The sequence below is a fragment of the Streptomyces sp. NPDC033180 genome, from assembly GCF_055577645.1.
On the sequence record NZ_JBVIPU010000008.1, the window covers coordinates 71,475 to 125,658 of the forward strand.

Below are 54,184 nucleotides of genomic sequence, written 5' to 3' on the forward strand. Positions count from 1 at the left end.
CCTCGCACTGGGGCCGGACCTTGGCGACACGACGCAGTTCCTTGCGTACGGAATGCTGGTCAATGTCCTGGTGTCGATGGGGTTCCGGCCCGATCACCGGGTGTGGACCGGCTTCTACGAGTCGGCGCAGCCCAAGGCGTGAGTCGTGCTGGTCGGGGGTGCGTACTTTTGCGCCCACAGAAGTTAGTCATCAATAACTAACCACAGGGGAAAGCAATGTCACAGCAGACAGCACGGCGCGGGGAAGCGGCCTGGGCCCTCGCCATCACCAGCGTCGCCGGATTCATGGCGGCCCTCGACAACTTGGTCGTCACCACGGCCCTGCCCGCCATCCGCGAGGACTTCGGGGGAGCGCTGCACGATCTCGAATGGACGGTGAGTGCGTACACCCTCACCTTCGCCGTGCTGTTGATGTTCGGCGCGGCCCTGGGCGACCGCTTCGGGCGCCGCAAGCTCTTCATCACCGGCCTCGCGGTCTTCACCGCGGCCTCCGGCGCCGCGGCCCTCGCGCCCGGCATCGAAGCGCTGATCGCCGCCCGCGCGGTCCAGGGCGTCGGCGCCGCGATCATGATGCCCCTGACGCTGACCCTCCTGACGGCGGCCGTGCCGGTGGCCAAGCGCGGGATGGTGTACGGGATATGGGGCGCCGTCAACGGCCTCGCGGTCGCCAGCGGTCCGCTCATCGGCGGCAGCCTCACCGAACACGCGTCCTGGCAGTGGATCTTCTGGCTGAACGTCCCGCTCGGCCTCGCGGTGCTGCCGCTTGCCCGGCTGTTGCTCTCCGAGTCGTACGGCACGGGAGCGCCGCTCGACATCACCGGGACGCTGCTGGCCAGCGGCGGGCTCTTCGGCATCGTGTACGCGCTGATCCGCGGCAACATCGACGGCTGGACCAGTGCGGCCGTCCTCATCGGCCTGATCGGCGGCGGCGCTCTTCTCGCCCTCTTCGTACGCCACGGCATCCGCGGCGAGAACCCGATGCTGCCGATGCGGCTCTTCCGGAACCGGGCGTTCTCCGCGATCAACGCCGCGAGCCTGCTGATGTTCGTCGGGATGTTCGGCTCGATCTTCCTGCTCGCCCAGTTCCTGCAGACCGTCGTCGGCTACTCGCCCACCGAGGCGGGGCTGCGCATGCTCCCCTGGACCGGAATGCCGATGATCGTCTCTCCCGTCGCGGCCTATCTCTCGGACCGGTTCGGCGGCCGCCCGGTGGTGACCGCGGGTCTCGCGCTCCAGGCCGTCGGCCTCGCCTGGTTCGCGGCCGTCCTGGAGCCCGATGTGTCGTACGCCGCCCAGCTGCCCGCCCTGATCATCAGCGGGGTCGGCATGGCGCTGTACTTCGCCCCCGCCGCGAACCTGGTGATGTCCAGCGTCCGCGCCTCCGAGCAGGGCATCGCGTCCGGTGCCAACAACGCCCTGCGCGAGGTCGGCGGCGCCCTCGGCATCGCGATCCTCGCCTCGGTCTTCTCCGCCCAGGGCGGCTACGGGCCCGCCCAGCACTTCGTGGACGGCCTCGGGCCCGCGCTGTGGGTCGGCGCCGCGCTGGTCGGTGTGGGCGCGGTCGCGGCGGCGCTCCTCCCGGGGCGGGCCGCGACCGGGAAGCAGGCCGGCGCCGTACCGGCCGCTGCCGATGAGCGCACTCCGGCCGGTGTCTGAACCGGCTCCGCCCGGCCCCACCCTCCGCGGTCCGTGGCCCTGCCCGAGCGGCGGGGCCACGGACCGTACCCTTGAGCTCGTGCAGGAACTCCACGATGCCCCCCTCGCCCCGCTGACCACCTTCCGGCTCGGCGGCCCCGCGGCCCGTCTGATCACCGCGACGACCGACGCCGAGGTGATCGCCGCCGTCCGCGAAGCCGACGACTCCGGGACCCCGCTGCTGCTCATCGGAGGCGGCTCGAACCTCGTCATCGGGGACAAGGGCTTCGACGGCACCGCGGTGCGCATCGCCACGAAGGGCTTCGAACTCGACGGCACGAAGCTCGAGTTGGCGGCCGGTGAGGTGTGGACCGACGCGGTGGCCCGCGTCGTGGATGCCGGTCTCGCGGGCATCGAGTGCCTCGCCGGGATCCCGGGCTCCGCGGGCGCGACGCCGATCCAGAACGTGGGGGCGTACGGCCAGGAGGTCTCGTCGACCATCACCGAAGTGATCGCGTACGACAGGACGACGCACGAGACGGTCACCGTCACGAACACCGAGTGCGACTTCTCGTACCGACACAGCCGTTTCAAGGCCGAACCCGACCGCTTCGTGGTGCTGCGTGTCCGCTTCGCCCTTGAGGACGCCCAGGGAATGAGCGCCCCCCTCAAGTACCCGGAGACGGCCCGCACGCTCGGCGTCGAGGCGGGCGACCGGGTGCCCGCGGCGGTCGCCCGTGAGACCGTCCTGAAGCTGCGCGCGGGCAAGGGCATGGTGCTGGACCCCGAGGACCACGACAGCTGGTCGGCCGGGTCCTTCTTCACCAACCCGATCCTCACCGAGGAGGAGTTCACCGCCTTCCACGCGCGCGTGGTGGACCGGCTCGGCCCGGACGTGGCGCCCCCCGCCTTCCCGACGGAGGACGGCCGCGTGAAGACCTCCGCAGCCTGGCTCATCGACAAGGCGGGCTTCACCAAGGGCTACGGAGAGGGCCCGGCCCGCATCTCCACCAAGCACACGCTCGCCCTGACCAACCGCGGCGGCGCGACCACGGAGGACCTGCTGGCCCTGGCCCGTGAGGTCGTCGCCGGAGTACGAGGCGCCTTCGGGGTCACGCTGGTCAACGAACCGGTGACGGTGGGCGTCAGCCTCTGAGCCACTCCTCGATCCCCGAAAGCAGCTTCTCCTGTACGTCGACGGGGGCGGCCGAGCCGCGTACCGACTGACGGGCGAGCTCGGCCAGGTCGCTGTCTTCGAAGGCGTGGTGCTTGCGCGCGATCTCGTACTGCGCGGCCAGCCGTGACCCGAAGAGCAGCGGATCGTCGGCCCCCAGAGCCATCGGCACCCCGGCGTCGTAGAGGGTGCGCAGCGGCACGTCCTCGGGCTTCTCGTAGACGCCAAGCGCCACGTTCGACGCCGGGCACACCTCGCAGGTCACTCCCCGCTCGGCAAGCCGCTTCAGGAGCCGTGGATCCTCCGCCGCCCGCACCCCGTGCCCGATCCGCCCCGCATGCAGGTCGTCCAGGCAGTCCCGCACCGAAGCGGGCCCGCTGAGCTCACCGCCGTGCGGCGCCGCGAGCAGGCCGCCGTCCCGCGCGATCGCGAAGGCCCGGTCGAAGTCCCGTGCGAAGCCCCGGCGCTCGTCGTTGGAGAGCCCGAAGCCGACGATGCCGCGATCGGCGTACCGCACCGCGAGCCGGGCCAGCGTGCGGGCGTCCAGAGGGTGCTTCATGCGGTTCGCGGCCACGAGCACGCGCATTCCGAGGCCGGTGTCCCGCGAGGCGCTCTCGACGGCGTCCAGGATGATTTCCAGGGCCGGGATGAGCCCACCGAGCCGCGGCGCGTACGACGTCGGGTCGACCTGGATCTCCAGCCACCCCGACCCGTCCCGCAGATCCTCCTCCGCGGCCTCCCGCACCAGGCGCTGGATGTCCTCGGGCTCCCGGAGGCAGGACCGCGCCATGTCGTAGAGCCGCTGGAAGCGGAACCACCCGCGTTCATCGGTCGCCCGCAGCTGCGGAGGCTCGCCGCCGGTCAGCGCCGGGGGCAGCCGCACCCCGTACTTGTCGGCGAGCTCCAGCAGGGTCGTGGGCCGCATCGACCCCGTGAAGTGCAGATGCAGATGGGCCTTCGGCAGCTCTCTAACGTCACGTACGCGCTCCATTCAAGGATCTTGCCGTACGTACGGGGCGTGCCGGTAGCCACTTTCCCCCTTCGTGCTCATCCCCGAACGAAGAAACGGGCCGCCTCCCCAAAGAGGGGAGACGGCCCGCGCCGAACCGGCAGGGGGTCAGTCGCGCGCCTCGGCCAGCAGCTTCTGCATCCGCGAGACGCCCTCGACGAGGTCCTCGTCACCCAGCGCGTACGAAAGGCGCAGGTAGCCCGGCGTCCCGAAGGCCTCGCCCGGAACGACCGCGACCTCGGCCTCCTCCAGGATCAGCGCGGCGAGCTCCACGGAGTCCTGCGGACGCTTGCCGCGGATCTCCTTGCCGATGAGGCCCTTCACCGACGGGTACGCGTAGAAGGCGCCCTCCGGCTCGGGGCAGAACACACCCTCGATGTCGTTCAGCATCCGCACCATGGTCTTGCGGCGCCGGTCGAAGGCCTCGCGCATCTTGTCGACGGCGGTCAGATCGCCGGATACGGCCGCGATGGCCGCCACCTGCGCGACGTTGGAGACGTTCGACGTGGCGTGCGACTGGAGGTTCGTCGCGGCCTTCACCACATCCTTCGGGCCGACGATCCATCCCACGCGCCAGCCGGTCATGGCGTACGTCTTGGCCACGCCGTTGACCACGATGCACTTGTCGCGCAGCTCCGGCAGGATCGCCGGGAGCGAGGTGAACTTCGCTTCTCCGTAGACGAGGTGCTCGTAGATCTCGTCGGTCATGACCCACAGGCCGTGCTCGACGGCCCAGCGGCCGATCGCCTCGGCGTCGGCCTCGCTGTAGACGGCACCCGTCGGGTTGGACGGCGACACGAAGAGGACGACCTTCGTGCGCTCCGTGCGAGCGGCCTCCAGCTGCTCCACCGAGACGCGGTAGCCCGTGGTCTCGTCGGCGACGACATCGACCGGCACGCCGCCCGCGAGACGGATCGACTCCGGGTACGTCGTCCAGTAGGGAGCCGGGACGATGACCTCGTCCCCCGGGTCGAGGATCGCGGCGAACGCCTGGTAGATCGCCTGCTTGCCGCCGTTCGTCACCAGGACCTGCGAGGCGTCGACCTCGTACCCGGAGTCGCGCAGCGTCTTCGCGGCGATCGCGGCCTTGAGCTCGGGGAGCCCGCCGGCCGGGGTGTAGCGGTGGTACTTCGGGTTCTTGCAGGCCTCGACGGCGGCTTCGACGATGTAGTCGGGCGTCGGGAAGTCGGGCTCACCCGCGCCGAAACCGATCACCGGCCGCCCGGCGGCCTTGAGGGCCTTCGCCTTGGCGTCGACAGCGAGGGTCGCGGACTCGGAGATCGCGCCGATGCGGGCGGAGACCCGGCGCTCGGTGGGAGAAGTGGAAGCGCTCATCGCCCCATCGTTCCAGACCTGAAACGCCCTCGGCACACGGCTTTCGGTGTTTGGCGCGGGCCGCCGGATCCGTTTCTGTTCGACGGGGCGCCGCAGAGCACGTACACTCACTGCTCGTTGGCCCTCACCGGCCGCACCTTCTCCTCGCACTCTGTGCACTTGGGCGGATGCGGTAGGTTGGGGGAAATCAAAGGGTCGTAGCTCAATTGGTAGAGCACTGGTCTCCAAAACCAGCGGTTGGGGGTTCAAGTCCCTCCGGCCCTGCTACACACTCCTCTCGCCAGGATGTGTGCGCACATGTACGTACTGCATTGCACCGCCGTGCGGCTCATACCGGGCGCGGCACGGCCACGACCCGGAATCAGGTGAGGACGAGTGACGGACGCCGTGGGCTCCATCGACATGCCTGATGCCGAGGACGAGGCGCCGGATTCCAAGAAGAAGGCGCGTAAGGGCGGCAAGCGCGGCAAGAAGGGCCCCTTCGGCCGTCTCGCGCTCTTCTACCGCCAGATCGTCGCGGAACTCCGCAAGGTCGTCTGGCCGACTCGCAGTCAGCTCACGACGTACACCACCGTGGTGATTGTCTTCGTCGTCATCATGATCGGCCTCGTGACCGTGATTGACTATGGGTTCAACCAGGCCGTCAAGTACGTCTTCGGCTGAGCCGATGGCTGAGCCGAGAGCGAAGGGCGCCGTACCCGGCGCCCGTTTCGCGCGTTCCACCCCTCTGTATCCAGGAAGAAGCAGCCACCGTGTCTGACCCGAACCTGAACGACGCCGTTGAGCCGCGCGTGGATTCCGAGGAGTCCGTGGAGGACCAGCTCGACATCGTCGAGGCGGCGGACGCCGAGGAGCCGGACCAGGCCGAGGCTGCTGACGCCGCCGCCGGCGCACCCGCCGAAGAGTCGGCGCTGCACGTCGAGACCGACGCCGAGTCCGCCGATGACGCCGAGGCGGGCGACGACGCCGAGGCGGGCGACGACGCCGAGGCGGGCGACGAAGCCGCCGCCGAGTCCGACGAGGACGGGACCGAAGAGGGCGCCGAGGCTGCCGAGTCCGCTGAGGATGAGGAGGAGGCCGAGCCGGTCGACCCCATCGTGGCGCTGCGCGACGAGCTCCGTACCCTCCCCGGCGAGTGGTACGTCATCCACACGTACGCCGGCTACGAGAACCGCGTGAAGACCAACCTCGAGCAGCGTGCCGTCTCGCTGAACGTCGAGGACTTCATCTTCCAGGCCGAGGTGCCGCAGGAAGAAGTCGCGCAGATCAAGAACGGTGAGCGCAAGACCATCCGTCAGAACAAGCTCCCCGGGTACGTCCTGGTGCGCATGGACCTGACGAACGAGTCCTGGGGCGTCGTCCGCAACACCCCCGGTGTCACCGGCTTCGTGGGCAACGCCTACGACCCGTACCCCCTGACCCTGGACGAGATCGTCAAGATGCTCGCCCCCGAGGCCGAGGAGAAGGCAGCCCGCGAGGCCGCCGAGGCCGAGGGCAAGCCGGCTCCGTCCCGCAAGGTCGAGGTCCAGGTGCTCGACTTCGAGGTCGGCGACTCGGTCACCGTCACCGACGGCCCGTTCGCGACGCTGCAGGCGACGATCAACGAGATCAACGCCGACTCGAAGAAGGTCAAGGGTCTCGTCGAGATCTTCGGCCGCGAGACCCCGGTCGAGCTCAGCTTCGACCAGATCCAGAAGAACTAGCCCTCGCGGCTTCCTGGCTTCCTCTGGAACACACGCCTCCGAACAGGTCAGACGGGCTCTCAAAGCCTGTCTGACCTGCTCGGTTTTTGGCCGCGTGGCGATACCCGTTATCGTGGTGCGGTATGCCTCCATCCGGATGACTGGATGGTGGCTGGAAACTCTCACTAGGACCCGGAGAGAGCAATGCCTCCCAAGAAGAAGAAGGTCACGGGGCTTATCAAGCTCCAGATCCAGGCCGGCGCAGCCAACCCGGCCCCGCCGGTCGGCCCCGCGCTGGGCCAGCACGGCGTCAACATCATGGAGTTCTGCAAGGCCTACAACGCCGCGACCGAGTCGCAGCGTGGCTGGGTCATCCCGGTGGAGATCACGGTCTACGAAGACCGCTCCTTCACCTTCGTGACCAAGACTCCGCCGGCCGCCAAGATGATCCTCAAGGCCGCGGGTGTCGAGAAGGGCTCCGGCGAGCCGCACAAGACCAAGGTCGCCAAGATCACCGAGGCGCAGGTCCGCGAGATCGCCACCACCAAGATGGAAGATCTCAACGCCAACGACCTGGACGCCGCGTCGAAGATCATCGCCGGCACCGCCCGTTCCATGGGCATCACGGTCGAGGGCTAAGAGCTTTCCCCGTCTGACCTTTCTCAGTGGTAGGGCCACGCGCCGGCCCGCACCACGACTCCACACCTGTCACGCGGCGGAGCCGCATGATGTAACCGCACAGGAGCAGAAGTGAAGCGCAGCAAGACTCTCCGCGCTGCGGACGCCAAGATCGACCGGGACAAGCTCTACGCCCCGCTCGAGGCCGTCCGTCTCGCCAAGGAGACCTCCGCGACCAAGTTCGACGGCACCGTCGAGGTCGCCTTCCGCCTGGGTGTCGACCCGCGCAAGGCCGACCAGATGGTCCGTGGCACCGTGAACCTCCCGCACGGCACCGGCAAGACCGCCCGGGTCCTGGTCTTCGCGACCGGTGACCGTGCTGCGGCCGCGGAAGCCGCTGGGGCCGACATCGTCGGCGCCGACGAGCTCATCGACGAGGTCGCCAAGGGTCGCCTGGACTTCGACGCCGTCGTCGCCACCCCGGACCTCATGGGCAAGGTCGGCCGCCTCGGCCGCGTGCTCGGTCCGCGTGGTCTGATGCCGAACCCGAAGACCGGCACCGTGACCCCCGACGTCGTGAAGGCTGTCAACGACATCAAGGGCGGCAAGATCGAGTTCCGCGTCGACAAGCACTCGAACCTGCACTTCATCATCGGCAAGGTGTCCTTCGACGACACCAAGCTGGTGGAGAACTACGCCGCGGCACTGGAGGAGATCCTCCGTCTGAAGCCGTCGGCCGCCAAGGGTCGCTACATCAAGAAGGCCGCGCTCACCACCACGATGGGCCCCGGCATTCCGCTGGACAGCAACCGCACCCGCAACCTCCTCGTCGAGGAGGACCCGGCCGCCGTCTGAATCTGACGGCAGCCGCGTCGCGTACGCGTTCTGTGTGGACGGGCCCCGCAACCTTTCGAGGTGCGGGGCCCGTCCTCGTATACGTGCATGTCCCATAGCTTTCGGGGGACTGCGCTAGCGTGCGGGATTCACACGAGTGCAAGGGGTGGGATGTCATGAACAGCACGACCATGCGACGCGCGGGCCTTTCGATCGCGGTGGCCGCCGCGCTCACCGGGCTCGCGGCCTGTGGCTCCTCCGACGGCGGTGACGGTGACGCGAAGGGCAAGAAGAAGGGCTCCGTCGCCCTCAGTCCGATAGCCGCCCTGCGCACCATCGAGAACGAGACCGACAACGCCGACTCGGCCAAGATCGAGGGCAGGACGGTCATGGGCACCCAGATGTCGATGGACATGAAGGGCGTCGTGGGCTGGAAGGACGGGGTGACCGGTGAGGTGACGGCGACCCTGACCGGCGGCACCGCCGCGGAGCAGATGGAACAGCTCGGCCAGACCACGATCGACTACCGGTACCTGCCCGACGCGTACTACGCCAACATGGGCGACAAGTTCGCGTCCCAGTCCGGCGGCAAGCACTGGATCGAGTACGACTACGCCACGCTGGCCGAGATGGGCGGCGCCGCGGGCGAAGCCTTCAAGGACCAGATGCAGAACACCACGCCCAACCAGTCGGTGAAGATGCTCCTCGCGTCCGGCGACGTGAAGCGCGTGGGCCAGGAGAAGGTCCGCGGGACGGAGACGACCCGTTACTCGGGCACTGTCGACGTCGCGGACCTCACCGGCAAGAGCGCGGACCTGGACGCCGAGCAGATGTCAGAGCTGAAGAAGCAGTTCAAGCAGGCCGGCATGAGCACCGAGAAGATCGACATCTGGGTCAACGGCGACGACCTGCTGGTCAAGAAGACCGAGAAGGCCGACATGAAGACCGGCTCCTTCTCCCAGACGGTCTACTACAGCGACTACGGCGCCCCGGTCTCCGCGGAGAAGCCCCCGGCCTCGGACACGATGAGCTTCAAGGACCTCATGAACCAGCAGCCGCAGGCCTGACCTCGAACGTCGGGTATTCTCGCCAGACCGAATTGTGTCGATCATGTGTTCCTAGGGGTGGGGTCATGACTGTGAAGAGAATGGCGGGCGCCGTGCTTGCCACCACGCTGCTGTGTACGGGTGCGGTGGCTTGCGGAGGCTCCGACAACGACGGCAAGGCGAACGGGACGGGCTCGGGGGAGACCCAGTCCCGTTCGCAGGTGACCGAGGTCATCACGGCGGCGTACGAGAAGACCTCGAAGGCCAAGTCGGCCAAGGTCGAGATGACGATGACGGCGCCGAAGTCGATGGGCGGTTCCAGCGGCGACGTGAAGATGTCCGGCGTCATGGGCTGGGACCCGAGCGTCATGGATATGACGGTGTCGGGTTCGGCGCTCACGGAGGGCGACCCGAAGGCTCCCGACAAGGTCCGGATGATCTGGCGCGACAGCGTCATCTACGCGGACATGGGGGCCGCCGCCGCCAAGGACATGGACGGCAAGCGCTGGATGAAGATGGACCTCAACTCCATCGCCGAGCAGGCCGGTGACGAGAAGCTCGCGAAGCAGATGACCGGCAGCCTGGACAGCATGAACCAGGACCCGGCGAAGCAGCTCGCCATGCTCCTGGACTCGCCGAACCTGAAGCACGCCGGCGCCGCGAAGGTCGACGGCGTCCAGACGCAGCGCTACAAGGGCCGTCTCTCCGTCAAGGAGATGATGGAGTCCAACAAGGGCCTCGACGAGATGCTCGGCAAGAGCGAGCGCGAACAGCTCCTCAAGGGCATCGAGAAGTCGGGCATCAAGGGGTACGACACCGAGGTCTGGGTCAACGAGGACGACTACCCCGTCCGTATGGACATCGACATCAAGAGCCCTGAGGGCACGATGAAGACCTCGCAGAGGTTCTCGGACTACGGGGCCTCCGCCAAGGTCACCGCCCCGCCGGCCGGGGACACGTTCGACCTGATGGAGATGTTCAAGGAGCTCGAGGGCATGGGGAAGCCGGGCTCCGGCGGTGCCGACAGTTCCGGTAGCTCCAACAGCGGCATCTGAGCCGATTTGCTTGACGCGAACCCGTTCGCGTATTCTTCCACAGAAGCCAAAGACCGCTGGTCGTTGCCGTGCGCTCGTTAGAGGGTGCGGTGGCCGAAGGATCCGTTGAAATTGCGGACGACCCGCGCAGGTGGATGTGGAAGTGCTCCCGGACGGGATTCCGTCGGGTCGAGCTCACGCCCCATGCGCCTGCGCTGGGGCGTTTTGTTTTGTCAGCCCCTTTTGAGCGGTCCTCATCACCCGGAAGGAGGCTGACGCTCTATGCCGACGCCCGACAAGGCTGCCGCGGTAGCCGAGCTCACGGACAAGTTCCGCAGCTCGAACGCCGCCGTGCTGACCGAGTACCGGGGTCTCACCGTGGCCCAGCTCAAGCAGCTGCGCCGTTCCCTCGGTGAGAACTCCGAGTACGCCGTGGTGAAGAACACGCTGACCAAGATCGCGGCCAACGAGGCCGGGATCAACACGCTGGACGACCTGTTCTCGGGTCCGACGGCGGTTGCCTTCGTCACCGGTGACCCGGTGGAGTCGGCGAAGGGTCTTCGTGACTTCGCCAAGGACAACCCGAACCTCATCATCAAGGGCGGTGTCCTTGACGGTAAGGCGCTGTCCGCCGATGAGTTCAAGAAGCTCGCGGACCTCGAGTCCCGCGAGGTTCTGCTCGCCAAGCTGGCCGGCGCGCTGAAGGGCAAGCAGACGCAGACTGCGCAGCTCTTCCAGGCTCTGCCGTCGAAGTTCGTCCGCACCGCGGAAGCGCTTCGTGCCAAGAAGGCCGAGCAGGGCGGTGCCGAGTAATTCGGCTCGCGCATTGATCGCCGCCCGTTAGGGCGACGGTCGCAGCGGGCCCAACGTACGCCCGCCTTCATATACACCCGGCACCAGCCGAATTAGTGGAAGGATCGCCCATCATGGCGAAGCTCAGCCAGGAAGACCTGCTTGCCCAGTTCGAGGAGCTCACCCTCATCGAGCTCTCCGAGTTCGTGAAGGCCTTCGAGGAGAAGTTCGACGTCACCGCCGCCGCGGCCGTCGCCGCTGCCCCGGCCGGCCCGGCCGCCGCCGCCGAGGTTGCCGAGGAGCAGGACGAGTTCGACGTCATCCTCACCGGCGCCGGCGAGAAGAAGATCCAGGTCATCAAGGTCGTGCGCGAGCTCACCTCGCTGGGTCTCAAGGAGGCCAAGGACCTCGTCGACGGCACCCCGAAGCCGGTCCTCGAGAAGGTCGCCAAGGAGGCCGCTGAGAAGGCCGCCGAGTCCCTCAAGGCCGCCGGCGCCTCGGTCGAGGTCAAGTAACACCTCGCGAGTCGTCTGCCGCGCGCCTGTGGGCGCGTAGGTGGCAGGACTTTCCGCGCTGCTCAGGCAGCGCTGCGCCAAGGGCGATCACCCATCTGGGTGGTCGCCCTTCGGCGTTCTCCGGCGCACCCCTACGGCTGCCTTGCGCAGCCCGCCCCGACGAGTATGGTGATCTTCGTCGTGCCTCGGAACGGCCGTGACGGTGACGAACTGAGAGCCAAGTCTGGGCAGGGGGGCCTTGACGAACTGCACGCAGCGCGCAATTCTCAGGACGCGTCGTCACAACGATCCGCATCCGAGGCATGGATCGACGGCGAAGAGGGCAGTATCGATGTGCGTTGAGGACGTGGCTTGCCGCAGGTGTTGAGAACAACGAGGGTCTCCCAAAACCCGCACTGGACATCAGTGGGCCTAGTGGCTACACTGACCCTTTGCGCTGCCTGTTAGCTGCCTCCTGCCCGTCACCAGGGGCATGCCCATGCTTGAGCACCGTGGACCGAATCTTCCCTGACCTGGGAATTCTGTCTCTGTGTCCAGCTTGGGACCGGTACGCGCGTAGTGAGTCCGAGCCCTCGGAAGGACCCCCTCTTGGCCGCCTCGCGCACTGCCTCGACCGCGAATACGAACAACGGCGCCAGCACCGCCCCGCTGCGCATCTCCTTTGCAAAGATCAAGGAGCCCCTCGAGGTTCCGAACCTTCTTGCGCTGCAGACCGAGAGCTTTGACTGGCTGCTCGGGAATGAAGCGTGGAAGGCTCGTGTCGAGGCGGCTCTGGACAGCGGACAGGACGTCCCCACCAAGTCCGGTCTGGAGGAGATCTTCGAGGAGATCTCTCCGATCGAGGACTTCTCCGGGTCGATGTCCTTGACGTTCCGCGACCACCGTTTTGAGCCTCCGAAGAACTCCATCGACGAGTGCAAGGAGCGCGACTTCACGTTCGCCGCTCCGCTCTTCGTCACTGCCGAGTTCACCAACAACGAGACCGGCGAGATCAAGTCCCAGACGGTCTTCATGGGCGATTTCCCGCTCATGACGAACAAGGGCACCTTCGTCATCAACGGCACCGAGCGTGTCGTCGTGTCGCAGCTGGTCCGTTCGCCGGGTGTCTACTTCGATTCCTCGATCGACAAGACGTCCGACAAGGACATCTTCTCCGCCAAGATCATCCCGTCCCGGGGTGCCTGGCTGGAGATGGAAATCGACAAGCGCGACATGGTCGGTGTGCGCATCGACCGCAAGCGCAAGCAGTCGGTCACCGTTCTGCTCAAGGCTCTCGGTTGGACGACCGAGCAGATCCTCGAGGAGTTCGGCGAGTACGAGTCCATGCGCGCCACCCTGGAGAAGGACCACACCCAGGGCCAGGACGACGCGCTGCTCGACATCTACCGCAAGCTCCGTCCGGGCGAGCCGCCGACGCGCGAGGCTGCTCAGACGCTGCTTGAGAACCTCTACTTCAACCCCAAGCGCTACGACCTCGCGAAGGTCGGCCGCTACAAGGTCAACAAGAAGCTGGGTGCGGACGCTCCGCTCGACGCGGGCATCCTCACGGTCGAGGACATCATCGCCTCGATCAAGTACCTGGTGAAGCTGCACGCCGGTGAGGCCGAGACCGTTGGTGACAGCGGTACGTCGATCGTCGTCGAGACCGACGACATCGACCACTTCGGCAACCGTCGTCTGCGCAACGTCGGCGAGCTCATCCAGAACCAGGTCCGCACGGGTCTGGCTCGTATGGAGCGCGTCGTGCGTGAGCGCATGACGACCCAGGACGTCGAGGCGATCACGCCGCAGACCCTGATCAACATCCGGCCGGTCGTCGCCTCCATCAAGGAGTTCTTCGGCACCAGCCAGCTGTCGCAGTTCATGGACCAGAACAACCCGCTGTCGGGTCTCACCCACAAGCGCCGTCTCTCGGCGCTTGGCCCGGGTGGTCTCTCCCGTGAGCGGGCCGGCTTCGAGGTCCGTGACGTGCACCCGTCTCACTACGGCCGCATGTGCCCGATTGAGACTCCCGAAGGCCCGAACATCGGTCTGATCGGTTCGCTCGCCTCGTACGGCCGCGTCAACGCGTTCGGCTTCGTCGAGACGCCGTACCGCAAGGTCGTCGAGGGCGTCGTCACCGACGACGTCGACTACCTGACGGCCGATGAAGAAGACCGCTTCGTGATCGCCCAGGCCAACGCCGTGCTGGGTGAGGACATGCGCTTCACCGAGTCGCGCGTCCTCGTCCGCCGTCGTGGCGGCGAGATCGACTACATCCCCGGCGACGACGTCGACTACATGGACGTCTCGCCGCGCCAGATGGTGTCGGTCGCGACCGCGATGATCCCGTTCCTCGAGCACGACGACGCCAACCGTGCCCTCATGGGCGCGAACATGATGCGTCAGGCCGTGCCGCTGATCACCGCCGAGGCTCCCCTCGTCGGCACCGGCATGGAGTACCGCTGTGCGGTCGACGCCGGTGACGTGATCAAGGCCGAGAAGGCGGGTGTGGTCCAGGAGGTCTCCGCGGACTACGTCACCGTCACGAACGACGACGGCACGTACACCACGTACCGCATCGCCAAGTTCTCGCGGTCGAACCAGGGCACCTCGGTCAACCAGAAGGTTGTCGTCGACGAGGGCGCCCGCGTGATCGAGGGCCAGGTCCTGGCCGACGGTCCCGCGACCGAAGAGGGCGAGATGGCCCTCGGCAAGAACCTGCTCGTGGCGTTCATGCCCTGGGAAGGTCACAACTACGAGGACGCGATCATCCTGTCGCAGCGCCTCGTACAGGACGACGTCCTCTCCTCGATCCACATCGAGGAGCACGAGGTCGACGCCCGTGACACCAAGCTGGGCCCGGAGGAGATCACCCGGGACATCCCGAACGTCTCCGAGGAGGTCCTCGCGGACCTCGACGAGCGCGGCATCATCCGTATCGGTGCCGAGGTCGTCGCCGGCGACATCCTCGTCGGCAAGGTCACGCCCAAGGGTGAGACCGAGCTGACGCCTGAGGAGCGCCTGCTCCGCGCGATCTTCGGTGAGAAGGCGCGCGAGGTGCGCGACACCTCGCTGAAGGTGCCGCACGGTGAGATCGGCAAGGTCATCGGCGTACGCGTCTTCGACCGTGAAGAGGGCGACGAGCTGCCGCCGGGCGTGAACCAGCTGGTTCGTGTCTACGTGGCGCAGAAGCGCAAGATCACGGACGGTGACAAGCTCGCCGGTCGTCACGGCAACAAGGGTGTCATCTCCAAGATCCTTCCGATCGAGGACATGCCCTTCCTTGAGGACGGCACGCCCGTCGACATCATCCTCAACCCGCTGGGTGTCCCGTCCCGAATGAACCCGGGCCAGGTCCTGGAGATCCACCTCGGCTGGCTCGCCAGCCAGGGCTGGGACGTCTCCGGTCTCAGCGAGGAGTGGGCGCAGAGCCTGCAGCGCATCGGCGCCGACCAGGTCGCCCCGCGGACGAACGTCGCGACTCCGGTCTTCGACGGCGCCCGCGAGGACGAGCTGACCGGCCTCCTCGAGCACACCGTCCCGAACCGCGACGGCGACCGCATGGTCCTCCCGTCCGGCAAGGCGCGGCTGTTCGACGGGCGCTCCGGCGAGCCGTTCCCGGACCCGATCTCCATCGGGTACATGTACATCCTCAAGCTCCACCACCTGGTCGACGACAAGCTCCACGCTCGCTCGACCGGTCCGTACTCCATGATCACCCAGCAGCCGCTGGGTGGTAAGGCTCAGTTCGGTGGTCAGCGCTTCGGTGAGATGGAGGTGTGGGCGCTTGAGGCTTATGGCGCCGCTTACGCCCTCCAGGAGCTGCTGACGATCAAGTCCGACGACGTGACCGGCCGCGTGAAGGTCTACGAGGCCATCGTCAAGGGCGAGAACATCCCCGAGCCCGGCATTCCTGAGTCCTTCAAGGTGCTCATCAAGGAAATGCAGTCGCTCTGCCTCAACGTGGAGGTGCTGTCCTCGGACGGTATGTCCATCGAGATGCGCGACACCGACGAGGACGTCTTCCGCGCGGCGGAGGAGCTCGGTATCGACCTGTCCCGGCGCGAGCCGAGCAGCGTCGAAGAGGTCTGACGGGTTGGCCGGCCGGACCTCGTGTCCGGCCGGCTCTCCCCGGACCCGTTCAGACCATGATGAAGCGCCTTTTTTCTCGCTAACGCGAGGGGCACAACCCCGAAAGAGGGATTGACGACAAAGTGCTCGACGTCAACTTCTTCGACGAGCTGCGGATCGGCCTTGCCACCGCGGACGACATCCGACAGTGGTCGCACGGCGAGGTCAAGAAGCCGGAGACCATCAACTACCGCACGCTCAAGCCCGAGAAGGACGGACTCTTCTGCGAGAAGATCTTCGGTCCGACCCGGGACTGGGAGTGCTACTGCGGTAAGTACAAGCGTGTCCGCTTCAAGGGCATCATCTGCGAGCGTTGCGGCGTCGAGGTCACTCGCGCCAAGGTGCGTCGTGAGCGGATGGGCCACATTGAGCTGGCCGCGCCTGTCACGCACATCTGGTACTTCAAGGGCGTCCCGTCGCGCCTCGGATACCTGCTTGATCTCGCCCCGAAGGACCTCGAGAAGGTCATCTACTTCGCGGCGTACATGATCACGTTCGTGGACGAGGAGCGCCGCACGCGTGACCTGCCCTCCCTGGAGGCGCACGTCTCCGTGGAGCGTCAGCAGGTCGAGAACCGTCGCGACTCCGACCTCGAAGCCCGCGCCAAGAAGCTCGAGACCGACCTGGCCGAGCTCGAGGCCGAGGGCGCCAAGGCCGACGTACGCCGCAAGGTGCGCGAAGGTGCCGAGCGTGAGATGAAGCAGCTGCGTGACCGTGCGCAGCGCGAGATCGACCGTCTCGACGAGGTCTGGAACCGCTTCAAGAACCTCAAGGTCCAGGACCTGGAGGGTGACGAGCTGCTCTACCGCGAGCTGCGTGACCGCTTCGGCACGTACTTCGACGGTTCGATGGGTGCCGCTGCACTGCAGAAGCGCCTTGAGTCGTTCGACCTGGATGAGGAAGCCGAGCGGCTTCGCGAGATCATCCGTACCGGCAAGGGCCAGAAGAAGACCCGTGCGCTCAAGCGCCTCAAGGTCGTCTCCGCGTTCCTGCAGACCAGCAACAGCCCCAAGGGCATGGTGCTCGACTGCGTGCCGGTCATCCCGCCGGACCTGCGTCCGATGGTGCAGCTGGACGGTGGCCGCTTCGCGACCTCCGACCTGAACGACCTGTACCGCCGCGTCATCAACCGCAACAACCGCCTGAAGCGGCTTCTCGACCTCGGTGCTCCCGAGATCATCGTGAACAACGAGAAGCGCATGCTCCAGGAGGCCGTGGACGCCCTCTTCGACAACGGTCGTCGCGGTCGCCCGGTCACCGGTCCCGGTAACCGCCCGCTGAAGTCCCTGAGCGACATGCTCAAGGGCAAGCAGGGTCGTTTCCGTCAGAACCTTCTCGGTAAGCGTGTGGACTACTCCGCGCGTTCCGTGATCGTCGTCGGCCCGCAGCTGAAGCTGCACCAGTGTGGTCTGCCGAAGGCCATGGCGCTGGAGCTCTTCAAGCCGTTCGTGATGAAGCGCCTGGTCGACCTCAACCACGCGCAGAACATCAAGTCGGCCAAGCGCATGGTCGAGCGCGGCCGCACGGTCGTGTACGACGTCCTGGAAGAGGTCATCGCCGAGCACCCGGTTCTCCTGAACCGTGCGCCGACGCTGCACCGCCTCGGCATCCAGGCCTTCGAGCCGCAGCTGGTCGAGGGCAAGGCCATTCAGATCCACCCGCTCGTCTGCACCGCGTTCAACGCGGACTTCGACGGTGACCAGATGGCCGTGCACCTGCCGCTCTCCGCGGAGGCGCAGGCCGAGGCCCGCATCCTGATGCTGTCCTCGAACAACATCCTGAAGCCGGCAGACGGCCGTCCCGTCACCATGCCGACCCAGGACATGGTTCTCGGTCTCTTCTTCCTCACGACGGACGAGGAAGAGCGCAAGGTCATCGGTGAGGGCCGTTCGTTCGGTTCCTCCGCCGAGGCGACCATGGCGTTCGACGCCAAGGAGCTCTCGCTCCAGGCGAAGGTCGACATCCGCTTCCCGGTGGGCACCATCCCGCCGCGCGGCTGGACCCCGCCGGCCGTCGAAGAGGGCGACCCGGAGTACCAGCAGGGCGACAGCTTCCGGCTGCGGACGACCCTGGGCCGCGCGCTCTTCAACGAGCTGCTGCCCGAGGACTACCCGTTCGTCGACTACTCGGTGGGCAAGAAGCAGCTCTCCGAGATCGTCAACGACCTGGCCGAGCGCTACCCCAAGGTCATCGTGGCGGCGACGCTCGACAACCTGAAGGCGGCGGGCTTCTTCTGGGCGACCCGTTCCGGTGTCACCGTGGCCATCTCCGACGTCGTGGTCCCCGAGGCCAAGAAGGCGATCGTCGCGGGCTACGAGGCGCAGGACGAGAAGGTCCAGAAGCAGTACGAGCGCGGTCTGATCACCAAGGACGAGCGCACGCAGGAGCTCATCGCGATCTGGACCAAGGCGACCAACGAGGTTGCCGAGGCGATGAACGCGAACTTCCCCAAGACGAACCCCATCTTCATGATGGTTGACTCGGGTGCCCGAGGAAACATGATGCAGATGCGTCAGATCGCCGGTATGCGTGGTCTGGTGTCGAACGCCAAGAACGAGACGATCCCGCGTCCGATTAAGGCCTCCTTCCGTGAGGGCCTGTCGGTGCTGGAGTACTTCATCTCGACTCACGGTGCTCGTAAGGGCCTTGCGGACACGGCTCTCCGTACCGCCGACTCCGGTTACCTCACCCGTCGTCTGGTCGACGTCTCCCAGGACGTCATCATTCGCGAGGAGGACTGTGGCACCGAGCGCGGTCTGAAGCTGAAGATCGCGGTCAAGGGCGAGGACGGTGTGCTCCGCAAGACGGAGAACGTCGAGACCTCGGTGTACGCCCGCATGCTGGCCGAGGACGTCGTCATCGACGGCAAGGTCATCGCGCCGGCCAACGTCGACCTCGGTGACGTCCTGATCGACGCCCTGGTCGCCAACGGCGTCGAGGAGGTCAAGACCCGTTCGGTCCTGACCTGCGAGTCCGCGGTCGGCACCTGTGCCTTCTGCTACGGCCGTTCGCTCGCCACCGGCAAGCTGGTCGACATCGGTGAGGCGGTCGGCATCATCGCCGCCCAGTCCATCGGTGAGCCCGGCACGCAGCTGACGATGCGTACGTTCCACACCGGTGGTGTGGCCGGTGACGACATCACCCAGGGTCTGCCCCGTGTCGTCGAGCTCTTCGAGGCTCGTACGCCCAAGGGTGTCGCCCCGATCTCGGAGGCGGCCGGCCGCATCCGTATCGAGGAGACCGAGAAGACCAAGAAGATCGTCGTCACGCCGGACGACGGCAGCGACGAGACTCCCTTCCCGATCTCGAAGCGCGCCAAGGTCCTCGTGCGTGAGGGTGACCACGTCGAGGTGGGCCAGAAGCTCACCTTCGGTGCCACCAACCCGCACGACGTGCTGCGGATCCTCGGTCAGCGCGCGGTCCAGGTCCACCTGGTCGGCGAAGTCCAGAAGGTCTACAACAGCCAGGGCGTGTCGATCCACGACAAGCACATCGAGATCATCATCCGGCAGATGCTGCGCCGCGTGACGATCATCGAGTCCGGCGACGCGGAGCTGCTGCCGGGCGAGCTCGTCGAGCGCTCGAAGTTCGAGACCGAGAACCGTCGTGTGGTCACGGAAGGCGGCCACCCGGCCTCCGGCCGTCCGCAGCTGATGGGTATCACCAAGGCCTCGCTGGCAACGGAGTCCTGGCTGTCGGCCGCCTCCTTCCAGGAGACGACCAGGGTCCTGACGGACGCGGCGATCAACGCCAAGTCCGACTCCCTGATCGGCCTCAAGGAGAACGTGATCATCGGTAAGCTCATCCCGGCCGGTACGGGTCTCTCCCGCTACCGCAACATCCGGGTGGAGCCGACCGAGGAAGCCAAGGCCGCGATGTACTCGGCCGTCGGTTACGACGACATCGACTACTCGCCCTTCGGCACTGGCTCCGGCCAGGCTGTTCCGCTGGAGGACTACGACTACGGGCCTTACAACCAGTAAGCGGTAGTACGTCCCTTTCGGGGCGTACAAGGCGCCCACGGGCGTTCACAGGGCGGTCACTCCTCGCGGAGTGGCCGCCCTGTGTCGTATGTTGCAGCCGGGTGTGTCCCCCGCGTGGGCATTTGTTTTGACCAGAGCCGATGAGGTAGGTACGCTCAGACCTTGTGCCTGGGGTGTGCCTGGGCTCGCGCGCGTGTCTTCAGCCGCATCGCGAGTCCGATAACGGCCACCGTAATCTGCGCCTCTTTCCGCCTTGCGGCAGGAGTCTGCAGCATTCGACACACCCGACCGCGTGGGTCGGCGACGTTCCAGGTTAGCTTTACTATTCGGCACACAGAAACCGGAGAAGTAGTGCCTACGATCCAGCAGCTGGTCCGGAAGGGCCGGCAGGACAAGGTCGAGAAGAACAAGACGCCCGCGCTCGAGGGATCGCCCCAGCGCCGCGGCGTCTGCACGCGTGTGTTCACGACCACCCCGAAGAAGCCGAACTCGGCACTCCGTAAGGTCGCGCGTGTGCGTCTGACCTCCGGGATCGAGGTTACGGCCTACATTCCGGGTGAGGGACACAACCTGCAGGAGCACTCCATCGTGCTCGTGCGTGGTGGCCGTGTGAAGGACCTGCCGGGTGTTCGTTACAAGATCATCCGCGGCTCCCTTGACACCCAGGGTGTCAAGAACCGCAAGCAGGCCCGCAGCCGCTACGGCGCCAAGAAGGAGAAGTAGAAATGCCTCGTAAGGGCCCCGCCCCGAAGCGCCCGGTCATCATCGACCCGGTCTATGGTTCTCCTCTGGTGACCTCCCTCATCAACAAGGTGCTGCTGAACGGCAAGCGCTCCACCGCCGAGCGCATCGTGTACGGCGCCATGGAGGGCCTGCGCGAGAAGACCGGCAACGACCCGGTCATCACGCTCAAGCGCGCGCTCGAGAACATCAAGCCGACCCTCGAGGTCAAGTCCCGCCGCGTCGGCGGTGCGACCTACCAGGTTCCGATCGAGGTCAAGCCCGGTCGCGCCAACACGCTGGCCCTGCGCTGGCTGGTCGGTTACTCCCGCGCCCGTCGCGAGAAGACGATGACCGAGCGTCTCCTCAACGAGCTCCTCGACGCCTCCAACGGCCTCGGTGCCGCTGTGAAGAAGCGTGAGGACACCCACAAGATGGCCGAGTCCAACAAGGCCTTCGCGCACTACCGCTGGTAGTCGCTACCCACATCGAGACCGAGAGAAGACTGAGCCGATATGGCTACCACTTCACTTGACCTGGCCAAGGTGCGCAACATCGGCATCATGGCCCACATCGACGCGGGCAAGACGACGACCACCGAGCGGATCCTGTTCTACACCGGTGTCTCGTACAAGATCGGTGAGGTCCACGACGGTGCCGCGACCATGGACTGGATGGAGCAGGAGCAGGAGCGTGGCATCACGATCACCTCTGCTGCCACCACTTGTCACTGGCCGCTGAACGATGTCGACCACACCATCAACATCATCGACACCCCGGGTCACGTCGACTTCACCGTCGAGGTGGAGCGTTCGCTCCGCGTCCTCGACGGTGCCGTGACGGTGTTCGACGGCGTCGCCGGTGTTGAGCCCCAGTCCGAGACCGTGTGGCGTCAGGCGGACCGCTACGGCGTCCCGCGTATCTGCTTCGTCAACAAGCTCGACCGCACGGGTGCCGAGTTCCACCGCTGCGTCGACATGATCGTCGACCGCCTCGGTGCGACCCCGATCGTCATGCAGCTGCCCATCGGCGCAGAGGCTGACTTCAAGGGTGTCGTCGACCTCGTCACGATGAAGGCCTTCGTCTGGTCCGCAGAGACCAAGATGGGCGAGGCGTACGACATCGTCGACATCCCGGCGACGCACACCGAGGCCGCTGAAGAGTGGCGCGGGAAGCTCCTCGAGGCTGTCGCCGAGAACGACGAGCAGATGATGGAGCTGTACCTCGAGGGCCAGGAGCCCACCGAGGAGCAGCTGTACGAGGCCATCCGCCGCGTCACCATCGCCTCCGGCAAGGGCGGCGACACCACCGTCACCCCCGTGTTCTGCGGCACCGCGTTCAAGAACAAGGGCGTCCAGCCCCTGCTCGACGCGGTCGTGCGTTACCTGCCTTCCCCCCTGGACGTCGAGGCCATCGAGGGCCACGACGTCAAGGACCCCGAGACCGTCGTCAAGCGCAAGCCTTCGGACGAGGAGCCGCTGTCGGCTCTCGCGTTCAAGATCGCGAGTGACCCGCACCTCGGCAAGCTCACCTTCGTCCGGATCTACTCCGGTCGCCTGGAGGCCGGCACCGCGGTGCTGAACTCCGTCAAGGGCAAGAAGGAGCGCATCGGCAAGATCTACCGCATGCACGCGAACAAGCGTGAGGAGATCGCGTCGGTGGGCGCCGGTGACATCGTCGCCGTCATGGGCCTGAAGCAGACCACCACCGGTGAGACGCTGTGTGACGACAAGAAGCCGGTCATCCTGGAGTCCATGGACTTCCCGGCGCCGGTCATTCAGGTCGCCATCGAGCCCAAGTCCAAGGGTGACCAGGAGAAGCTGGGTGTAGCCATCCAGCGTCTCTCGGAGGAGGACCCCTCCTTCCAGGTGCACTCGGACGAGGAGACCGGCCAGACCATCATCGGTGGTATGGGTGAGCTTCACCTCGAGGTGCTCGTCGACCGCATGAAGCGCGAGTTCCGCGTCGAGGCGAACGTCGGCAAGCCCCAGGTCGCGTACCGCGAGACGATCCGCAAGGCCGTCGAGCGCGTGGACTACACCCACAAGAAGCAGACCGGTGGTACCGGTCAGTTCGCCAAGGTGCAGATCGCGATCGAGCCGATCGACAGCGGCGACGCCTCGTACGAGTTCGTCAACAAGGTCACCGGTGGCCGCATCCCGCGGGAGTACATCCCGTCGGTGGACGCCGGTGCGCAGGAGGCCATGCAGTTCGGCATCCTGGCGGGCTACGAGATGACTGGTGTTCGCATCACGCTTCTCGACGGCGCCTACCACGAGGTCGACTCCTCCGAGCTCGCCTTCAAGATCGCCGGTTCGCAGGCGTTCAAGGAGGCCGCGCGCAAGGCCAGCCCCGTGCTGCTCGAGCCGATGATGGCCGTTGAGGTCACCACGCCCGAGGACTACATGGGCGACGTCATCGGCGACATCAACTCCCGCCGTGGCCAGATCCAGGCCATGGAGGAGCGCAGTGGCGCCCGTGTCGTGAAGGGCCTCGTGCCCCTCTCGGAGATGTTCGGCTACGTCGGAGACCTCCGCAGCAAGACCTCGGGTCGCGCAAGCTACTCGATGCAGTTCGACTCCTACGCCGAGGTTCCGCGGAACGTCGCCGAGGAGATCATCGCGAAGGCCAAGGGCGAGTAACTCACCCGAGTTGACGCTTTAGGCTTGACTCCGGAGTCTCCGGGGCATTCCGGCCCTCTTCGGGCCGGGTGCCCCGGGCCCCGGGTATCCCAGCAAAGATCACCTGGCGCCGATGAAGCAAGGCGTACAGAACCACTCCGCAGGAGGATTCAGTGGCGAAGGCAAAGTTCGAGCGGACTAAGCCGCACGTCAACATCGGCACCATCGGTCACATTGACCACGGTAAGACGACCCTCACGGCCGCCATTACCAAGGTGCTGCACGACGCGTACCCCGAGCTGAACGAGGCCTCGGCCTTCGACCAGATCGACAAGGCTCCCGAGGAGCGCCAGCGCGGTATCACGATCTCGATCGCGCACGTCGAGTACCAGACGGAGACGCGTCACTACGCGCACGTCGACTGCCCGGGTCACGCGGACTACATCAAGAACATGATCACGGGTGCCGCGCAGATGGACGGCGCCATCCTCGTGGTCGCCGCCACCGACGGCCCGATGCCGCAGACCAAGGAGCACGTGCTCCTGGCCCGCCAGGTCGGCGTTCCGTACATCGTCGTCGCCCTGAACAAGGCCGACATGGTGGACGACGAGGAGATCCTGGAGCTCGTCGAGCTCGAGGTCCGTGAGCTCCTCTCCGAGTACGAGTTCCCGGGCGACGACCTGCCGGTCGTCAAGGTCTCGGCGCTCAAGGCGCTCGAGGGCGACAAGGAGTGGGGTGAGTCCGTCCTCAACCTGATGAAGGCTGTCGACGAGTCCATCCCGGAGCCCGAGCGTGACGTCGACAAGCCGTTCCTGATGCCGATCGAGGACGTCTTCACGATCACCGGTCGTGGCACCGTCGTCACCGGTCGTATCGAGCGCGGCATCCTCAAGGTCAACGAGACCGTCGACATCATCGGCATCAAGACCGAGAAGACCACCACCACGGTCACCGGCATCGAGATGTTCCGCAAGCTGCTCGACGAGGGCCAGGCCGGTGAGAACGTCGGTCTGCTCCTCCGTGGCATCAAGCGCGAGGACGTCGAGCGCGGCCAGGTCATCATCAAGCCCGGTTCGGTCACGCCGCACACCGAGTTCGAGGCCCAGGCCTACATCCTGTCGAAGGACGAGGGTGGCCGTCACACCCCCTTCTTCAACAACTACCGCCCGCAGTTCTACTTCCGCACCACGGACGTGACCGGCGTCGTGACCCTCCCCGAGGGCACCGAGATGGTCATGCCGGGCGACAACACTGAGATGACCGTTGAGCTCATCCAGCCCGTCGCGATGGAAGAGGGCCTGAAGTTCGCCATCCGTGAGGGTGGCCGGACCGTCGGCGCCGGCCAGGTCACCAAGATCAACAAGTAAGCATCTCGCTTGCGCGTTGATCGGGGTCACCCGGTTGCTCTGAACTGAGAGCATCGCAGTACAGGCAGTACCCGCAGTAATGAAAGGGCCCGTACGACTTCGGTCGTACGGGCCCTTTTGTGTGTGCGGATCTGCTCATTGGTAGCGGGGCAGGTTCTCGGTCGAGATCGTCCACTCGCCGATGGTGACGTCTTCGCCGTAGACGAAGTCCTTGCGGGTGGCGTAGCGCGGGCCCTCGGGCGTCGGGTGGATCTCGGAGAGGACGGCTCCGGTGCCGGTGCGGGGGTCGAAGATCGCGTACACCGGGATGCCGAGGAGCGGGTAGTCGCGGGTCTTGCCGACCCAGTCGTTCTCGGGGTTCGAGCGGGAGACGATCTCGATGGCGGCGATGAGGGTGCGGGGGTCGAAGGAACCCTCGCCCTCCATGTCCGCTTCATCGATGAGGATGATGTCGGGCAGCCGCAGCACCCCCTCGGAAATGTCCTCCACGTCGGGCGCCCCGGTGTGTGCGAGGCGCCCTTCAGGCATCGCCGACTCCAGACGTCGGCGCAGCCGGAGCGCGGTGAGCTCGTGTGGCTTGCTCGGCGACATCATGTCGTGGACGATCCCTTGCTTCGTGATTTCGAACTTGCCGGAGATCCGGTCGTCCATCTGCTCGACGAGTTCACGCATCGCTCGGTAGTGAGGGCTGCCCTGCTGTGCACTGTCCGGGGCGATGGTCATGGCGTGCGCTCCTCGTCTGTGCCCAGGGGCAAGGGTCGTCACGTTCATGCTAGGCGGCCTCCTTGAAGTCGGGACGGCAGTCGCGGCAGTGGCCTGGTTCCGGGGCGCGGAAGGCACGGTCGCAGGCGTCGCAGTTCTGTAGTGGGTGCCGTCCCGGTGGGGCGTGGAACGGGGGCGAAGGCGGCAGCATCGCCGCCAGGCGGTGGGCCAGGAGGGCGGACGGGCGGCTTGGGCCCTCGGGTGGCAGGTCGTGGGTGAGGGCGTGGCGTACGGCATCGGGGGCCACGTCGCGTTCCAGCCAGGCGGCGACGCCGGGGGCGAGGTGGGCGGTGTCGCGGGTGGAGAGGAGGAGGCGGGGTCGTGGTGGCGCAGGTTCGCGAGGAGGTCGGTGGCCTGCTGGAGGAGGGGCGGGGCTGGGTAGGCCGGGTGCGGTACGGCGGGGAGGGGGCGGGACTGTTTGCGACGCTGCGGGGGTGGGTGTGGAGCTGGGTGCTCGCCGGTCTCGGGCGGAAGGGGCCGCGTCGGGGCGTGCGTGCGCTGTGGGGTCGTGTGCGGCTGATTGCAGAAGGTCGTGCGGGTGACGATGCGGCCTGCGGGGGTGCGTTCTCGCTCGCGGCGCAGGTAGCCGTGGGCTTCCAGCTCGCGCAGGGCGGCGGCGATGCGGGTCGCGCCTTCAGGGAAGCGGGCGGCGAGCGTCTTGATGTCGGCCCGGGCTCCGGCGGGCAGCGACTGGATGTGGCAGCCGATGCCGATCGCCAGGAGGGAGAGCTCCTGGTGCTGGGTGAGGTGGTTGCCGATCACCGTGAAGCGGGTGGTGTGGCGGGTGTTGTCGTGGGAGATGCCGCCGGAGGGGCGTCGCCGCGCGTCGGGACCGCTGCGGGGGCGTCGGGTCGCTCGTGCGTGGGATTGACTGCCGCCAAGGGCGGACTGGGCGTGCGGGGGCGCGCTAGGGTTCTGGGTGTCCATCGGGAAGGCCCTTATCTTCCTCGGTGGTCAGGCCCTCGCCTCGGGATTGCAGTCCCGGCGGGGGCCGTCGCATGTCTGCGGTTGTTTTGCCTACTGGGGCTGAGAGTAGGGCAGTTGGGGGAGCGGAAATCCAGCTGAGCTGGTGATGTTCACTCGCGTGAGTGAGCGGGGTCCCGGTCGTTGCCGACGGCGCCCTCCGGGCGGCGCGAGGGCAGGCGGGGTGGGCCCTGGTGGGGCTTGGTGGGGTTCTTTCTCCCTCTCAGGTTCCTTGGGGAAAGGCGCCAGCGGTACCGGAGCATGAGGGGGCGGGTTCCGGTGGCGTGAGGCTCAGTTCGGCCCAGACGGTCTTGCGGGGGAAGCGGTCCTCAGCCACTCCCCAGCGGTGCGCCAGTGCTTCTACGAGGAGCAGCCCACGCCCCGACTCGGCTTCGGGGGACGGGAGTTGAGGCGCCGGTAGCCGTTCGGGTCGGGTGTCGGTGATCTCGATGCGGAGGGCTTCGGCGGTGGCGTACAGCGCGAGCCGGAAGTCGCGGCCCGGTACGCGGCCGTGAGCGGCGGCGTTGGCTGCCAGCTCCGCGACGATCTGGCGGGCAGGGTCCAGCGGCAGTCCCCACGAGCGGAGCTGCTCGGTCGCGAGGAGGCGCGCGAGCCGGGCGCCGCGCGGCGTGGGGGAGAGCTGGACGCTGAAGTGGCGGGTGGTGCGCGGGAGTTCGGCGGTTTCCTGATTCACGTCACTCAGCGTGGCCTTCGCCTTTTACGCTGCCCAGTGACATGGCGGTTGCGTACGGTGACTGTCCAGGTTTTGTCCAGGGCTGTACTGGCTGTCCAGGGCCATGGGCGGGTACGGCGTTGACGGTACGTGGCGGGGAGTTCGGTCAGGCGGGAGGCGTGGGTGGATGAAACAGGCGAGTGCGGCGGCAACGGTAAGTGAGCGGGAGTCGGATCGGGAACCGGAGGAGCCGGGGTGGGAGGTCGATCCGGAGGATGAGCACGGCGCGGCGATCGTCGCGTTCGTGGGGCGACAGCTGCGGGCCCGGCGGGAGGCTGCCGGGCTGCGCGCCGCCGAGTTCGCGGCGGCGATGGGATATGGGGAGGGGCTCGTCTACAAGGTGGAGTCCGGGAAGCGGATCCCGCGGGGCGAGTACCTGGAGAAGGCGGACGAGGTGCTGGGGGCGGGGGGTTCCGTTGCGGCGATGCGGGAGGACGTGGCGGAGGCTCGGTATCCGAAGAAGGTGCGGGATCTGGCTCGGATGGAGGCGCAGGCGGTTGAGCTGACGGCTTACGGGGATCACAACCTGCACGGGCTGCTTCAGACCCGTGAGTACGCGGAGGCGCTGATCTCGATGCGGCGCCCAGTCCTGTCATCGGAGCAGATCGAGCGCGCCGTTGCCGCACGCACGGCTCGGCAATCGATCTTCCAGCGCGATCCGGTGCCCGCGCTCAGTTTTGTGCAGGAAGAGGTGACGCTGCGGCGGCCGATCGGAGGCAAGATGGTGTTACGGCGCCAACTTGAACACCTACTGGAGGTCGGCCAGTTGCGGCACGCTGAAGTGCAGGTGATGCCGACCGACCGCGAGGATCACGCTGGAATGAGCGGGGAGATGCAGGTGCTGAAGTTCAGGGACGGCTCGGCAGTCGGGCGCTCCGAGGGAGACTTCGGAGGGCGGCCCGTATCCGGCCTGAAACAGCTCCGGATCATCGAACTGCGGTGTGGCATTATCCGGGCTCAGGCTCTCACGCCAGGGGAGTCACTGGCCTTCATCGAGCAGGTGCTGGGAGAGACATGATCCGCAAGACCTCCGCCGGGGGCTCGTCCGAGCTGGCCTGGTTCAAGAGCAGTTTCAGCAGCAACAGCAGCGAGCCGGACTGCGTCGAGATCGCCCACGCCCCCGGCGCGGTCCACGTTCGCGACTCCAAGGACTCCTTGGGCCCCCGCTTCGCCGTGAGCGGCAAGCCGTGGGCGGATTTCGTCGCGTACGCCTCCGGGAGCTGAGAGACATGACCGGCAAGGCTCCCGCCGGGGATTCGTCCGAGCTGGCCTGGTTCAAGAGCAGCTACAGCAGCAACAGCAGCGAGGCCGACTGCATCGAGGTCGCCCACGCTTTCGGCGCGGTCCACGTCCGCGACTCCAAGAACGCACAGGGCCCCCGTCTCGCGGTGCGCGTCACCGCGTGGACACGCTTTGTGACGTACGCCTCCGGGAACTGACCGCTCCGACGTTGGCCCCGGGGGTAGGAGCCACCCCAGCTTTGACCTCCGGCATCCGCCGGGTACGATCCCAAGCTTCGATTAGCCAGGCCCTACGCCCGTATGGCAGACTGTCGGGGTTGCTCGGTTGAGTGCCGATGCTGCGCGCCTCCCGCCGGGGGGACCGGAAGCGAGTCCCACAGTACTCGTCGCCCCATCTGTCAAACGGTCGTAAAAGGCCCGCAGGCAGCGCTGGAGCGGACGTACGGGAATCTTCTGGGAAGTGCAGTGCGGAAGCTCGGCCAGGCGCCCGGTGGGTTTCTTCCCCCGGACCCGCGGTCAGCTGGGCCGCAGCCCCTAGCAGGGAAATCCTTCGGGAGATCTTCGTGAGCGGGACTGCGACACGCCCGACCGCGTGGGTCGGAGGAAGTAGAAAAAAGGGCCTCCCGGGAGCCAGAGCCTTCGAGACAAAGGACTACCAAGTAGCCATGGCGGGACAGAAGATCCGCATCCGGCTCAAGGCCTACGACCACGAGGTCATCGACTCTTCGGCGAAGAAGATCGTCGAGACGGTGACTCGCACTGGTGCGTCGGTCGCAGGCCCGGTGCCGCTGCCCACTGAGAAGAACGTGTACTGCGTCATCAAGTCGCCGCACAAGTACAAGGACTCGCGCGAGCACTTCGAGATGCGCACGCACAAGCGCCTGATCGACATCCTCGACCCGACGCCCAAGACCGTTGACTCGTTGATGCGCCTGGACCTTCCGGCCGGCGTCGACATCGAGATCAAGCTCTGAGAGGCGCGGACAGATGACTAAGCAGATCAAGGGCGTCCTGGGCGAGAAGCTCGGCATGACCCAGGTCTGGGACGAGAACAACCGTGTCGTCCCGGTCACCGTCGTCAAGGCCGGGCCCTGCGTCGTTACCCAGGTCCGTACGAATGACTCCGACGGCTACGAGTCGGTCCAGATCGCCTTCGGCGAGATCGACCCTCGCAAGGTGAACAAGCCCCTCAAGGGTCACTTCGCCAAGGCCGACGTGACCCCCCGCCGCCACCTGGTGGAGATCCGCACCCCTGACGCCAGCGAGTACACGCTGGGCCAGGAGGTGACTGCCGAGGTGTTCGAGTCCGGCGTCAAGGTTGACGTCACGGGCAAGAGCAAGGGCAAGGGCTTCGCCGGTGTCATGAAGCGTCACAACTTCAAGGGACTCGGCGCGGGTCACGGTACCCAGCGCAAGCACCGCTCTCCCGGTTCCATCGGTGGCTGTGCCACCCCGGGCCGTGTGTTCAAGGGCCTCCGCATGGCGGGCCGTATGGGCAACGAGCGGGTCACCACCCAGAACCTGACCGTTCACGCCGTTGACGCGGAGAAGGGCCTGCTCCTGATCAAGGGCGCAGTTCCCGGTCCGAACGGTGGCCTCGTCCTGGTCCGTACCGCGGCCAAGGGGGTTTGAGGAACCGATGAGTACCATTGACATCCTTTCGCCGGCAGGCGACAAGGCCGGGACGGTCGAGCTCCCCGCGGAGATCTTCGACGTAGAGAAGATCAGCATCCCGCTTCTCCACCAGGTCGTCGTCGCTCAGCTGGCAGCTGCCCGTCAGGGCACGCACAAGACCAAGCGCCGCGGTGAAGTCCGCGGTGGCGGCAAGAAGCCGTACCGCCAGAAGGGCACCGGCCGCGCGCGCCAGGGTTCGACCCGTGCGCCGCAGTTCGCCGGCGGTGGCGTCGTCCACGGCCCGCAGCCGCGTGACTACTCGCAGCGGACCCCGAAGAAGATGAAGGCCGCGGCCCTGCGCCACGCCCTCACCGACCGGGCCCGCAACGCTCGTATCCACGTTGTCACCAACGTGGTCGAGGGCGACATCTCCACCAAGGCCGCGAAGACGCTGATCGGCAAGGTCAGCGAGCGTAAGAACGTGCTCCTGGTCATCGACCGGGCGGACGAGACTTCGCTGCTCTCCGCGCGCAACCTGCCCCAGGTGCACATCCTGGAGCCGGGCCAGCTGAACACGTACGACGTGCTCGTCTCGGACGACGTGGTCTTCACCAAGGCCGCCTTCGAGTCCTTCGTGTCTGGCCCCAAGGCCGATGAGACCGAAGGGAGCGAAGCCTGATGGCTACGCGTCACCCGAGCATCGCCCCCAAGGCGGCCAAGGCCGCCAAGGCCGCACGCGTCGCCAAGGCGAAGCGCCACGCCACCGAGGGCAAGAACACCGTTGAGACGCCGCTGAGCAAGAGCTTCACGGACCCCCGTGACGTCCTCGTCAAGCCGGTCGTCTCTGAGAAGAGCTACGCGCTTCTCGACGAGGGCAAGTACACCTTCGTCGTCGCGCCCGGCGCCAACAAGACCCAGATCAAGCAGGCCGTCGAGGCGGTCTTCTCGGTCAAGGTCACTGGGGTCAACACGATCAACCGCCAGGGCAAGCGCAAGCGCACCCGCACGGGGTTCGGTAAGCGCGCTGACACCAAGCGCGCGATCGTGACCCTTGCTGAGGGCGACCGTATCGACATCTTCGGCCAGGCCTCCTAACGGAGCGCCCTGGTCCGAATATCGGACGAGGACTGAGAAATGGGAATCCGCAAGTACAAGCCGACTACGCCGGGCCGTCGTGGCTCCTCCGTAGCCGACTTCGTCGAGGTAACGCGGTCCACGCCGGAGAAGTCGCTGGTCCGCCCGCTGCACAGCAAGGGCGGCCGTAACAACGCCGGTCGTGTGACCGTTCGCCACCAGGGTGGCGGACACAAGCGCGCCTACCGAGTGATCGACTTCCGTCGTCACGACAAGGACGGCGTGCCGGCGAAGGTCGCGCACATCGAGTACGACCCGAACCGCACCGCGCGCATCGCGCTCCTGCACTACGCGGACGGCGAGAAGCGCTACATCCTGGCCCCCCGCAACCTGTCGCAGGGTGACCGGGTCGAGAACGGACCGGGCGCGGACATCAAGCCGGGCAACAACCTGGCCCTCCGCAACATCCCGGTCGGTACGACCATCCACGCCATCGAGCTGCGGCCCGGCGGCGGCGCGAAGTTCGCCCGCTCCGCGGGTGCCTCCGTGCAGCTGCTGGCGAAGGAGGGCTCGATGGCTCACCTTCGTATGCCGTCCGGTGAGATCCGCCTGGTCGACGTCCGCTGCCGCGCCACGATCGGTGAGGTCGGCAACGCCGAGCAGTCGAACATCAACTGGGGCAAGGCCGGCCGTAAGCGCTGGCTTGGCGTTCGCCCGACCGTTCGCGGTGTGGCGATGAACCCGGTCGACCACCCGCACGGTGGTGGTGAGGGCAAGACCTCCGGTGGTCGCCACCCGGTCTCGCCGTGGGGTCAGAAGGAGGGTCGTACTCGTTCGCCGAAGAAGGCGAGCAGCAAGTACATCGTCCGCCGCCGCAAGACGAACAAGAAGCGCTAGGAGCGGGTTTAGATGCCGCGCAGTCTCAAGAAGGGACCCTTCGTCGACGGACACCTCATCAAGAAGGTGGATGTCCAGAACGAAGCAGGTTCCAAGAACGTCATCAAGACCTGGTCCCGTCGCTCGATGATCGTCCCGGCCATGCTGGGCCACACGATCGCGGTGCACAACGGCAAGACCCACATCCCGGTGTTCGTCACCGAGGCGATGGTCGGCCACAAGCTCGGCGAGTTCTCGCCGACTCGCACCTTCCGCGGCCACGTCAAGGACGACCGGAAGTCGAAGCGCCGCTAGCGCGGGGTGGAACGACTATGACTTACACCGAAGGGACAACCATGGAAGCCAGGGCCCAGGCGCGGTACATCCGCGTCACGCCCATGAAGGCCCGCCGAGTGGTGGACCTCATCCGTGGCATGGATGCCACGGAGGCTCAGGCGGTCCTGCGTTTCGCCCCGCAGGCCGCGAGCGTGCCGGTTGGCAAGGTGCTTGACAGCGCCATCGCCAACGCTGCACACAACTACGACCACAGTGACGCCTCTTCGCTGGTCATCAGCGAGGCGTACGTGGATGAGGGCCCGACCCTGAAGCGGTTCCGTCCGCGTGCTCAGGGCCGTGCCTACCGGATCCGTAAGCGGACCAGCCACATCACCGTGGTCGTCAGCAGCAAGGAAGGAACCCGGTAATGGGCCAGAAGGTAAACCCGCACGGGTTCCGGCTCGGCATTACCACCGACTTCAAGTCGCGTTGGTACGCCGACAAGCTGTACAAGGACTACGTCAAGGAAGACGTCGCCATCCGTCGGATGATGACGTCCGGCATGGAGCGCGCCGGCATCTCGAAGGTTGAGATCGAGCGCACCCGTGACCGCGTGCGGGTGGACATCCACACCGCGCGTCCCGGCATCGTCATCGGCCGCCGTGGCGCCGAGGCCGACCGCATCCGCGGTGACCTCGAGAAGCTCACGGGCAAGCAGGTCCAGCTGAACATCCTCGAGGTCAAGAACCCCGAGGTCGACGCTCAGCTCGTGGCCCAGGCCGTTGCAGAGCAGCTGTCCTCCCGCGTCTCCTTCCGTCGCGCCATGCGTAAGAGCATGCAGTCGACGATGAAGGCCGGCGCCAAGGGCATCAAGATCCAGTGTGGCGGCCGTCTCGGCGGCGCCGAGATGTCCCGCTCGGAGTTCTACCGCGAGGGCCGCGTGCCCCTGCACACCCTCCGTGCGAACGTCGACTACGGCTTCTTCGAGGCCAAGACGACCTTCGGCCGTATCGGCGTGAAGGTCTGGATCTACAAGGGCGACGTCAAGAACATCGCCGAGGTCCGCGCCGAGAACGCCGCGGCCCGTGCGGGTAACCGCCCGGCCCGTGGTGGCGGCAACGACCGCCCGGCCCGTGGTGGCCGTGGTGGCGAGCGTGGCGGCCGCGGCCGCAAGCCGCAGCAGCAGTCCGCGCCGGCTGCCGAGGCCCCCAAGGCCGACGCTCCCGCCGCAGCTGCCGCTCCGGCTGAGAGCACCGGAACGGAGGCCTGACCGACATGCTGATCCCTCGTAGGGTCAAGCACCGCAAGCAGCACCACCCCAAGCGCAGCGGTATGTCCAAGGGTGGTACGCAGGTTGCGTTCGGCGAGTACGGGATTCAGGCCCTCACTCCGGCGTACGTGACCAACCGCCAGATCGAGGCGGCTCGTATCGCGATGACCCGCCACATCAAGCGTGGCGGCAAGGTCTGGATCAACATCTACCCGGACCGCCCGCTGACGAAGAAGCCCGCCGAGACCCGCATGGGTTCCGGTAAGGGTTCCCCCGAGTGGTGGGTCGCGAACGTCAAGCCCGGACGGGTGATGTTCGAGCTGTCCTACCCGAATGAGAAGACTGCGCGTGAGGCGCTTACCCGCGCTGCTCACAAGCTTCCGATGAAGTGCCGGATTGTTCGGCGCGAGGCAGGTGAGTCGTGATGTCGGCCGGTACCAAGGCGTCCGAGCTGCGCGAACTGGGTGACGAGGAGCTTCTCGCGAAGCTCCGCGAAGCCAAGGAAGAGCTGTTCAACCTCCGCTTCCAGGCGGCGACCGGTCAGCTCGAGAACCACGGTCGGCTCAAGGCCGTCCGTAAGGACATCGCGCGGATCTACACCCTGATGCGTGAGCGCGAGCTGGGCATCGAGACGGTGGAGAGCGCCTGATGAGCGAGAGCAACGTGACTGAGACCAAGACTGACCGCGGATTCCGCAAGACCCGTGAGGGTCTGGTCGTCAGCGACAAGATGGACAAGACCGTCGTCGTCGCTGTCGAGGACCGCGTGAAGCACGCGCTGTACGGCAAGGTCATCCGCCGTACGAACAAGCTCAAGGCGCACGACGAGCAGAACGCTGCCGGCGTCGGCGACCGCGTCCTCCTGATGGAGACGCGTCCGCTGTCGGCGACCAAGCGCTGGCGCATCGTCGAGATCCTCGAGAAGGCCAAGTAAATCTCCCAGGGGTATCCCTAGGAGTTCGTTCCGCCAGGCTCCCGGGGCAGTTCACTGAACTGCCCCGGGGGAACCGGCAGACAAACAGGAGATAGACGTGATCCAGCAGGAGTCGCGACTTCGGATCGCCGACAACACGGGTGCGAAGGAAATTCTCACCATCCGTGTTCTCGGTGGCTCGGGTCGCCGCTACGCGGGCATCGGTGACGTCATCGTCGCCACCGTCAAGGACGCGATCCCCGGTGGCAACGTGAAGAAGGGTGACGTCGTCAAGGCCGTCATCGTTCGCACCGTCAAGGAGCGCCGCCGTCCCGACGGCTCGTACATCCGCTTCGACGAGAACGCCGCCGTCATTCTGAAGAACGACGGCGACCCTCGCGGCACCCGTATCTTCGGCCCGGTCGGTCGTGAGCTGCGCGAGAAGAAGTTCATGAAGATCATCTCGCTCGCGCCGGAGGTGCTGTAAGCATGAAGATCAAGAAGGGCGACCTGGTCCAGGTCATCACCGGTAAGGACAAGGGCAAGCAGGGCAAGGTCATTGCCGCTTACCCGCGCGACGAGCGTGTCCTGGTCGAGGGTGTCAACCGGGTCAAGAAGCACACGAAGGCCGGCCCGACCGCCAGCGGTTCGCAGGCCGGCGGCATCGTGACCACCGAAGCCCCTGTCCACATCTCCAACGTCCAGCTGGTCGTGGAGAAGGACGGCAACAAGGTCGTCACGCGTGTCGGTTTCCGCTTCGACGATGACGGCAACAAGATCCGCGTTGCCAAGCGGACGGGTGAGGACATCTGATGACGACCACCACCAGCCCGCGTCTGAAGACGAAGTACCGCGAGGAGATCGCGGGCAAGCTGCAGGAAGAGTTCTCCTACGAGAACGTCATGCAGACCCCCGGCCTCGTCAAGATCGTGGTCAACATGGGTGTCGGCGACGCCGCCCGTGACTCGAAGCTCATGGACGGTGCCGTCCGTGACCTGACCACGATCACCGGTCAGAAGCCGGCCATCACCAAGGCCCGGAAGTCCATCGCGCAGTTCAAGCTGCGCGAGGGTCAGCCGATCGGCTGCCACGTCACGCTTCGTGGCGACCGCATGTGGGAGTTCCTGGACCGCACCCTGTCGCTCGCGCTTCCGCGCATCCGCGACTTCCGTGGTCTGTCCCCCAAGCAGTTCGACGGCCGTGGCAACTACACCTTCGGTCTCACGGAGCAGGTCATGTTCCACGAGATCGACCAGGACAAGATCGACCGCGTCCGGGGTATGGACATCACCGTGGTCACCACGGCGACCAACGACGCTGAGGGCCGTGCGCTCCTTCGTCACCTCGGCTTCCCGTTCAAGGAGGCGTAAGCGAGATGGCGAAGAAGGCACTTATTGCCAAGGCTGCTCGTAAGCCCAAGTTCGGTGTGCGCGGCTACACCCGCTGCCAGCGCTGTGGCCGTCCGCACTCCGTGTACCGCAAGTTCGGCCTGTGCCGCGTCTGCCTTCGTGAGATGGCTCACCGTGGCGAGCTGCCGGGCGTGACCAAGAGCTCCTGGTAATTCCCTCCTGTCCTTAGGGACTTGGGAATTTCCGGAGGCTCTCGGTAAGTATCTGGTCGGTAGGTGTCCCACCTCTCCATGGCTTAGGCTAGGAGGGTTGGGCGCCTGCCGCCCTGACCGACTTACTACGCCGTAGGTCCCCGCGCCGCACCCGTCCCGCCTCTGAGTGGGGAGAGGGATGGCGCAGATAGGAAACCACGGCGAGAGAGGCCGAAGGCCAATTCATGACCATGACTGATCCGATCGCGGACATGCTGACTCGTCTGCGTAACGCGAACTCGGCGTACCACGACTCCGTGGCGATGCCGCACAGCAAGATCAAGTCTCACATCGCGGAGATCCTCCAGCAGGAGGGCTTCATCACGGGCTGGAAGACCGAGGACGCCGAGGTCGGCAAGAACCTCGTCCTCGAGCTGAAGTTCGGCCCGAACCGTGAGCGCTCCATCGCGGGCATCAAGCGGATCTCCAAGCCCGGTCTCCGGGTTTACGCGAAGTCCACCAACCTGCCGAAGGTGCTCGGCGGCCTGGGCGTGGCGATCATCTCCACGTCCCACGGTCTCCTCACCGGCCAGCAGGCAGGCAAGAAGGGCGTAGGTGGGGAAGTCCTCGCCTACGTCTGGTAGTCGGGAACGGAGGAATAGCTAATGTCGCGTATTGGCAAGCTCCCCATCACGGTTCCCGCCGGCGTGGACGTCACCATCGACGGCCGGACGGTTTCGGTTAAGGGTCCCAAGGGCTCCCTTTCCCACACCGTCGTCGCGCCGATCGACATCGCTAAGGGCGAGGACGGCGTGCTGAGCGTCACCCGCCCGAACGACGAGCGTCAGAACAAGGCCCTGCACGGCCTGTCCCGCACGCTGGTGGCGAACATGATCACCGGCGTGACCACGGGTTACGTGAAGAAGCTCGAGATCAGCGGTGTCGGTTACCGCGTGCTCGCGAAGGGCTCCAACCTGGAGTTCTCGCTGGGTTACAGCCACCCGATCCTGGTCGAGGCCCCCGAGGGCATCACCTTCAAGGTGGAGTCCGCGACCAAGCTTTCGGTCGAGGGCATCGACAAGCAGAAGGTCGGCGAGGTTGCGGCCAACATCCGCAAGCTGCGCAAGCCCGACCCGTACAAGGCCAAGGGTGTCAAGTACGAGGGCGAAGTCATCCGGCGCAAGGTCGGAAAGGCAGGTAAGTAAGCCATGGCATACGGTGTGAAGATCGCCAAGGGTGACGCTTACAAGCGTGCCGCCAAGGCCCGCCGCCATATCCGCATCCGCAAGAACGTGTCGGGTACGGCGGAGCGTCCGCGCCTCGTCGTGACGCGCTCCAACCGCAACATCGTTGCTCAGGTCATCGACGACCTCAAGGGTCACACCCTTGCGTCGGCGTCGACCCTGGACACCACGATCCGCGGTGGCGAGGCTGACAAGTCGGCCCAGGCCAAGCAGGTCGGCGCGCTCGTTGCCGAGCGTGCCAAGGCCGCGGGTGTCGAGACCGTCGTGTTCGACCGCGGTGGCAACAAGTACGCCGGGCGCATTGCCGCTCTGGCGGACGCCGCCCGCGAAGCCGGGCTGAAGTTCTAAGCCCCGGTTCCGGAGCTAGCGGACGTAACAGAGAGAGGTAATTCCAATGGCTGGACCCCAGCGCCGCGGGAGCGGTGCCGGTGGCGGCGAGCGGCGGGACCGGAAGGGTCGCGACGGTGGCGCTGCCGCCGAGAAGACCGCATACGTTGAGCGCGTTGTCGCGATCAACCGTGTCGCCAAGGTTGTCAAGGGTGGTCGCCGCTTCAGCTTCACCGCGCTGGTCGTGGTGGGCGACGGTGACGGCACCGTAGGTGTCGGATACGGCAAGGCCAAGGAAGTTCCCGCGGCCATCGCCAAGGGCGTTGAAGAGGCCAAGAAGAACTTCTTCAAGGTTCCGCGTATCCAGGGCACCATCCCGCACCCGATCACGGGCGAGAAGGCTGCAGGCGTCGTCCTGCTCAAGCCTGCTTCCCCCGGTACCGGTGTTATCGCCGGTGGCCCGGTGCGTGCGGTGCTCGAGTGCGCCGGCGTTCACGACATCCTGTCGAAGTCGCTCGGCTCGTCCAACGCGATCAACATCGTGCACGCGACCGTGGCGGCCCTCAAGGGCCTGCAGCGTCCCGAGGAGATCGCGGCTCGCCGTGGTCTGCCGCTCGAGGACGTCGCCCCCGCGGCTCTGCTTCGTGCACGTGCGGGAGCGGGTGCGTAATGGCCCGTCTCAAGATCACGCAGACGAAGTCGTACATCGGCAGCAAGCAGAACCACCGTGACACGCTGCGTTCGCTCGGGCTCAAGCGCCTGAACGACGTGGTCGTCAAGGAAGACCGCCCCGAGTTCCGCGGAATGGCTAACACCGTCCGCCACCTCGTGACGGTTGAGGAGGTCGACTGACATGGCGGAGCAGAACCCGCTGAAGGTCCACAACCTCCGGCCCGCCCCGGGCGCCAAGACCGCCAAGACCCGTGTGGGTCGTGGTGAGGCGTCCAAGGGTAAGACCGCTGGTCGTGGTACCAAGGGCACCAAGGCCCGTTACCAGGTTCCGGAGCGCTTCGAGGGCGGGCAGATGCCCCTCCACATGCGCCTCCCGAAGCTCAAGGGCTTCAAGAACCCGTTCAAGACCGAGTTCCAGGTCGTGAACCTCGACAAGCTGAGCGCGCTGTTCCCCGAGGGTGGCGAGGTCACCGTCGAGGCCCTCGTGGCCAAGGGTGCGGTTCGCAAGAACAGCCTCGTCAAGGTCCTCGGCCAGGGTGAGGTCACCGTGGCGCTGCAGGTGACGGTTGACGCCGTCTCCGGCTCCGCCAAGGAGAAGATCACCGCCGCCGGCGGTACTGTCACCGAGCTCGTCTGAATTCTTCAGGCATCTCGATGACTTGAGCGATTCCCAGCCGGGGATGCCCCACAAAAGGGGCATCCCCGGTTGGTCGTTCCAAGGGGGGCACGGTCGCCGGTAAGGTGGCGTGCACTGTCTAAGCTCCGTGCGGTCCTGCCGTGCGGTTTTTCTGACTGATACGTATTCGTCGATCCTCAGACCACTACCTCTGACGCACGCGCGCGGGGGTCGCAGGAGGCACCGTGCTCACCGCGTTCGCCCGGGCGTTCAAGACGCCCGACCTGCGCAAGAAGCTGCTCTTCACTCTCGGCATCATCGTGATCTACCGGCTCGGAACGCACATTCCGATCCCGGGCGTCAGTTATAAAAACGTCCAGGTATGTATGGACCAGGCCAACTCCAACCAGGGGTTGTTCGGTCTGGTCAACATGATGAGTGGCGGGGCGCTGCTGCAGATCACGATCTTCGCGCTCGGCATCATGCCGTACATCACGGCGAGCATCATCCTGCAGTTGCTGACTGTGGTGATCCCGCGGCTCGAGGCCCTCAAGAAGGAGGGGCAGGCCGGCACGGCGAAGATCACGCAGTACACGCGTTATCTCACCGTCGCGCTCGCGATCCTCCAGGGCACCGGTCTCGTGGCCACCGCACGCACGGGCTCGCTCTTCTCCGGGTGCCCCGTCGCCACCGAGATCGTGCCGGACCAGTCGATCTTCGTGACCGTGACCATGGTCATCACGATGACCGCGGGCACGGCCTGCGTCATGTGGCTCGGTGAGCTCATCACCGACCGCGGCATCGGCAACGGCATGTCGATCCTGATGTTCATCTCGATCGCCGCGACCTTCCCGAGCGCCCTGTGGGCCATCAAGAAGCAGGGCTCCCTGGCGGGCGGCTGGATCGAGTTCGGCACCGTGATCGCGGTCGGTCTCGTCATGGTCGGCCTGGTCGTCTTCGTGGAGCAGGCTCAGCGCCGCATTCCGGTCCAGTACGCGAAGCGCATGATCGGCCGTCGGTCCTACGGCGGTACGTCGACGTACATTCCGCTGAAGGTCAATCAGGCGGGCATCATCCCTGTGATCTTCGCCTCTTCGCTGCTCTATATCCCCGCTCTTGTCGCCCAGTTCGCGGGTGGCAACTCCGGGTGGAAGCAGTGGATCGAGGCGAACCTGACCAAGGGCGACCACCCGATTTACATCGCGACGTACTTCTTGTTGATCGTGTTCTTCGCCTTCTTCTACGTGGCTATCTCGTTCAACCCCGAGGAAGTCGCGGACAACATGAAGAAGTATGGTGGCTTCATCCCGGGCATCCGGGCTGGCCGTCCGACCGCTGAGTACCTGAGCTACGTACTCAACCGGATCACGTGGCCGGGCTCGCTGTATCTGGGTCTGATCGCTCTCGTACCGACGATGGCGTTGGTGGGCTTCGGCGCGAACCAGAACTTCCCGTTCGGCGGGACAAGCATCCTGATCATCGTGGGTGTGGGTCTGGAGACCGTGAAGCAGATCGAGAGCCAGCTCCAGCAGCGCAATTACGAAGGGTTCCTCCGCTGATGCGAATCGTCCTCGTCGGGCCGCCCGGTGCGGGCAAGGGAACGCAGGCCGCGTTCCTCGCCAAGAACCTGAAGATCCCGCACATCTCCACGGGCGACCTCTTCCGCGCCAACATCAGCCAGGGCACGGAGCTGGGCAAGCAGGCGAAGGCGTTCATGGACGCCGGCAACCTCGTTCCTGACGAGGTCACCATCGGCATGGCCCACGACCGCATGACGCAGCCGGACGCCGAGAACGGCTTCCTGCTCGACGGCTTTCCGCGGAACGTGTCGCAGGCCGAGGCCCTGGACGAGTCGCTCAAGACGGACGGCCAGAAGCTCGACGCGGTGCTCGACCTCGAGGTCCCCGAGGACGAGGTGGTCAAGCGCATCGCCGGCCGCCGCATCTGCCGGAACGATTCCAGCCACGTTTTCCACGTGACGTACAGCAAGCCGAAGACCGAGGGCGTCTGCGACGTCTGCGGCGGCGAGCTCTACCAGCGCGGTGACGATCAGGAAGAGACCGTGCGCAAGCGTCTCGACGTGTACCACCGCGAGACCGAGCCGATCATCGACCACTACAAGGCCCAGGGCCTGGTGGTCACGATCTCCGCGCTCGGCAAGGTGGACGAGGTCACCAAGCGCGCGATGGACGCCCTCAAGGGCGACAAGTAGCCAGTACGCTGTTTCGGCCGCGGTGCCCCTCGGGGGACCGCGGCCGTACTGTTGTGTAGGTAGCCGGTTGTTGGACGGATGACGGAGAGCGGAAGCCCCATGGTGCAGATCAAGACCCCCGAGCAGATCGCGAAGATGCGTGAGGCGGGCCTTGTCGTCGCCGCCATCCACGCCGCGACGCGCGAGGCGGCGGTGCCGGGTGCCACCACGAAGGACCTGGACGACGTCGCTCGCAAGGTGATCGCCGAGCACGGCGCGAAGTCCAACTTCCTCGGGTACGGCGGCTTCCCCGCGACGATCTGCACATCGGTCAACGAGGTCGTCGTACACGGCATCCCGGACGACAAGACCGTCCTGAAGGACGGCGACATCATCTCCATCGACGCGGGCGCGATCATCGAGGGCTGGCACGGCGACGCGGCCTACACCGCGTTCGTGGGCACCGGTCACGCTCCGGAGCTGATCGAGCTCTCCCGGGTGACCGAGGAGTCGATGTGGGCCGGCCTGGCCGCCATGAAGCAGGGCAACCGGCTCGTGGACATCTCCCGCGCCGTCGAGACGTACATCCGCCGCCAGCCGAAGCCCGGCGGCGGCAAGTACGGCATCGTCGAGGACTACGGCGGCCACGGCATCGGCACCGAGATGCACATGGACCCGCACGTCCTGAACTACGTCGAGCGCCGCCGCGGCAAGGGCCCCAAGCTGGTCCCCGGCCTCTGCCTGGCCATCGAGCCCATGGTCTCCCTCGGCACGCCCCGCACGGAGGTCCTGGAGGACGACTGGACCGTCATCACGACGGACGGCACGTGGTCCTCGCACTGGGAGCACACGATCGCGCTGACGGAGGAGGGGCCGCTCGTGCTGACCTCTCCGGACTGCGGCCGGGCGAAGCTGGCGGAGTACGGGGTCACTGTGGCGCCCGATCCGCTGGGCTGACCCTGTTCGTGTCGTTGCTTAAGGATCTTGAGCGTGGGGCAGACTTCCTCGATTCGTCTTTCCGGGGTGCCTGACGTAGACTGACTCGTCGGCTCTCGTGCATCCGTGTGCCTGCATACGGCGTACGAAGTCGATCAAGGTAGTCGATTCGAAGGGCAAAGCGTGGCCAAGAAGCAAGGTGCCATCGAGATCGAGGGCACTGTCGTTGAGTCTCTTCCGAACGCCATGTTCAAGGTAGAGCTCCAGAACGGCCACCAGGTCCTGGCACACATCAGCGGCAAGATGCGCATGCACTACATCCGCATCCTCCCTGACGACCGGGTCGTGGTGGAGCTGTCTCCTTACGACCTGACGCGTGGCCGGATCGTCTACCGGTACAAGTAGATCTTGCCCGCACCCCATTCGCGTGGGGTGATGGCACTGACCCGGAGAACCTCACCAATGAAGGTCAAGCCGAGCGTCAAGAAGATCTGCGACAAGTGCAGGGTGATCCGCCGTCACGGCCGGGTCATGGTTATCTGCGACAACCCGCGCCACAAGCAGCGCCAGGGCTGACGCACGACTGCAGTTCGCAGATTTTCGCGCGACGCACGTAAGCACATGTGCAGGACCCGTCCCTCTTCAGTAATGGAGGGCGACACCCCCGGTCGGAGGCCGGGGACCCAGGATGTACCTCGTACGGCACCTGGGAACGGTCCTGCTGAAGACCTCCGAAAATCAACAGGAGCCTTGAATGGCACGCCTTGAAGGTGTTGACCTCCCGCGCGAAAAGCGTGTCGAGGTCGCCCTCACGTACGTGTTCGGCATTGGCCGCACGCTGTCCCAGCAGACGCTGGACGCCACCGGTGTGGACCGCAACACCCGTGTTCGTGATCTGTCCGAAGAGGACCTGATCAAGATCCGCGAGTACGTGGACGCCAACATCCAGACCGAGGGTGACCTCCGTCGCGAGATCCAGGCCGACATCCGCCGCAAGGTCGAGATCGGCTGCTACGCGGGTATCCGTCACCGTCGTGGTCTGCCCGTCCGCGGTCAGCGCACCAGCACCAACGCCCGCACCCGTAAGGGCCCGCGTCGCGCCATCGCCGGTAAGAAGAAGCCGGGCAAGAAGTAGTCCTCAGCGGTCGATCGACAGCTGTCGCTGCAGGACCGACCACCTCGCGTAGGAGTTAATAGATGCCCCCCAAGGGTCGTCAGGGCGCTGCCAAGAAGGTGCGCCGCAAGGAAAAGAAGAACGTCGCTCACGGGCACGCCCACATCAAGAGCACGTTCAACAACACCATCGTCTCGATCACGGACCCCACGGGCAACGTGATCAGCTGGGCCTCCGCCGGCCACGTCGGCTTCAAGGGCTCGCGCAAGTCGACTCCGTTCGCCGCGCAGATGGCCGCCGAGTCGGCCGCGCGTCGCGCCCAGGAGCACGGCATGCGCAAGGTTGACGTCTTCGTCAAGGGTCCGGGTTCCGGTCGTGAGACCGCCATCCGTTCGCTGCAGGCGACCGGCCTCGAGGTCGGTTCGATCCAGGACGTCACGCCGACGCCGCACAACGGCTGCCGTCCCCCCAAGCGCCGTCGCGTCTGACGCACGTCGCTTGACCCAGGGATTTTCGGTCGGTGCGGCTCCTCGGAGCCGTACCGCCCGTACCCTTGTACTGCATATACATCGGGCTACCGCCCGGTGGCATCAGGGCATCAAATAGTGGGTGCCCCTGAGCTGAAGGAAAACACTTCATGCTGATCGCTCAGCGTCCCTCGTTGACCGAAGAGGTCGTCGACGAATTCCGCTCCCGGTTCGTGATCGAGCCGCTGGAGCCGGGCTTCGGTTACACCCTCGGCAACTCCCTGCGTCGGACCCTTCTCTCCTCGATCCCGGGTGCGGCCGTCACGTCCATCCGCATCGACGGTGTCCTGCACGAGTTCACCACCGTGCCGGGTGTCAAGGAAGACGTCACCGACCTCATCCTCAACATCAAGCAGCTGGTCGTTTCCAGCGAGCACGATGAGCCCGTCGTGATGTACCTGCGCAAGCAGGGTCCCGGTCTCGTCACCGCCGCTGACATCGCCCCGCCCGCCGGTGTCGAGGTGCACAACCCCGACCTGGTCCTCGCCACGCTCAACGGCAAGGGCAAGCTGGAGATGGAGCTGACCGTCGAGCGCGGTCGCGGCTACGTCTCCGCCGTTCAGAACAAGCAGGTCGGTCAGGAGATCGGGCGCATCCCGGTCGACTCGATCTACTCGCCGGTCCTGAAGGTCACGTACAAGGTCGAGGCCACGCGTGTCGAGCAGCGCACCGACTTCGACAAGCTGATCGTCGACGTCGAGACCAAGCAGGCCATGCGCCCGCGTGACGCCATGGCGTCCGCCGGTAAGACCCTGGTCGAGCTGTTCGGTCTGGCCCGTGAGCTCAACATCGACGCCGAGGGCATCGACATGGGCCCCTCGCCGACGGACGCGGCCCTGGCCGCTGATCTCGCCCTGCCGATCGAGGAGCTCGAGCTCACCGTTCGGTCGTACAACTGCCTCAAGCGCGAGGGCATCCACTCCGTGGGTGAGCTCGTGGCCCGCTCCGAGGCGGACCTGCTCGACATTCGCAACTTCGGTGCGAAGTCGATCGACGAGGTCAAGATGAAGCTCAACGGCATGGGCCTCGCGCTGAAGGACTCGCCTCCCGGCTTCGACCCGACCGCTGCGGCCGACGCCTTTGGCGCCGACGACGACGCGGACGCCGGCTTCGTGGAGACCGAGCAGTACTGATGAACTGCCCGGGGGCGTCCGCTCCCGGGGCCCTGACCCCGGTACCTGATACGGCCGGGGCAGATCACTAGGAGAAACACCATGCCGAAGCCCACCAAGGGTGCCCGTATGGGCGGCAGCGCCGCGCACGAGAAGCTTCTGCTTGCGAACCTCGCCAAGCAGCTCTTCGAGTACGGCCGCATCACCACCACCGAGGCGAAGGCCCGTCGTCTGCGTCCCTACGCGGAGCGTCTGGTCACCAAGGCGAAGAAGGGTGACCTTCACAACCGCCGCCAGGTGCTGTCCGTCATCACCGACAAGAGCATCGTGCACACGCTCTTCACGGAGATCGGCCCGCGCTACGAGAACCGCCCGGGTGGCTACACCCGTATCACCAAGATCGGTAACCGTCGTGGCGACAACGCGCCCATGGCTGTCATCGAGCTGGTGGAGGCCCTGACCGTGGCCCAGGAGGCCACCGGTGAGGCCGAGGCGGCCACGAAGCGTTCCGCCAAGGACGCCGAGGTCTCCGAGCCCAAGGTCGACACGACCAAGGGTGACGAGGCTGCCGAGGAGTCCAAGGACGAGTCCAAGGACGCCTGAGGCTCTGCCTTGCTGTGAGCGGGTCCGCCCTTCGGGGCGGGCCCGCTTTCGCGTGCACCTGGTGCTGAGAGGATTGTTGGTGTGAGTGATGAAGTAGAGCCCGGGTTCGTGCGGGTGCGGCTCGACCTTTCGTACGACGGCAAGGACTTCTCCGGCTGGGCCAGGCAGAAGCAGGGGCAGCGGACCGTCCAGGGCGAGATCGAGGCCGCGCTGCGGACCGTGACGCGGTCGCAGGAGACGTATGAGCTGACCGTCGCCGGGCGGACCGACAGCGGCGTGCACGCGCGGGGGCAGGTCGCTCATGTCGATCTGCCCGAGGGGGTGTGGGCCGAGCACAGTGACAAGCTGCTGCGCAGGCTCGCCGGGCGGCTGCCGCACGACGTGCGGGTCTGGAAGGTGGCCGAGGCTCCCGCGGGGTTCAACGCGCGGTTCGCGGCCGTGTGGCGGCGTTACGCCTATCGCGTCACCGATCACCCGGGCGGCGTCGATCCGCTGCTGCGCAGTCATGTGCTGTGGCACGACTGGGAGTTGGACCTCGACGCTATGAACGCCGCCGCCGAGAAGCTTCTCGGAGAGCATGACTTCGCTGCTTACTGCAAGCGGCGCGAGGGTGCCACCACCATCCGTACGCTCCAGGAACTGCGGTGGGAGCGGCGGCCGGACGGGATTCTCGAAGCCACCGTTCGGGCCGATGCCTTCTGCCACAACATGGTGCGCTCGCTCGTCGGCGCCATGCTGTTCGTGGGCGACGGCCACCGTCCCGTCGAGTGGCCCGCCAAGGTGCTGGCCGCCGGGGTGCGGGACTCCGCCGTGCATGTCGTGCGGCCGCACGGGCTGACCCTTGAGGAAGTCGGTTACCCCGCCGACGAGCTGCTCGCCGCGCGCAGCAAAGAGGCCCGCAACAAGCGGACGTTGCCCGGCGCCGGGTGCTGCTGAGCCCCGGCTGCCGGAACCCCGGCCGGCGGACTACTGGGGGGCGTTGGCCGCGGCGGAGGCCTGTGCCTCGCCCCGCCGGTTGATCTGGCCGAAGGCGAAGCGGGCCAGGTCGTCGCCGGTCGTGTAGACCTTGCGCTCCTTCGTGGTGACGTCCTTGTCGCTGGTGAAGCCGGACGTCGTGAAGTAGGCGTAGCGGCCGTACGCGTTGTAGGTGCCGCGGCAGACCGCCGTACGGCAGAAGGCGGGCACGCCCTTGCCGGACAGGGAGAGGACCAGGCCTTCCTTCGCCTGGTCGTTGACCTTGGCTGCCTGGGCCGCGGTGTCGAAGACGGCGACGCCGACCGTGACGGCGATGTTGTCCTTCACGTAGCTGGCGCGGAAGAGCTGCGTGCAGTCGTTCTTGGTGAGGACCGCGCCGAGCTTGGCCTGGGTGACGCTCGCGCACTTCTTCGTGCCGCTGGTGGCGCCCTTCTTGTAGACGCGGTCGCCCGAGGTCAGCGACTTGCCGGGGAAGAGCGTGTCGGCGCTGAGCGGCGCCTTGTCCTTCTTGGCGCTGGAGATGAACTCCTTGGGGTCCGGCGGTGGCGGCGGCGTCGTCGCCTCGAAGGACGGACCGGGGTTCTCGCTGGCGCCGGGTATGTCCGCGGTCGAGGGCAGCTCGCTGGCCGGTTTGTTCGACGCGGAGGTGTTGTCGCTGTTCGCGGAGACGACCGCTACGGCGACGGCGGCCGCGACCACGACGGTGGCGAGCGCGCCGCCGCCGATCATCAGCCATTTCCGGCGCCGGGTGCGCGATTCGGACGCCTCGGCGAGCGCCGCCCAGTCAGGGGTCTGTGAATCCCCTGGACCCCACTGAGGTCCCCCTTGCCCAAAGCTCATGCGCCGCATCTTAGACGGGGAGTTGGGGATGTTGAGCAGGGGTCGGGGGAGGCAGCGGACCTAGCCTGATTCCTATGAATACGGGCAAAGTAGCTGTTAGTGGGTGGTTGCTGCGGCCGGTGACCTGGCACGCCTGGGCGGCGCTCGGGGTCGTGCTGCTCGCCGCGGTCGTCCGGGTTGGGCTGAAGAGCTCGGGCGGAGGGATGGACAACGCCATCGTGGTGCGGGCCGCCGAGGCGTGGCTGGAGGGGCGTTCGCCCTATGCCGACAAGCATTTCCTCTATCTGCCGGGCGCCGTGCTCGCCGCGGTGCCGCAGACGCTGCTCCCGCAGTCCGTCGTGCGCTTCCTCGTCCCGGCGGGGGTCGCGTCCTCGCTCGTCTTCGGGTGGGGGTGCGCGCTGCGGATCTACGGGGTGCGGTGGCGCAGCCGGTTCGCGGTCCTCGGGCTCCTCGCGCTCGCGGTGGGGTTCGCGCCGTTCGTGCATCTCATCAAGCTCGGGAACTGGACCGTGGCGTCGGCGGCCGCGCTGCCGCTCGCGCTGCTCCTCGTATGCCGGGGGAGGTGGGTGGCCGCGGGTCTGGTGATCGGGGCGGCCGTCGCCGTGAAGCCGCTGCTCGTGCCGGTGGTGCTGCTCTTCGTCTTCGCCCGGCGGTGGCGGGCGCTCGGGGGCGCGGTGCTCGTGCCGGCGGTGGTGTCGGCGGTGACGGCGCTCGCGATGCCGGATCCCGCGGGGTTCTTCACGCGGACGCTGCCGTTCCTGCTGCGGGGCGACGACAGCTTCGTACGGCTCTACGAGGCGTCGCCCGCCGCTGTTCTGCCGCGGCTCGGGGTGCCGCAGGGGGCGGCGACGCTGCTGGCCCTGGTGGCCGCGGGGGCGGGGGTGTGGTGTGCGTGGCGGCGCTGGCGGGGCGGTGGGGGGTCGCCGGAGCAGCGAGTGGTCGAGACGGCGGTGATGCTGATGCTGGCGGCTTTCCTGGTGTCCAGGCCGTCGTACGACCACTATCTGCTCGTCGTCATGCCGTTGCTGCTCGCGGGGGCCCTCGTGCCGGAGGCGGTGGCCCGGGAGAAGTGGTTCTGGCTGGCGCTCGTCCCGCAGATTCCGGGGTTCACCTGGCCCTGGCTCGAACCCGGCACCCGGCGGGCCTTCAGGGACTCCGTGACGCTGTGTGTGCTGGCCTTCACGGTCGCCCGGTCCTGTCTGCGCCCGAGGGCGGTTAACCTGGATGCCGCAGAACCGCCTGAGGCGGTGGAGTCGGCGGTGCCGGTCTCCAGATCCGCGTTTTGACCCGTACGGGGCGGCGCGGGTACTCTCGAGGATTGTTATACGTATTGGCTTCGTCGTTCTCACGCGAAGGGCCCTTACGTAAGGTTCCCTGGAGCAGTTACCAGTGGCTCGCATACGGGCAGCGTCCCCGGCATTGTGAGCCCCAGCTGCATGATCGCTTCCGGGATGCCGTGTGTCTGGACCCCATCCACTGAAGAAGCGAAGGCTACGAAGTGCGTACGTACAGCCCCAAGCCCGGCGATGTGACCCGCCAGTGGCACGTCATTGACGCTCAGGACATCGTCCTGGGCCGTCTGGCGACCACTGCCGCCAACCTCCTGCGGGGCAAGCACAAGGCGATCTACGCGCCCCACATGGACATGGGCGACTTCGTCATCATCATCAACGCCGACAAGGTTCACCTGTCCGGCAACAAGAAGACCCAGAAGATGGCGTACCGCCACTCCGGCTACCCGGGTGGTCTGCGTTCCGTCCGCTACGACGAGCTTCTTGAGAAGAACCCCGAGAAGGCCGTCGAGAAGGCCATCAAGGGCATGATCCCCAAGAACACCCTGGGCCGTCAGATGCTCTCGAAGCTGAAGGTCTACGCGGGCGACCAGCACCCGCACGGCGCTCAGCAGCCGGTCCCGTTCGAGATCACCCAGGTCGCGCAGTAGTTCCGGCCACCACCCCCAAAGACGTAAGAAATTCTGAGGAGAATCGTGGCCGAGACCACCGTTGAGCAGCCGGTCGAAGAGACCGAGGTTGTTGACGTCGAGCAGTACACCACCGAGTCCGAGGCGCCCGTCGAGGGCGAGTACACCTCGGAGTCGAACGCCGCGCGCTTCGGCGACCCGCAGCCGGCCGCCGGCCTGGGCCGTCGCAAGAACGCCATCGCGCGCGTCCGGATCGTCCCGGGCACCGGCAAGTGGAAGGTCAACGGGCGTACGCTCGAGGACTACTTCCCGAACAAGGTCCACCAGCAGGAAGTCAACGAGCCCTTCAAGGTGCTCGAGCTCGACAACCGCTACGACGTCATCGCCCGCATCTCGGGTGGCGGCGTCTCCGGCCAGGCCGGTGCGCTCCGTCTCGGTGTCGCCCGTGCGCTGAACGAGGCCGACGTCGACAACAACCGCGCCGCCCTCAAGAAGGCCGGTTACCTCAAGCGTGACGACCGTGCGGTCGAGCGCAAGAAGGCCGGTCTCAAGAAGGCCCGCAAGGCTCCGCAGTACAGCAAGCGCTAATCTGCCTGCTTGTACTTTTCGTTCGCCCCGGCGGCACGTTGTGTGCTGCCGGGGCGTTCGTTTATCGGGAACCCTGGTGATCCTGGCGATCCCGGGTCGGGACCCCGGTCACCCCGGGGTAGAAGTCCGGAGGAGGACAGCAGTGGGACGACTCTTCGGCACGGACGGCGTGCGCGGTGTCGCCAACGCGGATCTGACGGCCGAGCTCGCGCTCGGGCTCTCCGTGGCGGCGGCTCATGTGCTCGGCGAAGTGGGCACGTTCGAGGGCCATCGGCCGGTCGCGGTGGTCGGCCGGGACCCCCGCGCGTCAGGGGAGTTCCTGGAGGCCGCGGTGGTCGCCGGTCTCGCGAGCGCGGGCGTGGACGTCCAGCTCGTCGGTGTGCTGCCCACCCCCGCGGTGGCGCATCTCACCGGTGCGCTGGGCGCCGACCTCGGCGTGATGCTCTCCGCGAGCCACAACGCCATGCCGGACAACGGCATCAAGTTCTTCGCGCGCGGCGGCCAGAAACTGGCCGACGAACTGGAGGACCGCATCGAGTCCGTGTACGAGGAGCACCGCACCGGCGCTCCCTGGCAGCGCCCCACGGGCGCGGGCGTCGGCCGCGTGCGGACGTACGACCAGGGCCTCGACCAGTACGTGGCGCACCTCCTCGGTGTGCTCCCCAACCGCCTCGACGGACTGAAGATCGTCCTCGACGAGGCGCACGGCGCCGCCGCCCGTGTCTCGCCCGAGGCGTTCGCGCGCGCCGGTGCCGAGATCATCACGATCGGCGCCAAGCCGGACGGCCTGAACATCAACGACGGCTGCGGGTCCACGCACCTGGACCTGCTCAAGGCCGCCGTCGTCGAGCACGGCGCCGACCTCGGTGTCGCGCACGACGGGGACGCGGACCGCTGCCTCGCCGTGGACCACACCGGAGCCGAGGTCGACGGGGACCAGATCCTCGCCGTCCTCGCGCTCGCCATGCGGGAGCACGGCACGCTGCGCGAGGACACCGTCGTCGCGACGGTCATGTCGAACCTCGGCTTCAAGCTCGCCATGGAGCGCGAGGGCCTCTCCCTCGTGCAGACCGCCGTCGGCGACCGTTACGTCCTTGAGTCGATGAAGGAGCACGGCTTCGCTCTCGGCGGCGAGCAGTCCGGGCACGTGATCATCCTCGACCACGCGACCACGGGCGACGGCACCCTGACGGGGCTTCTGCTCGCGGCACGCGTCGCCGAGACCAAGCGCAGCCTCGCGGAGCTCGTCGGGGTGATGGAGCGGCTTCCGCAGGTCCTGATCAATGTGCCCGACGTCGACAAGTCGCGCGTCACGACCTCCGCCGAGCTGACGGCCGCCGTCGCCGAGGCCGAGCGTGAACTGGGCGCCACGGGCCGGGTGTTGCTGCGCTCCTCCGGCACGGAGCCGCTGGTGCGCGTCATGGTCGAGGCCGCCGACATCGACCAGGCCAGGTCCGTGGCCGGCCGGCTCGCCGACGTGGTGAAGTCCGCGCTCGGCTAGGACAGCCGGGCCTTTCTGGCCGTACGTTCGTGCTGCCTGGCCCAGAGAACCTTCTGGGCCAGCAGCGTGAGGGTGCCGGCCAGGACGATGCCGAGCAGGTTGAGCAGAAGCTGCTCGGTGGAGCCCCACGCCTGCTTGTACTCGTCGTAGCTGAAGGCGACGGCGGCGTTCGCCGCGGCCGGGACCGTCGTCACGGAGATCGCCACGCCCACCAGCGCGCCCGACTTGGCCGAGGTGAGCGAGAGCGTGCCCGCCGAGCCCGCGAGGACGGCCACGACGAACGAGAACCAGTCGGGGCGGTAGATGAAGTTCGTGTTCGGGCGCTCCGACTTCAGGGCGTCGTCACTGAAGAGGTTCATCGCGTCCATGAAGTAGCTGAAGCCGACGGTCACCACCATCGCCGCCGCGAAGCCCACGAGCAGCGCGATCAGCGAGCGCAGGGCCAGCCGCGGCGCGCGCTGGACGAGCGCGGTGCAAAAGCCCGCGAGCGGGCCGAACTCCGGGCCCACCGCCATCGCTCCCACGATCAGGATCGCGTTGTCCAGGACCACGCCGCAGGCCGCGATCATCGTGGCCAGCGTGATGAAGGCCACGTACGTGATGGAGAGCGTCGACTCCTCGTGGGTCGCGTCGCTGAGCTGCTCCCACAGGACCGCGTCCGCGCCCTCGCCCGGCGCGTCGGCCTCCGCCCTGTCCGCACGCCTGGAGAGCGAGAGGTCGATGTTCTCCAGGGCGATCGAGCCCGACTTGTCGATGCCGATGGCGCGCAGGCCGGCGATCAGCGTGTCGCCCGCCTCACGGGCGACATCGCACATCACGACGTCGCCCGCGGGGTTGCGGGCCGCGCCCGGCACGACGGCCAGGTGCGTGGCGCCGACCGTCTCCTCGATCAGGCGCACCACATCGTCAGTCTTGTCCGCCGGGGTGATCAGGCGCAGATGCAGCATGCGCGCAGGGTATCCGGGGGCCGCCGGGGGTCACAGTTTGCGCAGGCTCAGCTTCTGCACCTTGTGGTCGGGGCCCTTGCGGATGACCAGGGCGGCCCGGCCGCGCGTGGGGGCCACGTTCTCCAGGAGGTTGGGCTTGTTGATGGTCCGCCAGGTGGTGCGGGCGTAGTCGAGTGCCTCCTCCTCCGAGACCTGGGTGTACTTGCGGAAGTACGAGGAGGGGTCCTTGAACGCCGTGGCGCGCAGCTTCTTGAAGCGGTTCAGGTACCAGCGCTCGATGTCCTCGGCGCGCGCGTCCACGTACACGCTGAAGTCGAAGTAGTCGGCGAGGCCCACGCGGGTGCGGCCGTCCTTGCCGGGCAGGGCCGGCTGGAGGACGTTGATGCCCTCGACGATGAGGATGTCGGGGCGGCGGACCGTCAGGCGCTGGTCCGGCACGATGTCGTAGATCAGGTGGGAGTAGACGGGCGCCGTCACCTCGTCCTTGCCCGCCTTGATGTCCGCCACGAAGCGGGTCAGGGCCCTTCTGTCGTACGACTCGGGGAAGCCCTTCCTGGACATCAGGCCGCGCGCCTCCAGCTCCCTGGTGGGCAGCAGGAAACCGTCGGTCGTCACCCGCTCCACACGTGGGTGCTCGGGCCAGCGGGAGAGCAGGGCCTGGAGGAGGCGGGCGACGGTCGACTTGCCGACGGCCACCGACCCGGCGACTCCTATGACGAAGGGCGTGCCCGACTGGGAGCCCTTCTCGCCGAGGAAGGTGTTGAGGGCGCCGCGCAGGCCGTCCGTGGCCCCTACGTAGAGGTTCAGGAGGCGGGAGAGCGGCAGATAGATGTCCCGCACTTCGTCCAGGTCGATGACATCACCCAGGCCGCGCAGCTCCTCCAGCTCGGCGGCGGTCAGCGGAAGCGGAGTCTTGTCACGCAGGGCGCTCCACTCGGTGCGGGTGAGGTCGACGTAGGGAGTCGCCTCCGGCCTGTGCCGGTGGGCGCTCCGCGGGGTCGTCGGGGGTACGGAGACCGAAGAGATCACAGTCCATTGTTACGGCTGTTTGAACGGGCCGGAGGGTGGGGTGCGTCACCCCCTGCGGGGCTTGGAGGGGTAGGGGGCCCCAGCTCGTAGGCTGCTGCTCGTGATTATTGGGGTCGGAATCGACGTGGCCGAGATCGAGCGGTTCGAGGCGGCGCTTGAGCGCACGGCCGGGATGGCCGGGCGCCTGTTCGTGGAGCGGGAGTTGCTGCTGCCGAGCGGGGAGCGGCGCGGGATCGCCTCGCTGGCCGCGCGTTTCGCGGCCAAGGAGGCGCTGGCCAAGGCCCTCGGCGCCCCTGCCGGGCTGCGGTGGACGGACGCGGAGGTGTACGTCGAGGGGAGCGGGCAGCCGCGGCTGCGGGTGAAGGGGACGGTGGCTGCGCGGGCGGCGGAGCTGGGGGTGCGGTCGTGGCATGTGTCGTTGAGCCATGACGCGGGGGTGGCTTCTGCTGTGGTGATCGCTGAGGGGTAGGCGGGGGTGCGGTGCCTGTGTGTGGGGGGGAGTGGGGGGGGCGGGGTTTGCGGCCGTGTCGAGTTATGACGCGGGGTGGCTCTGCCGGGGCGATTGCTGTCTGCCGGGGTGATTGCTGAGGGGTAGGCGGTGTTCGCTGCGCGGGGTGACACTCGGGGGTATGCGTATTGCGTATCCGGTGGAGACGGTAAGGGCCGCTGAGCGGGAGTTGATGGCGCGGGTGCCGGAAGGTGCCCTGATGCAGCGGGCGGCGGCCGGGCTCGCTGTGGTCTGCGCCGAGGTGCTGGGCAAGGTGTACGGCTCCCGGGTCGTGCTGCTCGTGGGCAGCGGGGACAACGGCGGCGACGCGCTGTACGCCGGGGCGCGGCTCGCCCGGCGTGGGGCCGGTGTGTCCGCGGTGCTGCTTTCGCCCGAACGGGTGCATGGGGGTGGGCTTGCGGCCTTTCGGGCGGCTGGGGGGCGGGTCGCTGCGCGCGAGGGCGTGGACGGTGTTGCTCGGGGGATTCTCCGCAGGGCCGATCTTGTCGTGGACGGGATCGTGGGCATCGGGGGGAAGGGCGGGCTGCGGGACCCGGCATCGGAACTGGTGGGTGCGGTCCGGGATTTGGGTACCCCCGTGGTCGCCGTCGATCTGCCGAGCGGGGTCGACGCGGACAGCGGGGTGGTTACCGGCGAGGCGGTGCGGGCCGATGTGACGGTGACCTTCGGGGCGTACAAGCCGGGGCTGTTGATCGATCCGGGGCGGGAGTACGCGGGTGTGGTGCGGCTCGTCGACATCGGGTTGGAGATGGGTGAGGCCTGGGGTGGTGGAGAGGTCGAGGCCCTTCAGTACG

General features: G+C 66.8%; 64 protein-coding genes, 1 tRNA gene and 1 pseudogene (2 of these 66 only partly in view). 58 read left to right on the forward strand and 8 right to left on the reverse strand.

Features of this window, described 5'->3' with window-relative positions:
- The 3 genes from ACZ5WE_RS22130 to ACZ5WE_RS22140 all read left to right on the forward strand — a co-directional run.
- Positions 1-142: the end of a TetR/AcrR family transcriptional regulator gene (locus tag ACZ5WE_RS22130; RefSeq protein WP_467691504.1), read on the forward strand. Its footprint begins 416 nt before the window's first position; only the last 142 of its 558 coding nucleotides appear in the window; its start codon lies beyond the left edge, outside the window; it ends in the stop codon at positions 140-142.
- Positions 143-216: 74 nt separating this feature from the next.
- Positions 217-1,656 carry a DHA2 family efflux MFS transporter permease subunit gene (locus tag ACZ5WE_RS22135; RefSeq protein WP_467691506.1) on the forward strand — a complete coding sequence of 480 codons (1,440 nt, stop codon included), beginning with the start codon at positions 217-219 and terminating at the stop codon, positions 1,654-1,656.
- Positions 1,631-2,791, forward strand: coding sequence for a UDP-N-acetylmuramate dehydrogenase (locus ACZ5WE_RS22140; RefSeq protein WP_467691507.1), 1,161 nt, complete (start codon positions 1,631-1,633; stop codon positions 2,789-2,791). Before ACZ5WE_RS22135 ends, ACZ5WE_RS22140 begins: the two co-directional genes overlap by 26 nt.
- On the opposite strand, the gene ACZ5WE_RS22145 is transcribed toward ACZ5WE_RS22140, so the two are convergent.
- Both ACZ5WE_RS22145 and ACZ5WE_RS22150 read right to left on the reverse strand, forming a co-directional pair.
- A complete protein-coding gene (locus ACZ5WE_RS22145) occupies positions 2,781-3,800 on the reverse strand; it encodes an adenosine deaminase (RefSeq protein WP_467691509.1) in 1,020 nt (339 codons plus the stop codon). The genes ACZ5WE_RS22140 and ACZ5WE_RS22145 overlap by 11 nt on opposite strands.
- A 126-nt stretch (positions 3,801-3,926) precedes the next feature.
- The gene (locus ACZ5WE_RS22150; protein ID WP_467691511.1) at positions 3,927-5,153 is read right to left on the reverse strand and encodes a pyridoxal phosphate-dependent aminotransferase; all 1,227 of its coding nucleotides are present in this window, start codon (positions 5,151-5,153) and stop codon (positions 3,927-3,929) included.
- Between the two features lie 191 nt (positions 5,154-5,344).
- Between ACZ5WE_RS22150 and ACZ5WE_RS22155 the strand changes: the two genes are divergently transcribed.
- From ACZ5WE_RS22155 to tuf, 15 genes are all read left to right on the forward strand, one after another.
- Positions 5,345-5,417, forward strand: a tRNA-Trp gene (locus ACZ5WE_RS22155).
- A gap of 111 nt (positions 5,418-5,528) precedes the next feature.
- Positions 5,529-5,816: a preprotein translocase subunit SecE gene (secE, locus tag ACZ5WE_RS22160; protein WP_467691512.1), complete on the forward strand. Its 288-nt coding sequence runs from the start codon at positions 5,529-5,531 to the stop codon at positions 5,814-5,816.
- 89 nt (positions 5,817-5,905) lie between these two features.
- Complete coding sequence (gene nusG / locus ACZ5WE_RS22165) at positions 5,906-6,856, forward strand: transcription termination/antitermination protein NusG (RefSeq protein ID WP_467691513.1); 951 nt, start codon at positions 5,906-5,908, stop codon at positions 6,854-6,856.
- 183 nt (positions 6,857-7,039) lie between these two features.
- Positions 7,040-7,474, forward strand: coding sequence for a 50S ribosomal protein L11 (gene rplK / locus ACZ5WE_RS22170; protein ID WP_160506641.1), 435 nt, complete (start codon positions 7,040-7,042; stop codon positions 7,472-7,474).
- A 111-nt stretch (positions 7,475-7,585) separates the two neighbouring features.
- Positions 7,586-8,308: a 50S ribosomal protein L1 gene (gene rplA / locus ACZ5WE_RS22175; RefSeq protein ID WP_160506642.1), complete on the forward strand. Its 723-nt coding sequence runs from the start codon at positions 7,586-7,588 to the stop codon at positions 8,306-8,308.
- Positions 8,309-8,463: 155 nt separating this feature from the next.
- On the forward strand, positions 8,464-9,354 hold the full coding sequence (locus ACZ5WE_RS22180) for an SCO4651 family lipoprotein (RefSeq protein WP_467691516.1): 891 nt from the start codon (positions 8,464-8,466) through the stop codon (positions 9,352-9,354).
- Between the two features lie 65 nt (positions 9,355-9,419).
- Positions 9,420-10,388, forward strand: coding sequence for an SCO4651 family lipoprotein (locus tag ACZ5WE_RS22185; protein WP_467691518.1), 969 nt, complete (start codon positions 9,420-9,422; stop codon positions 10,386-10,388).
- Between the two features lie 261 nt (positions 10,389-10,649).
- Positions 10,650-11,180 (forward strand): 50S ribosomal protein L10, encoded by a 531-nt coding sequence (rplJ, locus tag ACZ5WE_RS22190; protein WP_361182382.1) that lies wholly within the window; start codon positions 10,650-10,652, stop codon positions 11,178-11,180.
- Between the two features lie 113 nt (positions 11,181-11,293).
- The gene (gene rplL / locus ACZ5WE_RS22195) at positions 11,294-11,674 is read left to right on the forward strand and encodes a 50S ribosomal protein L7/L12 (RefSeq protein WP_160506646.1); all 381 of its coding nucleotides are present in this window, start codon (positions 11,294-11,296) and stop codon (positions 11,672-11,674) included.
- A 588-nt stretch (positions 11,675-12,262) separates the two neighbouring features.
- Entirely contained in the window at positions 12,263-15,748 is a 3,486-nt protein-coding gene (gene rpoB, locus ACZ5WE_RS22200) for a DNA-directed RNA polymerase subunit beta (protein ID WP_467691520.1), read from the forward strand.
- A gap of 122 nt (positions 15,749-15,870) precedes the next feature.
- Entirely contained in the window at positions 15,871-19,770 is a 3,900-nt protein-coding gene (locus tag ACZ5WE_RS22205; RefSeq protein WP_467691521.1) for a DNA-directed RNA polymerase subunit beta', read from the forward strand.
- Positions 19,771-20,121: 351 nt separating this feature from the next.
- Positions 20,122-20,493 (forward strand): 30S ribosomal protein S12, encoded by a 372-nt coding sequence (gene rpsL / locus ACZ5WE_RS22210; RefSeq protein ID WP_003948652.1) that lies wholly within the window; start codon positions 20,122-20,124, stop codon positions 20,491-20,493.
- A 2-nt stretch (positions 20,494-20,495) separates the two neighbouring features.
- Positions 20,496-20,966: a 30S ribosomal protein S7 gene (gene rpsG, locus ACZ5WE_RS22215; protein WP_003974303.1), complete on the forward strand. Its 471-nt coding sequence runs from the start codon at positions 20,496-20,498 to the stop codon at positions 20,964-20,966.
- Positions 20,967-21,005: 39 nt separating this feature from the next.
- Positions 21,006-23,132 (forward strand): elongation factor G, encoded by a 2,127-nt coding sequence (gene fusA, locus ACZ5WE_RS22220; protein WP_467691523.1) that lies wholly within the window; start codon positions 21,006-21,008, stop codon positions 23,130-23,132.
- Positions 23,133-23,284: 152 nt separating this feature from the next.
- Complete coding sequence (gene tuf, locus ACZ5WE_RS22225) at positions 23,285-24,478, forward strand: elongation factor Tu (RefSeq protein WP_160506655.1); 1,194 nt, start codon at positions 23,285-23,287, stop codon at positions 24,476-24,478.
- A 135-nt stretch (positions 24,479-24,613) separates the two neighbouring features.
- On the opposite strand, the gene ACZ5WE_RS22230 is transcribed toward tuf, so the two are convergent.
- The 3 genes and pseudogenes from ACZ5WE_RS22230 to ACZ5WE_RS22240 all read right to left on the reverse strand — a co-directional run bounded on the left by ACZ5WE_RS22230 (position 24,614) and on the right by ACZ5WE_RS22240 (position 26,897).
- Complete coding sequence (locus tag ACZ5WE_RS22230) at positions 24,614-25,201, reverse strand: Uma2 family endonuclease (protein WP_467691524.1); 588 nt, start codon at positions 25,199-25,201, stop codon at positions 24,614-24,616.
- 49 nt (positions 25,202-25,250) lie between these two features.
- A pseudogene (locus ACZ5WE_RS22235) lies at positions 25,251-26,167 on the reverse strand (helix-turn-helix domain-containing protein).
- Positions 26,168-26,426: 259 nt separating this feature from the next.
- Positions 26,427-26,897, reverse strand: coding sequence for an ATP-binding protein (locus ACZ5WE_RS22240; RefSeq protein ID WP_467691526.1), 471 nt, complete (start codon positions 26,895-26,897; stop codon positions 26,427-26,429).
- 166 nt (positions 26,898-27,063) lie between these two features.
- Between ACZ5WE_RS22240 and ACZ5WE_RS22245 the strand changes: the two genes are divergently transcribed.
- From ACZ5WE_RS22245 to truA, 34 genes are all read left to right on the forward strand, one after another.
- Positions 27,064-27,954, forward strand: coding sequence for a helix-turn-helix domain-containing protein (locus ACZ5WE_RS22245; RefSeq protein ID WP_467691528.1), 891 nt, complete (start codon positions 27,064-27,066; stop codon positions 27,952-27,954).
- A complete protein-coding gene (locus tag ACZ5WE_RS22250; protein ID WP_467691529.1) occupies positions 27,951-28,160 on the forward strand; it encodes a DUF397 domain-containing protein in 210 nt (69 codons plus the stop codon). The genes ACZ5WE_RS22245 and ACZ5WE_RS22250 overlap by 4 nt, the downstream gene beginning before the upstream one ends.
- Before the next feature lie 5 nt (positions 28,161-28,165).
- Complete coding sequence (locus ACZ5WE_RS22255; protein WP_467691531.1) at positions 28,166-28,375, forward strand: DUF397 domain-containing protein; 210 nt, start codon at positions 28,166-28,168, stop codon at positions 28,373-28,375.
- Between the two features lie 467 nt (positions 28,376-28,842).
- The gene (rpsJ, locus tag ACZ5WE_RS22260; RefSeq protein WP_003948644.1) at positions 28,843-29,151 is read left to right on the forward strand and encodes a 30S ribosomal protein S10; all 309 of its coding nucleotides are present in this window, start codon (positions 28,843-28,845) and stop codon (positions 29,149-29,151) included.
- A gap of 13 nt (positions 29,152-29,164) precedes the next feature.
- Positions 29,165-29,809, forward strand: a complete 645-nt coding sequence (gene rplC, locus ACZ5WE_RS22265) for a 50S ribosomal protein L3 (protein ID WP_160506658.1) — start codon at positions 29,165-29,167, stop codon at positions 29,807-29,809.
- A 7-nt stretch (positions 29,810-29,816) separates the two neighbouring features.
- Complete coding sequence (rplD, locus tag ACZ5WE_RS22270) at positions 29,817-30,470, forward strand: 50S ribosomal protein L4 (protein ID WP_467691533.1); 654 nt, start codon at positions 29,817-29,819, stop codon at positions 30,468-30,470.
- Positions 30,470-30,886 (forward strand): 50S ribosomal protein L23, encoded by a 417-nt coding sequence (gene rplW / locus ACZ5WE_RS22275; protein WP_160506660.1) that lies wholly within the window; start codon positions 30,470-30,472, stop codon positions 30,884-30,886. Before rplD ends, rplW begins: the two co-directional genes overlap by 1 nt.
- 39 nt (positions 30,887-30,925) lie before the next feature.
- The gene (gene rplB, locus ACZ5WE_RS22280; protein ID WP_367044315.1) at positions 30,926-31,762 is read left to right on the forward strand and encodes a 50S ribosomal protein L2; all 837 of its coding nucleotides are present in this window, start codon (positions 30,926-30,928) and stop codon (positions 31,760-31,762) included.
- Between the two features lie 12 nt (positions 31,763-31,774).
- A complete protein-coding gene (rpsS, locus tag ACZ5WE_RS22285) occupies positions 31,775-32,056 on the forward strand; it encodes a 30S ribosomal protein S19 (RefSeq protein WP_160506662.1) in 282 nt (93 codons plus the stop codon).
- A 41-nt stretch (positions 32,057-32,097) separates the two neighbouring features.
- On the forward strand, positions 32,098-32,445 hold the full coding sequence (rplV, locus tag ACZ5WE_RS22290; protein ID WP_016645177.1) for a 50S ribosomal protein L22: 348 nt from the start codon (positions 32,098-32,100) through the stop codon (positions 32,443-32,445).
- Positions 32,445-33,287: a 30S ribosomal protein S3 gene (gene rpsC, locus ACZ5WE_RS22295; RefSeq protein WP_160506663.1), complete on the forward strand. Its 843-nt coding sequence runs from the start codon at positions 32,445-32,447 to the stop codon at positions 33,285-33,287. The genes rplV and rpsC overlap by 1 nt, the downstream gene beginning before the upstream one ends.
- 5 nt (positions 33,288-33,292) lie before the next feature.
- Positions 33,293-33,712: a 50S ribosomal protein L16 gene (rplP, locus tag ACZ5WE_RS22300; RefSeq protein ID WP_135332557.1), complete on the forward strand. Its 420-nt coding sequence runs from the start codon at positions 33,293-33,295 to the stop codon at positions 33,710-33,712.
- Positions 33,712-33,936 carry a 50S ribosomal protein L29 gene (gene rpmC, locus ACZ5WE_RS22305; protein ID WP_003998824.1) on the forward strand — a complete coding sequence of 75 codons (225 nt, stop codon included), beginning with the start codon at positions 33,712-33,714 and terminating at the stop codon, positions 33,934-33,936. Before rplP ends, rpmC begins: the two co-directional genes overlap by 1 nt.
- A complete protein-coding gene (gene rpsQ / locus ACZ5WE_RS22310; protein WP_055564830.1) occupies positions 33,936-34,220 on the forward strand; it encodes a 30S ribosomal protein S17 in 285 nt (94 codons plus the stop codon). The genes rpmC and rpsQ overlap by 1 nt, the downstream gene beginning before the upstream one ends.
- A gap of 97 nt (positions 34,221-34,317) precedes the next feature.
- Positions 34,318-34,686, forward strand: a complete 369-nt coding sequence (rplN, locus tag ACZ5WE_RS22315; protein WP_073768975.1) for a 50S ribosomal protein L14 — start codon at positions 34,318-34,320, stop codon at positions 34,684-34,686.
- A 2-nt stretch (positions 34,687-34,688) separates the two neighbouring features.
- On the forward strand, positions 34,689-35,012 hold the full coding sequence (gene rplX, locus ACZ5WE_RS22320; protein WP_467691537.1) for a 50S ribosomal protein L24: 324 nt from the start codon (positions 34,689-34,691) through the stop codon (positions 35,010-35,012).
- A complete protein-coding gene (gene rplE / locus ACZ5WE_RS22325; protein ID WP_344522014.1) occupies positions 35,012-35,569 on the forward strand; it encodes a 50S ribosomal protein L5 in 558 nt (185 codons plus the stop codon). Before rplX ends, rplE begins: the two co-directional genes overlap by 1 nt.
- A 5-nt stretch (positions 35,570-35,574) precedes the next feature.
- Positions 35,575-35,760 (forward strand): type Z 30S ribosomal protein S14, encoded by a 186-nt coding sequence (locus tag ACZ5WE_RS22330; protein WP_003948630.1) that lies wholly within the window; start codon positions 35,575-35,577, stop codon positions 35,758-35,760.
- A 224-nt stretch (positions 35,761-35,984) separates the two neighbouring features.
- Positions 35,985-36,383, forward strand: a complete 399-nt coding sequence (gene rpsH, locus ACZ5WE_RS22335; RefSeq protein WP_160506666.1) for a 30S ribosomal protein S8 — start codon at positions 35,985-35,987, stop codon at positions 36,381-36,383.
- A 21-nt stretch (positions 36,384-36,404) separates the two neighbouring features.
- Complete coding sequence (gene rplF, locus ACZ5WE_RS22340; protein ID WP_249588331.1) at positions 36,405-36,944, forward strand: 50S ribosomal protein L6; 540 nt, start codon at positions 36,405-36,407, stop codon at positions 36,942-36,944.
- Positions 36,945-36,947: 3 nt separating this feature from the next.
- On the forward strand, positions 36,948-37,331 hold the full coding sequence (gene rplR, locus ACZ5WE_RS22345) for a 50S ribosomal protein L18 (RefSeq protein ID WP_344522013.1): 384 nt from the start codon (positions 36,948-36,950) through the stop codon (positions 37,329-37,331).
- 46 nt (positions 37,332-37,377) lie between these two features.
- On the forward strand, positions 37,378-37,980 hold the full coding sequence (gene rpsE / locus ACZ5WE_RS22350) for a 30S ribosomal protein S5 (RefSeq protein ID WP_160506669.1): 603 nt from the start codon (positions 37,378-37,380) through the stop codon (positions 37,978-37,980).
- Positions 37,980-38,162 carry a 50S ribosomal protein L30 gene (gene rpmD, locus ACZ5WE_RS22355; RefSeq protein ID WP_041985698.1) on the forward strand — a complete coding sequence of 61 codons (183 nt, stop codon included), beginning with the start codon at positions 37,980-37,982 and terminating at the stop codon, positions 38,160-38,162. Before rpsE ends, rpmD begins: the two co-directional genes overlap by 1 nt.
- A gap of 1 nt (position 38,163) precedes the next feature.
- The gene (gene rplO / locus ACZ5WE_RS22360) at positions 38,164-38,619 is read left to right on the forward strand and encodes a 50S ribosomal protein L15 (protein ID WP_098244248.1); all 456 of its coding nucleotides are present in this window, start codon (positions 38,164-38,166) and stop codon (positions 38,617-38,619) included.
- A 224-nt stretch (positions 38,620-38,843) separates the two neighbouring features.
- Entirely contained in the window at positions 38,844-40,157 is a 1,314-nt protein-coding gene (secY, locus tag ACZ5WE_RS22365; protein WP_365823541.1) for a preprotein translocase subunit SecY, read from the forward strand.
- Positions 40,157-40,810: an adenylate kinase gene (locus ACZ5WE_RS22370; RefSeq protein ID WP_361058808.1), complete on the forward strand. Its 654-nt coding sequence runs from the start codon at positions 40,157-40,159 to the stop codon at positions 40,808-40,810. Before secY ends, ACZ5WE_RS22370 begins: the two co-directional genes overlap by 1 nt.
- Before the next feature lie 99 nt (positions 40,811-40,909).
- The gene (gene map, locus ACZ5WE_RS22375) at positions 40,910-41,746 is read left to right on the forward strand and encodes a type I methionyl aminopeptidase (RefSeq protein ID WP_467691540.1); all 837 of its coding nucleotides are present in this window, start codon (positions 40,910-40,912) and stop codon (positions 41,744-41,746) included.
- Positions 41,747-41,908: 162 nt separating this feature from the next.
- Complete coding sequence (gene infA / locus ACZ5WE_RS22380; RefSeq protein WP_003948620.1) at positions 41,909-42,130, forward strand: translation initiation factor IF-1; 222 nt, start codon at positions 41,909-41,911, stop codon at positions 42,128-42,130.
- 57 nt (positions 42,131-42,187) lie between these two features.
- A complete protein-coding gene (gene rpmJ, locus ACZ5WE_RS22385; RefSeq protein ID WP_003974245.1) occupies positions 42,188-42,301 on the forward strand; it encodes a 50S ribosomal protein L36 in 114 nt (37 codons plus the stop codon).
- A 178-nt stretch (positions 42,302-42,479) separates the two neighbouring features.
- Positions 42,480-42,860, forward strand: coding sequence for a 30S ribosomal protein S13 (gene rpsM / locus ACZ5WE_RS22390; RefSeq protein ID WP_467691542.1), 381 nt, complete (start codon positions 42,480-42,482; stop codon positions 42,858-42,860).
- A 62-nt stretch (positions 42,861-42,922) separates the two neighbouring features.
- Positions 42,923-43,327 (forward strand): 30S ribosomal protein S11, encoded by a 405-nt coding sequence (rpsK, locus tag ACZ5WE_RS22395; RefSeq protein ID WP_003948617.1) that lies wholly within the window; start codon positions 42,923-42,925, stop codon positions 43,325-43,327.
- A gap of 149 nt (positions 43,328-43,476) precedes the next feature.
- Entirely contained in the window at positions 43,477-44,499 is a 1,023-nt protein-coding gene (locus ACZ5WE_RS22400) for a DNA-directed RNA polymerase subunit alpha (protein WP_016645160.1), read from the forward strand.
- Positions 44,500-44,580: 81 nt separating this feature from the next.
- The gene (rplQ, locus tag ACZ5WE_RS22405) at positions 44,581-45,081 is read left to right on the forward strand and encodes a 50S ribosomal protein L17 (protein ID WP_399394205.1); all 501 of its coding nucleotides are present in this window, start codon (positions 44,581-44,583) and stop codon (positions 45,079-45,081) included.
- An 81-nt stretch (positions 45,082-45,162) separates the two neighbouring features.
- Positions 45,163-46,017, forward strand: coding sequence for a tRNA pseudouridine(38-40) synthase TruA (truA, locus tag ACZ5WE_RS22410; RefSeq protein ID WP_467691543.1), 855 nt, complete (start codon positions 45,163-45,165; stop codon positions 46,015-46,017).
- Positions 46,018-46,047: 30 nt separating this feature from the next.
- On the opposite strand, the gene ACZ5WE_RS22415 is transcribed toward truA, so the two are convergent.
- On the reverse strand, positions 46,048-46,896 hold the full coding sequence (locus tag ACZ5WE_RS22415) for a hypothetical protein (RefSeq protein WP_467691545.1): 849 nt from the start codon (positions 46,894-46,896) through the stop codon (positions 46,048-46,050).
- A 74-nt stretch (positions 46,897-46,970) separates the two neighbouring features.
- Between ACZ5WE_RS22415 and ACZ5WE_RS22420 the strand changes: the two genes are divergently transcribed.
- From ACZ5WE_RS22420 to glmM, 4 genes are all read left to right on the forward strand, one after another.
- Complete coding sequence (locus tag ACZ5WE_RS22420; RefSeq protein WP_467691546.1) at positions 46,971-48,182, forward strand: glycosyltransferase family 87 protein; 1,212 nt, start codon at positions 46,971-46,973, stop codon at positions 48,180-48,182.
- 212 nt (positions 48,183-48,394) lie between these two features.
- On the forward strand, positions 48,395-48,838 hold the full coding sequence (gene rplM, locus ACZ5WE_RS22425; protein WP_361182318.1) for a 50S ribosomal protein L13: 444 nt from the start codon (positions 48,395-48,397) through the stop codon (positions 48,836-48,838).
- Between the two features lie 45 nt (positions 48,839-48,883).
- Positions 48,884-49,405 carry a 30S ribosomal protein S9 gene (gene rpsI / locus ACZ5WE_RS22430; RefSeq protein ID WP_249588321.1) on the forward strand — a complete coding sequence of 174 codons (522 nt, stop codon included), beginning with the start codon at positions 48,884-48,886 and terminating at the stop codon, positions 49,403-49,405.
- Positions 49,406-49,547: 142 nt separating this feature from the next.
- Positions 49,548-50,906, forward strand: coding sequence for a phosphoglucosamine mutase (glmM, locus tag ACZ5WE_RS22435; RefSeq protein ID WP_467691549.1), 1,359 nt, complete (start codon positions 49,548-49,550; stop codon positions 50,904-50,906).
- Here the strand turns inward: glmM and ACZ5WE_RS22440 are convergent.
- Both ACZ5WE_RS22440 and coaA read right to left on the reverse strand, forming a co-directional pair.
- Complete coding sequence (locus ACZ5WE_RS22440; protein ID WP_467691551.1) at positions 50,903-51,853, reverse strand: DUF389 domain-containing protein; 951 nt, start codon at positions 51,851-51,853, stop codon at positions 50,903-50,905. The genes glmM and ACZ5WE_RS22440 overlap by 4 nt on opposite strands.
- Positions 51,854-51,883: 30 nt before the next feature.
- Positions 51,884-52,882 carry a type I pantothenate kinase gene (gene coaA / locus ACZ5WE_RS22445; protein ID WP_467691553.1) on the reverse strand — a complete coding sequence of 333 codons (999 nt, stop codon included), beginning with the start codon at positions 52,880-52,882 and terminating at the stop codon, positions 51,884-51,886.
- Positions 52,883-52,982: 100 nt separating this feature from the next.
- Here coaA and ACZ5WE_RS22450 point away from each other — a divergent pair, with 100 nt between their 5' ends.
- Together ACZ5WE_RS22450 and ACZ5WE_RS22455 are read left to right on the forward strand one after the other, a co-directional pair.
- On the forward strand, positions 52,983-53,351 hold the full coding sequence (locus ACZ5WE_RS22450) for a holo-ACP synthase (protein ID WP_361837256.1): 369 nt from the start codon (positions 52,983-52,985) through the stop codon (positions 53,349-53,351).
- A 160-nt stretch (positions 53,352-53,511) separates the two neighbouring features.
- Positions 53,512-54,184 carry the 5' portion of an NAD(P)H-hydrate dehydratase gene (locus tag ACZ5WE_RS22455; protein ID WP_467691554.1) on the forward strand. 782 nt of this gene lie beyond the right edge of the window, so 673 of the gene's 1,455 nt are visible here — the first part of the coding sequence; the start codon lies at positions 53,512-53,514; its stop codon lies beyond the right edge, outside the window.

Excerpts from the sequence above, each read along its gene's own strand:
- ACZ5WE_RS22150 (WP_467691511.1), bottom strand. The coding sequence starts at position 5,153 with ATGAGCGCTTCCACTTCTCCCACCGAGCGCCGGGTCTCCGCCCGCATC.
- rplX (WP_467691537.1), top strand. The coding sequence starts at position 34,689 with ATGAAGATCAAGAAGGGCGACCTGGTCCAGGTCATCACCGGTAAGGAC.
- ACZ5WE_RS22145 (WP_467691509.1), bottom strand. The coding sequence starts at position 3,800 with ATGGAGCGCGTACGTGACGTTAGAGAGCTGCCGAAGGCCCATCTGCAT.
- ACZ5WE_RS22420 (WP_467691546.1), top strand. The coding sequence starts at position 46,971 with ATGAATACGGGCAAAGTAGCTGTTAGTGGGTGGTTGCTGCGGCCGGTG.
- rplW (WP_160506660.1), top strand. The coding sequence starts at position 30,470 with ATGGCTACGCGTCACCCGAGCATCGCCCCCAAGGCGGCCAAGGCCGCC.
- rpsG (WP_003974303.1), top strand. The coding sequence starts at position 20,496 with ATGCCTCGTAAGGGCCCCGCCCCGAAGCGCCCGGTCATCATCGACCCG.
- rplP (WP_135332557.1), top strand. The coding sequence starts at position 33,293 with ATGCTGATCCCTCGTAGGGTCAAGCACCGCAAGCAGCACCACCCCAAG.
- rplE (WP_344522014.1), top strand. The coding sequence starts at position 35,012 with ATGACGACCACCACCAGCCCGCGTCTGAAGACGAAGTACCGCGAGGAG.
- ACZ5WE_RS22400 (WP_016645160.1), top strand. The coding sequence starts at position 43,477 with ATGCTGATCGCTCAGCGTCCCTCGTTGACCGAAGAGGTCGTCGACGAA.
- rpsH (WP_160506666.1), top strand. The coding sequence starts at position 35,985 with ATGACCATGACTGATCCGATCGCGGACATGCTGACTCGTCTGCGTAAC.
- rpsJ (WP_003948644.1), top strand. The coding sequence starts at position 28,843 with ATGGCGGGACAGAAGATCCGCATCCGGCTCAAGGCCTACGACCACGAG.
- ACZ5WE_RS22245 (WP_467691528.1), top strand. The coding sequence starts at position 27,064 with ATGAAACAGGCGAGTGCGGCGGCAACGGTAAGTGAGCGGGAGTCGGAT.
- rplQ (WP_399394205.1), top strand. The coding sequence starts at position 44,581 with ATGCCGAAGCCCACCAAGGGTGCCCGTATGGGCGGCAGCGCCGCGCAC.
- fusA (WP_467691523.1), top strand. The coding sequence starts at position 21,006 with ATGGCTACCACTTCACTTGACCTGGCCAAGGTGCGCAACATCGGCATC.
- ACZ5WE_RS22250 (WP_467691529.1), top strand. The coding sequence starts at position 27,951 with ATGATCCGCAAGACCTCCGCCGGGGGCTCGTCCGAGCTGGCCTGGTTC.
- ACZ5WE_RS22415 (WP_467691545.1), bottom strand. The coding sequence starts at position 46,896 with ATGAGCTTTGGGCAAGGGGGACCTCAGTGGGGTCCAGGGGATTCACAG.
- rpsM (WP_467691542.1), top strand. The coding sequence starts at position 42,480 with ATGGCACGCCTTGAAGGTGTTGACCTCCCGCGCGAAAAGCGTGTCGAG.
- ACZ5WE_RS22230 (WP_467691524.1), bottom strand. The coding sequence starts at position 25,201 with ATGACCATCGCCCCGGACAGTGCACAGCAGGGCAGCCCTCACTACCGA.
- map (WP_467691540.1), top strand. The coding sequence starts at position 40,910 with ATGGTGCAGATCAAGACCCCCGAGCAGATCGCGAAGATGCGTGAGGCG.
- ACZ5WE_RS22180 (WP_467691516.1), top strand. The coding sequence starts at position 8,464 with ATGAACAGCACGACCATGCGACGCGCGGGCCTTTCGATCGCGGTGGCC.
- rplF (WP_249588331.1), top strand. The coding sequence starts at position 36,405 with ATGTCGCGTATTGGCAAGCTCCCCATCACGGTTCCCGCCGGCGTGGAC.
- ACZ5WE_RS22440 (WP_467691551.1), bottom strand. The coding sequence starts at position 51,853 with ATGCTGCATCTGCGCCTGATCACCCCGGCGGACAAGACTGACGATGTG.
- ACZ5WE_RS22135 (WP_467691506.1), top strand. The coding sequence starts at position 217 with ATGTCACAGCAGACAGCACGGCGCGGGGAAGCGGCCTGGGCCCTCGCC.
- ACZ5WE_RS22255 (WP_467691531.1), top strand. The coding sequence starts at position 28,166 with ATGACCGGCAAGGCTCCCGCCGGGGATTCGTCCGAGCTGGCCTGGTTC.
- rplL (WP_160506646.1), top strand. The coding sequence starts at position 11,294 with ATGGCGAAGCTCAGCCAGGAAGACCTGCTTGCCCAGTTCGAGGAGCTC.
- rpsS (WP_160506662.1), top strand. The coding sequence starts at position 31,775 with ATGCCGCGCAGTCTCAAGAAGGGACCCTTCGTCGACGGACACCTCATC.
- rplJ (WP_361182382.1), top strand. The coding sequence starts at position 10,650 with ATGCCGACGCCCGACAAGGCTGCCGCGGTAGCCGAGCTCACGGACAAG.
- rpmJ (WP_003974245.1), top strand. The coding sequence starts at position 42,188 with ATGAAGGTCAAGCCGAGCGTCAAGAAGATCTGCGACAAGTGCAGGGTG.
- rpsQ (WP_055564830.1), top strand. The coding sequence starts at position 33,936 with ATGAGCGAGAGCAACGTGACTGAGACCAAGACTGACCGCGGATTCCGC.
- ACZ5WE_RS22330 (WP_003948630.1), top strand. The coding sequence starts at position 35,575 with ATGGCGAAGAAGGCACTTATTGCCAAGGCTGCTCGTAAGCCCAAGTTC.
- rpmC (WP_003998824.1), top strand. The coding sequence starts at position 33,712 with ATGTCGGCCGGTACCAAGGCGTCCGAGCTGCGCGAACTGGGTGACGAG.
- rplK (WP_160506641.1), top strand. The coding sequence starts at position 7,040 with ATGCCTCCCAAGAAGAAGAAGGTCACGGGGCTTATCAAGCTCCAGATC.
- ACZ5WE_RS22185 (WP_467691518.1), top strand. The coding sequence starts at position 9,420 with ATGACTGTGAAGAGAATGGCGGGCGCCGTGCTTGCCACCACGCTGCTG.
- rplO (WP_098244248.1), top strand. The coding sequence starts at position 38,164 with ATGGCGGAGCAGAACCCGCTGAAGGTCCACAACCTCCGGCCCGCCCCG.
- rpsE (WP_160506669.1), top strand. The coding sequence starts at position 37,378 with ATGGCTGGACCCCAGCGCCGCGGGAGCGGTGCCGGTGGCGGCGAGCGG.
- rplD (WP_467691533.1), top strand. The coding sequence starts at position 29,817 with ATGAGTACCATTGACATCCTTTCGCCGGCAGGCGACAAGGCCGGGACG.
- ACZ5WE_RS22370 (WP_361058808.1), top strand. The coding sequence starts at position 40,157 with ATGCGAATCGTCCTCGTCGGGCCGCCCGGTGCGGGCAAGGGAACGCAG.
- rpmD (WP_041985698.1), top strand. The coding sequence starts at position 37,980 with ATGGCCCGTCTCAAGATCACGCAGACGAAGTCGTACATCGGCAGCAAG.
- rplR (WP_344522013.1), top strand. The coding sequence starts at position 36,948 with ATGGCATACGGTGTGAAGATCGCCAAGGGTGACGCTTACAAGCGTGCC.
- rpsC (WP_160506663.1), top strand. The coding sequence starts at position 32,445 with ATGGGCCAGAAGGTAAACCCGCACGGGTTCCGGCTCGGCATTACCACC.
- ACZ5WE_RS22140 (WP_467691507.1), top strand. The coding sequence starts at position 1,631 with ATGAGCGCACTCCGGCCGGTGTCTGAACCGGCTCCGCCCGGCCCCACC.
- rplC (WP_160506658.1), top strand. The coding sequence starts at position 29,165 with ATGACTAAGCAGATCAAGGGCGTCCTGGGCGAGAAGCTCGGCATGACC.
- rplB (WP_367044315.1), top strand. The coding sequence starts at position 30,926 with ATGGGAATCCGCAAGTACAAGCCGACTACGCCGGGCCGTCGTGGCTCC.
- rpsK (WP_003948617.1), top strand. The coding sequence starts at position 42,923 with ATGCCCCCCAAGGGTCGTCAGGGCGCTGCCAAGAAGGTGCGCCGCAAG.
- rplV (WP_016645177.1), top strand. The coding sequence starts at position 32,098 with ATGGAAGCCAGGGCCCAGGCGCGGTACATCCGCGTCACGCCCATGAAG.